55 protein-coding genes, 2 tRNA genes and 1 pseudogene (2 of these 58 running past the window's edge) are annotated in these 55,321 nt (G+C 66.8%); 36 read left to right on the forward strand and 22 right to left on the reverse strand.

Features of this window, described 5'->3' with window-relative positions; all coding sequences use genetic code 11:
* From KBY81_RS03595 to KBY81_RS03610, 4 genes and pseudogenes are all read right to left on the reverse strand, one after another.
* Window positions 1-231, reverse strand: a pseudogene (locus KBY81_RS03595) (N-acetylglucosamine kinase); the annotation flags it as partial.
* Complete coding sequence (locus KBY81_RS03600; protein ID WP_106220807.1) at window positions 222-1,538, reverse strand: IctB family putative bicarbonate transporter; 1,317 nt, start codon at window positions 1,536-1,538, stop codon at window positions 222-224. The pseudogene KBY81_RS03595 and the gene KBY81_RS03600, both read right to left, overlap by 10 nt.
* Window positions 1,538-2,263: a tRNA (guanosine(46)-N7)-methyltransferase TrmB gene (gene trmB, locus KBY81_RS03605; protein ID WP_254975679.1), complete on the reverse strand. Its 726-nt coding sequence runs from the start codon at window positions 2,261-2,263 to the stop codon at window positions 1,538-1,540. The genes KBY81_RS03600 and trmB overlap by 1 nt, the downstream gene beginning before the upstream one ends.
* Window positions 2,264-2,265: 2 nt before the next feature.
* Window positions 2,266-3,591 (reverse strand): FIST N-terminal domain-containing protein, encoded by a 1,326-nt coding sequence (locus tag KBY81_RS03610; protein WP_106220805.1) that lies wholly within the window; start codon window positions 3,589-3,591, stop codon window positions 2,266-2,268.
* Between the two features lie 60 nt (window positions 3,592-3,651).
* Here KBY81_RS03610 and KBY81_RS03615 point away from each other — a divergent pair, with 60 nt between their 5' ends.
* The 12 genes from KBY81_RS03615 to KBY81_RS03670 all read left to right on the forward strand — a co-directional run bounded on the left by KBY81_RS03615 (window position 3,652) and on the right by KBY81_RS03670 (window position 16,056).
* Window positions 3,652-4,263: a DUF3177 family protein gene (locus KBY81_RS03615; protein ID WP_106220804.1), complete on the forward strand. Its 612-nt coding sequence runs from the start codon at window positions 3,652-3,654 to the stop codon at window positions 4,261-4,263.
* A gap of 23 nt (window positions 4,264-4,286) precedes the next feature.
* A complete protein-coding gene (locus KBY81_RS03620) occupies window positions 4,287-4,628 on the forward strand; it encodes a hypothetical protein (protein ID WP_254975634.1) in 342 nt (113 codons plus the stop codon).
* Between the two features lie 58 nt (window positions 4,629-4,686).
* A complete protein-coding gene (locus KBY81_RS03625) occupies window positions 4,687-5,508 on the forward strand; it encodes a hypothetical protein (protein ID WP_254975635.1) in 822 nt (273 codons plus the stop codon).
* 59 nt (window positions 5,509-5,567) lie between these two features.
* Window positions 5,568-5,975: a VOC family protein gene (locus tag KBY81_RS03630; protein ID WP_254975636.1), complete on the forward strand. Its 408-nt coding sequence runs from the start codon at window positions 5,568-5,570 to the stop codon at window positions 5,973-5,975.
* Between the two features lie 65 nt (window positions 5,976-6,040).
* On the forward strand, window positions 6,041-6,892 hold the full coding sequence (locus KBY81_RS03635; protein ID WP_254975637.1) for a hypothetical protein: 852 nt from the start codon (window positions 6,041-6,043) through the stop codon (window positions 6,890-6,892).
* 15 nt (window positions 6,893-6,907) lie between these two features.
* Window positions 6,908-8,236, forward strand: coding sequence for a glycosyltransferase (locus KBY81_RS03640; RefSeq protein WP_254975638.1), 1,329 nt, complete (start codon window positions 6,908-6,910; stop codon window positions 8,234-8,236).
* A 62-nt stretch (window positions 8,237-8,298) separates the two neighbouring features.
* The gene (locus KBY81_RS03645) at window positions 8,299-9,216 is read left to right on the forward strand and encodes a radical SAM/SPASM domain-containing protein (RefSeq protein WP_254975639.1); all 918 of its coding nucleotides are present in this window, start codon (window positions 8,299-8,301) and stop codon (window positions 9,214-9,216) included.
* A gap of 13 nt (window positions 9,217-9,229) precedes the next feature.
* The gene (locus KBY81_RS03650) at window positions 9,230-12,529 is read left to right on the forward strand and encodes an SDR family oxidoreductase (protein ID WP_254975640.1); all 3,300 of its coding nucleotides are present in this window, start codon (window positions 9,230-9,232) and stop codon (window positions 12,527-12,529) included.
* 77 nt (window positions 12,530-12,606) lie between these two features.
* Complete coding sequence (locus KBY81_RS03655) at window positions 12,607-12,822, forward strand: hypothetical protein (protein WP_254975641.1); 216 nt, start codon at window positions 12,607-12,609, stop codon at window positions 12,820-12,822.
* Window positions 12,797-13,984: a glycosyltransferase family 4 protein gene (locus tag KBY81_RS03660; protein ID WP_254975642.1), complete on the forward strand. Its 1,188-nt coding sequence runs from the start codon at window positions 12,797-12,799 to the stop codon at window positions 13,982-13,984. The genes KBY81_RS03655 and KBY81_RS03660 overlap by 26 nt, the downstream gene beginning before the upstream one ends.
* 114 nt (window positions 13,985-14,098) lie before the next feature.
* Window positions 14,099-14,878: an alpha/beta fold hydrolase gene (locus KBY81_RS03665; protein ID WP_254975643.1), complete on the forward strand. Its 780-nt coding sequence runs from the start codon at window positions 14,099-14,101 to the stop codon at window positions 14,876-14,878.
* Window positions 14,875-16,056 carry an LLM class flavin-dependent oxidoreductase gene (locus KBY81_RS03670; RefSeq protein WP_254975644.1) on the forward strand — a complete coding sequence of 394 codons (1,182 nt, stop codon included), beginning with the start codon at window positions 14,875-14,877 and terminating at the stop codon, window positions 16,054-16,056. Before KBY81_RS03665 ends, KBY81_RS03670 begins: the two co-directional genes overlap by 4 nt.
* An 85-nt stretch (window positions 16,057-16,141) precedes the next feature.
* Here the strand turns inward: KBY81_RS03670 and KBY81_RS03675 are convergent, their stop codons facing one another.
* From KBY81_RS03675 to KBY81_RS03685, 3 genes are read right to left on the reverse strand one after another with little or no spacing between them, the layout of a single operon-like run.
* Window positions 16,142-18,835, reverse strand: coding sequence for a sugar porter family MFS transporter (locus KBY81_RS03675; RefSeq protein WP_254975645.1), 2,694 nt, complete (start codon window positions 18,833-18,835; stop codon window positions 16,142-16,144).
* 4 nt (window positions 18,836-18,839) lie between these two features.
* On the reverse strand, window positions 18,840-20,048 hold the full coding sequence (locus KBY81_RS03680; protein WP_254975646.1) for a hypothetical protein: 1,209 nt from the start codon (window positions 20,046-20,048) through the stop codon (window positions 18,840-18,842).
* A 44-nt stretch (window positions 20,049-20,092) separates the two neighbouring features.
* On the reverse strand, window positions 20,093-21,217 hold the full coding sequence (locus KBY81_RS03685; protein WP_254975647.1) for a zinc-binding dehydrogenase: 1,125 nt from the start codon (window positions 21,215-21,217) through the stop codon (window positions 20,093-20,095).
* A 129-nt stretch (window positions 21,218-21,346) separates the two neighbouring features.
* On the opposite strand from KBY81_RS03685, the gene KBY81_RS03690 reads away from it, so the two are divergent.
* From KBY81_RS03690 to KBY81_RS03700, 3 genes are read left to right on the forward strand one after another with little or no spacing between them, the layout of a single operon-like run.
* Window positions 21,347-21,862 carry a hypothetical protein gene (locus tag KBY81_RS03690; protein ID WP_254975648.1) on the forward strand — a complete coding sequence of 172 codons (516 nt, stop codon included), beginning with the start codon at window positions 21,347-21,349 and terminating at the stop codon, window positions 21,860-21,862.
* Entirely contained in the window at window positions 21,810-22,397 is a 588-nt protein-coding gene (locus KBY81_RS03695) for a hypothetical protein (protein ID WP_254975649.1), read from the forward strand. The genes KBY81_RS03690 and KBY81_RS03695 overlap by 53 nt, the downstream gene beginning before the upstream one ends.
* A 22-nt stretch (window positions 22,398-22,419) precedes the next feature.
* Window positions 22,420-23,370, forward strand: a complete 951-nt coding sequence (locus tag KBY81_RS03700) for an aldo/keto reductase (protein ID WP_254975650.1) — start codon at window positions 22,420-22,422, stop codon at window positions 23,368-23,370.
* Here KBY81_RS03700 and KBY81_RS03705 read toward each other — a convergent pair whose 3' ends face one another.
* On the reverse strand, window positions 23,371-24,045 hold the full coding sequence (locus KBY81_RS03705) for a TetR/AcrR family transcriptional regulator (protein WP_254975651.1): 675 nt from the start codon (window positions 24,043-24,045) through the stop codon (window positions 23,371-23,373).
* A gap of 117 nt (window positions 24,046-24,162) precedes the next feature.
* On the opposite strand from KBY81_RS03705, the gene KBY81_RS03710 reads away from it, so the two are divergent.
* The 8 genes from KBY81_RS03710 (at window position 24,163) to KBY81_RS03745 (ending at window position 33,601) form a co-directional block, all read left to right on the forward strand.
* A complete protein-coding gene (locus KBY81_RS03710; RefSeq protein ID WP_254975652.1) occupies window positions 24,163-24,882 on the forward strand; it encodes a Coq4 family protein in 720 nt (239 codons plus the stop codon).
* 26 nt (window positions 24,883-24,908) lie between these two features.
* Window positions 24,909-26,099 carry an MFS transporter gene (locus tag KBY81_RS03715; protein ID WP_254975653.1) on the forward strand — a complete coding sequence of 397 codons (1,191 nt, stop codon included), beginning with the start codon at window positions 24,909-24,911 and terminating at the stop codon, window positions 26,097-26,099.
* 276 nt (window positions 26,100-26,375) lie between these two features.
* Window positions 26,376-27,278, forward strand: a complete 903-nt coding sequence (locus tag KBY81_RS03720) for an abortive infection family protein (protein ID WP_254975654.1) — start codon at window positions 26,376-26,378, stop codon at window positions 27,276-27,278.
* 96 nt (window positions 27,279-27,374) lie between these two features.
* Window positions 27,375-27,743 carry a hypothetical protein gene (locus KBY81_RS03725; RefSeq protein ID WP_254975655.1) on the forward strand — a complete coding sequence of 123 codons (369 nt, stop codon included), beginning with the start codon at window positions 27,375-27,377 and terminating at the stop codon, window positions 27,741-27,743.
* A 103-nt stretch (window positions 27,744-27,846) separates the two neighbouring features.
* Window positions 27,847-31,389, forward strand: coding sequence for a hypothetical protein (locus KBY81_RS03730; protein WP_254975656.1), 3,543 nt, complete (start codon window positions 27,847-27,849; stop codon window positions 31,387-31,389).
* Window positions 31,390-31,787: 398 nt separating this feature from the next.
* On the forward strand, window positions 31,788-32,876 hold the full coding sequence (locus KBY81_RS03735) for a M14 family metallopeptidase (protein WP_254975657.1): 1,089 nt from the start codon (window positions 31,788-31,790) through the stop codon (window positions 32,874-32,876).
* A gap of 57 nt (window positions 32,877-32,933) precedes the next feature.
* Window positions 32,934-33,197: a ribbon-helix-helix protein, CopG family gene (locus KBY81_RS03740; protein ID WP_106220784.1), complete on the forward strand. Its 264-nt coding sequence runs from the start codon at window positions 32,934-32,936 to the stop codon at window positions 33,195-33,197.
* Window positions 33,194-33,601: a type II toxin-antitoxin system VapC family toxin gene (locus KBY81_RS03745; protein WP_106220783.1), complete on the forward strand. Its 408-nt coding sequence runs from the start codon at window positions 33,194-33,196 to the stop codon at window positions 33,599-33,601. Before KBY81_RS03740 ends, KBY81_RS03745 begins: the two co-directional genes overlap by 4 nt.
* A 78-nt stretch (window positions 33,602-33,679) precedes the next feature.
* On the opposite strand, the gene KBY81_RS03750 is transcribed toward KBY81_RS03745, so the two are convergent.
* A complete protein-coding gene (locus KBY81_RS03750) occupies window positions 33,680-35,449 on the reverse strand; it encodes a hypothetical protein (protein ID WP_254975658.1) in 1,770 nt (589 codons plus the stop codon).
* A 574-nt stretch (window positions 35,450-36,023) separates the two neighbouring features.
* Between KBY81_RS03750 and KBY81_RS03755 the strand changes: the two genes are divergently transcribed.
* Window positions 36,024-36,338 (forward strand): hypothetical protein, encoded by a 315-nt coding sequence (locus KBY81_RS03755; RefSeq protein WP_106220781.1) that lies wholly within the window; start codon window positions 36,024-36,026, stop codon window positions 36,336-36,338.
* A gap of 166 nt (window positions 36,339-36,504) precedes the next feature.
* Window positions 36,505-36,801: a DUF2442 domain-containing protein gene (locus KBY81_RS03760; RefSeq protein ID WP_254975659.1), complete on the forward strand. Its 297-nt coding sequence runs from the start codon at window positions 36,505-36,507 to the stop codon at window positions 36,799-36,801.
* 16 nt (window positions 36,802-36,817) lie between these two features.
* On the opposite strand, the gene KBY81_RS03765 is transcribed toward KBY81_RS03760, so the two are convergent.
* A complete protein-coding gene (locus KBY81_RS03765; protein WP_254975660.1) occupies window positions 36,818-37,291 on the reverse strand; it encodes an HPP family protein in 474 nt (157 codons plus the stop codon).
* A 255-nt stretch (window positions 37,292-37,546) separates the two neighbouring features.
* On the opposite strand from KBY81_RS03765, the gene KBY81_RS03770 reads away from it, so the two are divergent.
* Together KBY81_RS03770 and KBY81_RS03775 are read left to right on the forward strand one after the other, a co-directional pair.
* On the forward strand, window positions 37,547-38,029 hold the full coding sequence (locus tag KBY81_RS03770; RefSeq protein ID WP_254975661.1) for a nuclear transport factor 2 family protein: 483 nt from the start codon (window positions 37,547-37,549) through the stop codon (window positions 38,027-38,029).
* 91 nt (window positions 38,030-38,120) lie between these two features.
* Window positions 38,121-38,879, forward strand: a complete 759-nt coding sequence (locus tag KBY81_RS03775) for a hypothetical protein (RefSeq protein WP_254975662.1) — start codon at window positions 38,121-38,123, stop codon at window positions 38,877-38,879.
* Here the strand turns inward: KBY81_RS03775 and KBY81_RS03780 are convergent.
* Window positions 38,849-39,688: a glycosyltransferase family 25 protein gene (locus tag KBY81_RS03780; RefSeq protein WP_254972534.1), complete on the reverse strand. Its 840-nt coding sequence runs from the start codon at window positions 39,686-39,688 to the stop codon at window positions 38,849-38,851. The genes KBY81_RS03775 and KBY81_RS03780 overlap by 31 nt on opposite strands.
* A gap of 99 nt (window positions 39,689-39,787) precedes the next feature.
* Between KBY81_RS03780 and KBY81_RS03785 the strand changes: the two genes are divergently transcribed.
* Window positions 39,788-41,572 (forward strand): glycosyltransferase family 2 protein, encoded by a 1,785-nt coding sequence (locus tag KBY81_RS03785; RefSeq protein WP_254975663.1) that lies wholly within the window; start codon window positions 39,788-39,790, stop codon window positions 41,570-41,572.
* Between the two features lie 32 nt (window positions 41,573-41,604).
* Here KBY81_RS03785 and ileS read toward each other — a convergent pair whose 3' ends face one another.
* Window positions 41,605-44,544, reverse strand: coding sequence for an isoleucine--tRNA ligase (ileS, locus tag KBY81_RS03790; protein ID WP_315858467.1), 2,940 nt, complete (start codon window positions 44,542-44,544; stop codon window positions 41,605-41,607).
* A 25-nt stretch (window positions 44,545-44,569) separates the two neighbouring features.
* Entirely contained in the window at window positions 44,570-45,322 is a 753-nt protein-coding gene (locus KBY81_RS03795; protein WP_254975664.1) for a Ycf66 family protein, read from the reverse strand.
* A gap of 94 nt (window positions 45,323-45,416) precedes the next feature.
* On the opposite strand from KBY81_RS03795, the gene KBY81_RS03800 reads away from it, so the two are divergent.
* The 3 genes from KBY81_RS03800 to crtR all read left to right on the forward strand — a co-directional run bounded on the left by KBY81_RS03800 (window position 45,417) and on the right by crtR (window position 48,233).
* Window positions 45,417-45,498 (forward strand) — tRNA-Leu (locus KBY81_RS03800).
* A gap of 76 nt (window positions 45,499-45,574) precedes the next feature.
* Window positions 45,575-47,125, forward strand: coding sequence for an alpha/beta hydrolase (locus KBY81_RS03805; protein ID WP_106220775.1), 1,551 nt, complete (start codon window positions 45,575-45,577; stop codon window positions 47,123-47,125).
* An 88-nt stretch (window positions 47,126-47,213) separates the two neighbouring features.
* Window positions 47,214-48,233 (forward strand): beta-carotene hydroxylase, encoded by a 1,020-nt coding sequence (crtR, locus tag KBY81_RS03810; protein ID WP_254975665.1) that lies wholly within the window; start codon window positions 47,214-47,216, stop codon window positions 48,231-48,233.
* Window positions 48,234-48,257: 24 nt separating this feature from the next.
* On the opposite strand, the gene gatC is transcribed toward crtR, so the two are convergent.
* Together gatC and KBY81_RS03820 are read right to left on the reverse strand one after the other, a co-directional pair.
* Window positions 48,258-48,551 carry an Asp-tRNA(Asn)/Glu-tRNA(Gln) amidotransferase subunit GatC gene (gene gatC / locus KBY81_RS03815; protein WP_106220773.1) on the reverse strand — a complete coding sequence of 98 codons (294 nt, stop codon included), beginning with the start codon at window positions 48,549-48,551 and terminating at the stop codon, window positions 48,258-48,260.
* A 48-nt stretch (window positions 48,552-48,599) separates the two neighbouring features.
* Window positions 48,600-49,418, reverse strand: coding sequence for a creatininase family protein (locus tag KBY81_RS03820; RefSeq protein WP_106221102.1), 819 nt, complete (start codon window positions 49,416-49,418; stop codon window positions 48,600-48,602).
* Between the two features lie 70 nt (window positions 49,419-49,488).
* On the opposite strand from KBY81_RS03820, the gene KBY81_RS03825 reads away from it, so the two are divergent.
* Entirely contained in the window at window positions 49,489-49,785 is a 297-nt protein-coding gene (locus tag KBY81_RS03825; RefSeq protein WP_015109479.1) for a DUF6679 family protein, read from the forward strand.
* A gap of 32 nt (window positions 49,786-49,817) precedes the next feature.
* Here KBY81_RS03825 and KBY81_RS03830 read toward each other — a convergent pair whose 3' ends face one another.
* Window positions 49,818-49,955, reverse strand: coding sequence for a hypothetical protein (locus tag KBY81_RS03830; protein ID WP_015109478.1), 138 nt, complete (start codon window positions 49,953-49,955; stop codon window positions 49,818-49,820).
* A gap of 126 nt (window positions 49,956-50,081) precedes the next feature.
* On the reverse strand, window positions 50,082-50,738 hold the full coding sequence (locus KBY81_RS03835; protein WP_254972529.1) for a hypothetical protein: 657 nt from the start codon (window positions 50,736-50,738) through the stop codon (window positions 50,082-50,084).
* A 136-nt stretch (window positions 50,739-50,874) separates the two neighbouring features.
* Between KBY81_RS03835 and KBY81_RS03840 the strand changes: the two genes are divergently transcribed.
* Together KBY81_RS03840 and KBY81_RS03845 are read left to right on the forward strand one after the other, a co-directional pair.
* A complete protein-coding gene (locus tag KBY81_RS03840) occupies window positions 50,875-51,567 on the forward strand; it encodes a DNA-3-methyladenine glycosylase (RefSeq protein ID WP_254975666.1) in 693 nt (230 codons plus the stop codon).
* Window positions 51,564-52,574: an aspartate carbamoyltransferase catalytic subunit gene (locus KBY81_RS03845; protein WP_106220770.1), complete on the forward strand. Its 1,011-nt coding sequence runs from the start codon at window positions 51,564-51,566 to the stop codon at window positions 52,572-52,574. Before KBY81_RS03840 ends, KBY81_RS03845 begins: the two co-directional genes overlap by 4 nt.
* Before the next feature lie 33 nt (window positions 52,575-52,607).
* Here KBY81_RS03845 and KBY81_RS03850 read toward each other — a convergent pair whose 3' ends face one another.
* From KBY81_RS03850 to KBY81_RS03865, 4 genes are all read right to left on the reverse strand, one after another.
* Entirely contained in the window at window positions 52,608-52,946 is a 339-nt protein-coding gene (locus tag KBY81_RS03850; protein ID WP_254975667.1) for a DUF565 domain-containing protein, read from the reverse strand.
* A gap of 319 nt (window positions 52,947-53,265) precedes the next feature.
* Window positions 53,266-53,463 carry a hypothetical protein gene (locus KBY81_RS03855; RefSeq protein ID WP_015109473.1) on the reverse strand — a complete coding sequence of 66 codons (198 nt, stop codon included), beginning with the start codon at window positions 53,461-53,463 and terminating at the stop codon, window positions 53,266-53,268.
* Between the two features lie 44 nt (window positions 53,464-53,507).
* Complete coding sequence (locus KBY81_RS03860) at window positions 53,508-53,669, reverse strand: PCP reductase family protein (protein WP_106220768.1); 162 nt, start codon at window positions 53,667-53,669, stop codon at window positions 53,508-53,510.
* A gap of 57 nt (window positions 53,670-53,726) precedes the next feature.
* Window positions 53,727-53,799: transfer RNA gene (locus KBY81_RS03865), tRNA-Ala, on the reverse strand.
* 46 nt (window positions 53,800-53,845) lie between these two features.
* On the opposite strand from KBY81_RS03865, the gene KBY81_RS03870 reads away from it, so the two are divergent.
* Both KBY81_RS03870 and coaBC read left to right on the forward strand, forming a co-directional pair.
* Entirely contained in the window at window positions 53,846-54,064 is a 219-nt protein-coding gene (locus KBY81_RS03870) for a DUF2555 domain-containing protein (protein WP_106220767.1), read from the forward strand.
* On the forward strand, window positions 54,054-55,321 hold the 5' portion of the coding sequence (gene coaBC / locus KBY81_RS03875) for a bifunctional phosphopantothenoylcysteine decarboxylase/phosphopantothenate--cysteine ligase CoaBC (RefSeq protein WP_254975668.1). It continues 4 nt past the right edge of the window; only the first 1,268 of its 1,272 coding nucleotides appear in the window; the start codon lies at window positions 54,054-54,056; the stop codon falls past the right edge of the window. Before KBY81_RS03870 ends, coaBC begins: the two co-directional genes overlap by 11 nt.
* Window positions 55,291-55,321: the end of a hypothetical protein gene (locus tag KBY81_RS03880; RefSeq protein ID WP_254975669.1), read on the reverse strand. Its footprint extends 350 nt past the window's final position; 31 of the gene's 381 nt are visible here — the last part of the coding sequence; its start codon lies beyond the right edge, outside the window; its stop codon occupies window positions 55,291-55,293. The genes coaBC and KBY81_RS03880 overlap by 35 nt on opposite strands.

Raw genomic sequence — 55,321 nt, forward strand, 5'->3', positions numbered from 1 at the left:
CTCGCTCGTGGCCACGCCGGCGGTGGCCAGGGGCGCCAGGGCCCGCCGCAGGCTCTCGCGCAGGGCGGCCCCGAAGCGCTCGGGCCCCTCCGCTGCGGCCAGGTGGCAGACACCGGGACCGTCCGCTTCGCCCACCACGTCGCCCGGCCCGGCCGCACTGGCATCGCCGGCCAGGGCCAGGCGGCAGGTGGTGTGGGTCTGACCGGCGTCGAAGCCGGCGATCAGTCGCATGGCGCTGGATCCGCTGCCGAGGCCGCCAGGGTGGCGAGGCTGAACAGGGCGATCAGCTGCACCTCCGGCCGGAAGAAGATCGTGTCGGTGAGGCCCTGCACCCCCAGCCCCGCGAACACGGCCACCGCCGCCAGGCTCGGCAGGGCCAGGGGGGCGGTGCGGCGCCACTGGCCCAGGCCCACCTTCACGGCGCTCAGCAGCAGGCCCAGCCCCGCCAGCAGCCCCGGAATGCCGGCCTCGACGAGCAGTTCCAGGGGGATCGAGTAGGCGCTGAGGGCGTTGAACTTGGGCTGCTGATACAGCGGATAGATGAGATTGAAGGCGCTGTTGCCGGGGCCGATGCCGATCCAGGGGCGGTCCTGGATCATCGCCAGGGCCGAGGTCCAGACGTTCATGCGGAAGTTGTTGGAGCTGTCCTCCCGGCCCGCCAGCAGGCTCATCACCCGCACCCGCAGCGGCTCCACCTGGGTGACCAGCAGCACCAGCACCACGGTGGCCCCGGCCAGGAGCAGCAGGGGGAACAGGCGCCGCCACAGGGGCGGCCAGTCGCGGGTCTGGCGCAGCACCAGCAGCAGGGCCAGCAGACCCAGGGAGGCCACCATGCCCATCCAGGCACCGCGGCTGTAGGTGAGCACCAAGGCCACCAGGCCCAGCACCAGGCTGGCCAGGGCGAACAGGCGCCGGCCGCGCCCCTGCCAGCGCAGCAGGGCCACCACGGCCAGGGGCAGGATCGGCAGCAGGTAGCCCCCCAGCAGGTTGGGGTTCTCCAGGGTGCTGTAGATGCGCACCGTGCCTTCGGCCACCGAGTTGCTGTCCGACCAGCGGGCCAGGGCCCCGGGGGCCTCGTAGAGCTGGCGGATGCCGATCACGCTGGTGACCAGTTCACCGGCCAGCAGGGCGCCCACCAGCCGGTCCCACCACACCGGCGCGGTCGCCAGCAGCTGGCGCATCAGGGCGTAGACGCTCAGGTAGCTGAGCAGCTTGACGAGTCCCACCAGAGCGGCCTTGGGCACCGGCGAGAAGCCGGTGGCCACCACCGCCACCGCGATCACCAGCAGCAGCCAGGTGTTGATGGCCCCCAGGCGCCCCGGCGGGGTGCGCAGGGCCCAGACCACCCAGAGCAGGGCGGAGGCGGCGATCAGCAGGCTGAGCCCGGAGCGGGTCACCAGGGGCAGGCCCGCCAGCAGGGCGCAGAGGATCCAGCCGGCCAGCAGGGGCAGGTGGGCGCCGAGGCGGCCGGCGGGCAGGCCGGCCAGCAGCCCCTGCCAGCGCAGCAGCAGGGGCACGGGAGCTGGGGCAGGCACCATCAATCCGCGGCGGCGTCGTCGCGATTATCGACGCCGTCGCCCGTGGCTTCCAGGCGGGTGTCCAGATGGCGTTCCAGCTCCGCCAGTGGCGGCAGCGGGGCGGTGCTGCGGCGGTAGAGGCTGCGGTGCACCGGCTTGCCCTCGGCCAGCACCTGGGCTTCGCGCTCGGTGGCCACCGGCAGGGGATTGACGGTGGGCCCGCACTCCTCGGGCCCGGCGGGCTCGAACACGCCGCTGGCCTCCACCAGCTGGCGCATCGGCGTGATCAGGCCCTCCACATCGCTCTGCAGGAACAGGCGGCGGCCGGGGGCCAGGGCCGTGGCGATCGCCAGCAGCAGGGCGGGCTGCAGCACTCGGCGCTTGCGGTGGCGCAGCTTGAACCAGGGGTCGGGGAACTGCAGGGTCACCAGCTCCAGCTGCCCGGGGCTCAGCAGCGCCAGCCACTCCGGCAGGTTGACGTTGGCGTTGCCGTAGAGGAAGCGCAGGTTGGTCAGCCCGTCCCGGCGGCGGTCGGCCTCGGCGGCCTCCACCAGGGGCCGGCGGATCTCCAGGCCCAGGTGGTTGCGCTGCGGCGCCAGGGGCGCCATCGCCAGCAGGAAGCGCCCCCGGGCGGAGCCGATGTCGAGGTGGAGGGGCCGGGAGGGATCGGCGAACAGCTCGATCAGCGGCGGCAGGGGCCGCGCCAGCTGGTGGATCCGGCTGAGGGGATTGACGTGCTGACGCACCATCAGAGCGGCGCGGCGGTGCCCCCGGGCGGGTCGTTGGGCACCAGGAAGCCCCAGCTGGCGGTGTAGCCGTGCAGGTGGGTGGTGCCCCCCACCGGACCGATCTCGCCGTTGCAGAACAGGCCGGCGATCGGCACCGTGCCGAACACCTCCCGGCAGAGGCTCACGTCACCATCCGCCTGGCCGTAGAGGCCTTCACCCCGGCCCAGGCAGGCGAACAGGAAGGCGGCCAGGGGTTCGCTGCGCCGCCGGGCCTGGCCGGCCAGCAGCTGGCGGGATTCATCCCGGGAGGCATCGGCATCGCGGAGCTGGAACTGCACCTTCTGGCCCACCCGCATCCGTTCCCCCACCGCCACCGCCCCGTTGCGGGGATCGACGCCGATCAGGTTGCGCACCAGGAAGGAGCCGGGCGCCTCAGGCACGGGGGTGAGGTCGGCGGTGGGCAGGCTGAAGTCGCTGCGGCCGACGCCGAGGAACAGGGAATGCTTCACCTGCTCCCGTTCGGCGGGGGTGAGGTCGGTGAGGATCGACTGCAGGGCGGCCACGGGGCTGTTGCGGGTGCTGCCGCAGCTCACCTCGATCACCACGTTGCGCTGGGCCTGCTCCACCTCCAGCACCGGGCCGATGGGCCGGCAGCCCTGGGCCACCAGCGGATCGAGCCGCCAGGCCCCCTCGATCACACAACCCACCGCACCGGTGCGGACCGTGTCGGCGGGGTCGCCGTCGCTGGCGCCACTGCCACCCGGGCCGAAGAGCAGCGAGCCGTGGGCGGCGCTGTGGGGGCCGGCAATGCCCCCCACCTTGGTGGTGTTGGGGTAGGCGTAATCCAGGCCGCTGATCAGGTCGTTGATGGCGGTGCCGGTGGGATCGAGCAGCAGCAGCATCGACTGGCCCTCCTCCAGCTCAGCCCCCACCCGCTCCCGCCAGGGCTCGGCCGGACCATCGAGGTCGGGCAGGGAGGTGGTGTCGATGGCGAAGGGGCGCAGACGGGCGCCGGGCAGCCGCAGCAGGGTGACGGCCAGGGCCGGCTGGTGCTCGATCTCGTGGGGAACCCCCGCCGTGTCGGTGCCCACCACGCCGCCGCCGACACAGCCCAGCCAGTGGGCGGCGTTGAGCTTCTGCTGCAGCAGGGGCAGCAGGCGGGGCAGGTCGCTGGCGTAGCTGGCGGAGGCGAACACCAGGGCCAGGTCGGCCTCGCCGGTGCCCCGGAGCTGCTCGAACACCTGGTTGACGGCTTCCTGGAGCGAGGCATCCCGGCCAAGGGCGGTGCGGCACCAGGGGCCGCCGGGACGACGCTGCAGCCAGGGAAAGGAGGGGAGGGAACCCATGGACGGACCCTATCGCCTGGGGGGCACACGGATAATGGCGCCTTACCGAACCGAGCGGACGTGCCGGAACAGCTCTATCGCTCCCTGGTCTGGCTCGACGTGCGGCTGGGGATGCTGTTCGCCGTGGGGCTGCCGCTGGTGCTGCTCGTCTGGGCGGTGCTCCGCAAGGAGCAGGCCCTGGTGCGCCTGATGGGCCTGTATTGGAAGGTGGCCAGCCTGCAGCTGATCGCCCTGCTGCTGCTCACCGACAACCGCCCCACCGGCTTCCTGTTGCTGGTGCTGGCGCCGCTGCTGGTGGTGGCGACCCTGTGGTTCTGGGTGGATCTCAACGAGGAACTGGCCGACATGCCCCCCTGGCGGGCCCTGCCGCTCACCCTGCGCATCTGGCGCTGGAGCCTGACCCTGCTCTCCCTGGGCGGGGCGAGCCTGGCGGTCACCGCCCTGCCCTGCATGGGCGGCGCCGGTCTGCGCCTCTGCCGGGCCTGGCTGGAGGCGCCGCAGGGGCTGCACGGCGTGGTGGCCCGGGTGTTCGCCTTCGTGTTCGGCGGCGAGTGGACGCCAGGCGTGGCCGCCTTCGTGGGCTACGCCGCCCTGGTGGCCTACGCGGTGGGGCTGTTCCAGTGGCTGGTGGTGCGTCTGCCCCGGCTGGGCCGGGTGGCCGGCGAGTTCTGAGCTGTGCTTTGGAGCTGCCCCCCATGACCGACGCCGCCTCCCCCTCCGTTGCCGCCCTGCTGGCCGCGCTGGAAACGATCAGCCGGGAGCGCCCCGACCGGGTGCTGCGCTTGGTGGGCACCCTGCCGGGCTCCGGGGGGGACGAACCCTTCGAGCTGCTGATCTTCCGCGGCTTCTCCAGCAGCGTCACCCACCCCACCGCCTTCGACCCCGACCAGCCGGCCCTGCCGGCCTCGGCCCGCATCACCGCGGCCCTGCTGCTGGCCGGGCCGCTCAACCCCAGCGATGAACGCTGCCTGGCGGGGCCCCTGCCGGCGGCGAGCTATCTGGATCCGGTGGCCTGGGACGGAGCGGCCGGGGGCTGAATCCGTTGCCTGCCGGGTGGCTGGGGGGAGGCCATCATGGATTGATCGCGAAGAAGCATTGGCGGATCAAGAGACCAACCAGGACATCCCGGCCATGCCGTGTCTCCCCTCTCACGGTCGCGTTGATTGCAAGCTTTGCTTTGAAGGCAAGCCAGTCGTCTTCGACACGACAAAACGCAGCCAAGGTGACTGGCGCATCACCAACAATCCACTCGCCTGGGGAAGTTCCTCTCCGAACATCGTGGTCCTTGGTTTCTCTAAGGGACCGCGCCAGGCAGGTTCCCTGGCCTCGACAGCGCACGACGTGATCGCATTCAAAGGGAGTCGTGGAAATGTGGCCAAAATCCTTGCCCATCTCGGTCTGCTGCCCGGGGTGCCGATGGAGAGGGGCAGCAAGGCTGTGGATGAACTGATCGCGGACCCATCCGGCCGCTTCCATTTTGGCTCTCTGGTGCGCTGCACGGTCGAGCGCTTCGACAGAAAGTCCGGGAGGTGGAAAGGATCTGGCGGTGGCATGCTCGATCAGTTTGTGGCTCTGCCGTTCGGTCACGACGTTGCCACCCGTTGTGCCATCCGCTTCCTCAGCTCCCTTCCTGAGGCGACGAAGCTCATCGTGATGTTCGGCCTCGGCACTGGCCTCAACTATGTCGACGCAGCCATGAGGATCTTCAGGCTTTCCCGGCCGGGAAAGTGGCGAAAACTCAATGATGTGAGCTATACAGACGGGAGGGTTGTTGTGGTTCACGTAGAACACTTTGCCGCCCAAGGCGCGTTGATTCCTGACTGGCTTGGACTCACGGGTAAGCCCCGCGCGCGCCTCGGCCGCCTGGCTCAGGAGTCCGTCCTGGCAGCCCTGGGGCGAGGGGCGCTCATCCCCTGAGCCGCAGCCTGAATGGCCTTGGGTATCATCTCCCTCCTGAACTGGAAGCGACACGGATGATGCACTTCCGATTGGCCCGTCCAGTGACAGACCTCCGCCGCACGGAGATGCTGTACTGCGAGGGTCTGGGTCTCACGCGCCTCGGGCATTTCGACAATCACGACGGCTTTGATGGGGTCATGCTTGGAGAGCCGGGCGGGGGGTATCACCTTGAATTCACCTACTGCCGAACCCATCCCGTTGCTCCATCGCCCACAGAGGAAGACTTACTTGTGTTCTTTCTTCCAGACAGGCAGGACTGGCTGAACCGCTGTGAATCCCTGCTGGCAGCAGGATTCACGCCCGTGGCGTCCCTGAATCCCTACTGGGAGCGGGATGGGCGCACCTTTGCAGATCACGACGGCTATCGGATCGTGCTGCAGGCCGCAGCCTGGGACGGGGGAGCAGCCGTCAAGGATCCGCGATAGCGGCTGCCATAGAGGGTTCTATGCAGGCCCTCGGTAAAGTCATCGCCCGAGAGCTCCTGAGTCATTTGTTCCACCCAACCCTCCGGTTCCTGCTGCCCCTGGCGGGTCTGGTCGTTGTGCTGGCCCTCCCCGAGGCGGCCCGTGCCGGCGCCTGCGAGGACAGCTTTGCGCAGAAGGGCAACCCCCTCTCCGGCACCCGTTTCGAGGCGGAACTCACCATCGATGACCTGACGCCACCGGTGGCGATTCGCCAGCTGCGCGGCATCGCCGCCGGCCGGGGTTACGACATCCTCAGCGAAGAGGCCGACGATGGCAGCATGCTGCTCGAGCAGCCCCGCTCCGGCGCCGCCCGGCCGTTCCCGATCATCGCCACCGCCCTCGCCGAGCAGGCGGCCGCCCGGGTGAAGCTGGAGGCGAAGCTCCCGGCCGGCATGCTGGCCGGGGCCGGTGGGGCGCGCAACGAACTCTGCGCCATGCTGAACGCCATCAAGGGCGGCCCGGAAGGCATCGCGGCGGCGGAGCGCAGCGCGGGGGCGGTCTCCTCGGCTGGACCGGTGGTGATCGATGCCCTGGTGCTCTCGCAGCAGATCGCCCAGGAAGCCGACACCAACGCCGCCTCGATTCCCTCCCGCTACCAGGGCAAGACGTTCACCATCAAGGGTCGGGTGGCGCACGTCGCCAGGGACGGCAGCGCCTACCGCATCGACTATGACATTCCCCGCTCCACCAACGATCTGGTGCTGAAGTTCGGCAAGTTCCGCTTCCTCACCCAGATCAGCTGCCTGGCCGCCAAGGGCCAGGGCGCCTATGCCCTCTCCCTGCGTGAAGGCCAGGGCATCCGGCTGACGGGGCAGTACAAGGACTACGACCCGGCCCGGCATGTGATGTGGTTCGAGGGCTGCCGGCCGGTGGATTGAGGCCGTGACACCGGCTTGAAGATCCTGTTCTCCATGCATGGCGAGGCGGGCCATCACCTGGGGACGTTCCGGCTGGCCAGACAGTTGGCGTCCCGCGGCCACCACGTGGCCTACCTCGGGCTTCCCCGGGTGCGGCAACTCGTCGAAGACCAGGGCTTTCCGTTCATCGCATTCGCGGGCCATCTCTTTGCCGCCCCAGGCGAGGCGCCGGAGACTCCGGCGACGGCGGAGGCCCTGTTTCGCCGCTACACCACCGCCATCGTCGACGGCAGCCTCGATGCCTGTCTGCTGTCGGACCGGCCGGACCTGCTGCTCTGTGATTCGTTCCTGTGGTACGTCGCCCTGCGGGCCCTGCGGCTGGGGATCCCCACCCTCCAGATCTCCACCTCGCTCTTCCTCTTCGACAATCCCCTGATCCCCCCGGCGGTGACCTCCCTGAGGCCGGGCCGTGGAGCGCTCTCGGCCCTGCGGATCTCCCTGGCCTGGAAGCTGATGCACCTCCGGTATCTGGTCACCAAGCGCCTGGCCTCCCGGCTGGTCGGCGCCTACCGGGCCCCGCTGCGCATGCACCACCTCACCGACACCTTCCTGGCGGTGGCCCGGCAGTCCGGCATCCGCTGCCGGCGCAACGTCAACTATCGCCAGGATGAGATCGGCCCCCACCTGATCCTGCCCGAGCTTGTGCTGTGTCCGGCCGCCTTCCAGCTTCCCGGCGCCCGGCCCCCGGAGCGGCGCCATTGTGGCGATTTCATCGATCTCCAGCGGCAGGAGCCGCCGCTGCCGTTCGATCCCTCCGGCCGGACGATCATCCTCTGCTCGCTGGGCACGAGCTCGGCGGCCTACCGCCAGGCCAGGCGCTTCTTTGCGGCTGTGGCCGAGGCCAGCGCCATGGCTCCGGAGTGGTTCTTCGTGCTCCACATCAGCGACCCGGCCCTCATCGGGGCGTTTGCGTCAGCCGCCAACCTGCTGGTGGTGTCCTGGATTCCGCAGCTCACGTTGCTGCGCCATACCGCCGTGATGGTTCACCATGGCGGGCTCAATTCGATCATGGAATGTGTGCAGCGTGAGGTGCCCATGGTGATCCTTCCCTGCGCCAGGGATCAGCCGGGTAATGCCGTACGGGCGGCCCATCATCAGCTGGCCCTGACGGCGGATGTACGAACGATCACGGGGGCAAGGCTCCGGCCGCTGATTGGGAAGGCGATGGGCGAGGCGGCCTTGAAGCGGGGACTGCGCCGCATGAAGGATCAGATCGAACATGAGCGTGGCCTCGAGCAGGCGGTGGCGTTGATCGAAGATGTCTCGGCCGGCTTTGTGGCCGGCGGCATCAGCGACTGGCCTTAAATCTTTCTGTCGCATCGTGATGTCGTGCTAGCTTCAATCAGGCTTCCTAAGGTGTCTCGGTCATGGCAGCCCAGCCGCAGAAGCACCACGCGAAGAATCACCAAGGGAAGAACGACCATCCGCTGACGCACCATCGGTTGCGGGATGTTCGTGTCCCCACCTACATGATGGAGATCACGACGGTGGTGGGCTGCAAGGTGAACTGCACCTTCTGCCCCCAGAAAAGTCTCCTCAGCCAATACAGGAGCCCGAAGCGCAAGCTGGCCTTCGACGACTTCCGGCTGGCGCTCGACAAGATGCCGGAGGATGTGATTATCATCTTTGCGGGCTTTTCCGAGCCGTTCCTCAATGAGGACTGCACGCGGATGATCCTCTATGCCCACCGCAAGGGTCACCCCCTGTGTGTCTTCACCACGGCGGTCGGCATGACGCTGGCGGACGTCGAGCAGATCAAGGCGATCCCCTTCAGCGCCTTTCCCCACGGGGGCTTCACCATCCATCTTCCCGATGCCAGGCGGCTGGCGAAGATTGATGTCACGCCGGAGTATCTGGAGGTGCTCGCAGCCCTGAAGGCAGCCAACATCCAGAACTTCTCCGTCATGGCGATGGATACGATCCATCCCGATGTCGCCTCCATCTTTCCGCCGTCCAGTGTGTCGCTGCCCAAGATGAACTCCCGCTCGGGCAACCTGGAGCATGAAGGCGTCACCGAAAACTTCGTGGCCTCCTCCCATGAGGGTCCCGTGATCTGCGGACGGGATGAATACATCTATAACAACGTGATGCTTCCCAACGGCGACGTCGTTCTCTGCTGCCAGGACTACCACATGGATCATGTGCTCGGAAACATCTTCGAGCAGTCGTTCGCCGACGTCCTGCCCAGTCCCATTCCCGGTTACGACCTCTGCAGGACCTGCGTCTACGCCATCAAGCTGCCCCAGAACTTTCCGGTCTTCGCGTTCGACAAGGCACCGGCCTGACGCCATCGTCGTTGTGAGCGAGTCCTCCGCTGTCCCCCCGTCGTCGCTCGCCTACGGGGCCCTGATCGACTTTTTTCTGGTGGCCCATCCCGAGCGCCCGGCGCTGGCGGAGCGCGCCTACACCGTGGCGGCCGACCCCGCCAGCGGAGCCACCCACCGCCGAACCCTGGCGGAGTTCCGTCCCATCACCTACCGAACCCTGCGCGATCGGGTGCGGTCCCTCGCCAGCGCCTGGCACGCCGATCCCGCTGCCGCCATCCGCCGCGGCGAGCGGGTGGCGATCCTCGGTTTCGCCAGCATCGACTACGCGGTCATCGACCTGGCCCTGGCCTATGTCGGAGCCGTGCCGATGCCCCTGTCGGGCCACCATTCGGCCCCTGAGTACGACGCCATCCTGGAGCGGGCCACCCCAGCGGCGCTGGCCGTGTCCATCGCCCAGCTGCCCGCGATGGTGGATCTGGTGCGGCGCCACGGTTGCCTCCGGCAGCTGATCGTCTTCGACGCCGACACCCGGATCACCGCTGAGCGGACCCTCCTGGAGGAGGCCGAGGCCACGCTCCGGGCGGCCGGGTCGACCGTGCCGTTGCTGCTGCTGCCGGATCTCCTCCGCCGCGGCGAAGGCCTCGACGTCCCGCCCCCCGCCGCCGTCGACCCGGAGGCGATGGCCCTGCTGATCCACACCTCGGGGAGCACCGGCCTACCCAAGGGGGCCTGCATCTCCGCCGCGGCCCTGAGCAACACCTGGCGGCAGGTCACCGGTCCGGAGCCGAAGGTGGCGGTGGTGCTTGCCCCTTTCCACCACATGATGGGCAGGGACTCCATGGTCACCGCCCTCAACTGCGGCGGCCTGGCCTGCTTCACCCTGAAGCCGGATCTCTCCACCGTCTTCGAGGACATCCACCTGGCCCGTCCGACGGGGCTGGTGCTGTTCCCGCGCCTCTGCGAGTGGATCGACCAGCACGTGCGATCGACCAAGTCAGGCGACCTGCGCTTCTTCCTGGGCGACCGGCTGGAATCCATCGTCGTGGCTTCGGCGCCGATCGCGCCCCGCATCCGGGCGCTGCTGGAGGACACCTTCGGGGTGCCGGTGCACGAGGGCTACAGCAGCACCGAGACGGCCAGCGGCGGCCTGGCCATGAACGGCCGGCTCAACCGCTCCAACGTCCTGGACTACCGGCTGCGGGATGTGCCGGAGTCGGGCTACTTCCGCTCCGACCGCCCTTATCCGAGGGGCGAGCTGTGCGTCAAGACGCGGTTCGGCATCCGCGCGTACTTCCGCAACCCGGAGGCGACGGCCGCCCTGTTCGATGCCGACGGCTTCTCCTGCACCGGGGATGTGGTCGAGGAGCGGGGCCCGGGCCAGATCGCCATCATCGACCGCCGCCGGAACGTCATCAAGCTGTCGCAGGGGGAGTTCGTCGCCGTCGGTGCCCTGGAGCAGCTGTTCGCCGATGGCTGCGCCTCGGTGGCCCAGATCCATGTCCATGGCGAGAGCAGCCGGTCCTATCTGCTGGCGGTGGTCGTGCCGGATCGGGAAGCGCTGGCGCGGCGGCCCCGGCCCCCTGGCAGCGACGCCGCGCTGGTCGCCCTGGTGCGTGAGGAGATGGTGCAGCTGGCCGGGGAGCAGGGCCTGAAGAGTTTCGAGATTCCCCGCGCTGTCCTGCTGGCGGAGGAACCCTTCTCCCATGCCAACGGCCTGCTGTCCTCCCTCGGCAAGCCGATCCGGCCGGCCATTCGCCAGCGGTATCAGGAGGCCCTGGCCGCGCTCTACGACAGCCACGACCGTCTCGGCGATGCGGCCCTGGCGACCCTGCGGCAGCCCGGCGCCGGGCTGAGCCTTGAGCAGCGGCTGCGGCTGCTGCTGCACAGCACCCTCGGCGTCCACGACGACGGAGCCCTCGAGGGCCATTGCTTCCGCGACCTGGGCGGTGACTCCCTGGGGGCCGTTCAGCTGTCGGTGCGGATCGAGGCGGAGTTCGGCGTCGCCATCGAGGCGAGCCAGATCCTCGGCCCCGACGGCACGATCGCGGCCTGGGCGCGGATCCTGCGGGCCAGCGGCGCCGGCCCTGGCCAGGAGCACGCCGCCGGGGATTTCGCCACCAGTGATCGCGTGGCCAGTGATCTCGCCACCAGTGAGCTCGCCGCCGAGGACTTCCGGGTGGAGGCCTTCATCGACGGGGCCACGCTCGATGCGGCGGCGCTGCTGCCAGCGGCCCCATGGCCGGCTCGCTCGGTGCTGCTCACCGGGGCGAACGGTTTTCTGGGTGGTCGTCTCGCCCTGGCCTGGCTGGAGCGCCTCGCCCGCACGGGCGGGCGGCTGGTCTGTCTGGTCCGGCCCAGCCACACCCGGTCCGCCCGGGAGCGCCTCGAGGCCCGCTTCGCCCACCTCGACCCCACCACCGCGGCGCGCTGGCGCATGTTGGCGGCGGACCATCTGGAGGTGGTGGCCGGGGACATCAGCGCCCCGCGGCTGGGGCTGGATGCCGCCACCTACGACCGGCTGGCCCACGGCATCGAGGCCATCGGCCACTGCGCCGCCCTGGTCAATCACCGGCTGGAGTACCGCCACCTCAGGCGACCCAACGTCATCGGCACCGCCGAGCTCGTGCGGCTGGCGCTGACGCACCGGCGCAAGCCGATCGACCTGATCTCCACCATCGGCGTGGCCCCTCTGGGGGAGCGCCTCCGCCTCGATGGCTCCTATGCCAACGGCTACTTCGCCAGCAAGTGGGCCTGCGAGCAGCTGCTGCGCTCCACCCATGCCACCACGGCCCTGCCGATCCGCATCCTGCGATCGGGACTGGTGCTGCCCGATCGGCAGCTGGCCGGGGAACGCAACCCGGATGACATCCTCTCGCGCCTGATCCACAGCCTCCTGCTCACGGGCCTGGCCCCCCCGGGCTTCTCCAGCAACGAGGCGGGCGGCGAATCGGTGGGCTTCCACGCCAGCGGCCTGCCCGTGGATCAGCTGGCCCAGGCGATCGTGGCCCTGGGGGATGTCGCGCCCGAGGGCTTCCATCTGCTCACCCTCGGTGGCCCCGCCGACGGCTGGTTTCCGCTGGAGGCCCTGGTGGAGCGGATCGAGGCGTCGGGCTTTCCCCTGCAGCGCACAGCCAGCTACCGGGAGTGGCTGGAGCGGATCGAGCCGGCCCTGCGCCGGCTGCCCGCGGAGCAGCGCGCCCTGTCGCTGCTGGATGTGCTGGAGGCGTACCGCCCTGTCCGGCGGGCGGGAGCCGAGACCTGCGCAGGCTTCCCGGTTGCCTATCTGGACAAGGTCTGCTCCGAGGCCGTCGCGGCCGCTGGTCACGGCTGAGGCGGCCCCTTCGCTCACTACCTCTCCCCAGGGGCCGTCCGGCCATCGCCCTGGGATCGGCGTCGAGCCTGGTGTCGATGACCGCCAGCAGCCAGATCATCCGCACCCCCGGAATCGTGGCGAGCTCCATAGCCTTCGGTTACGTTGGTTGGGTGATTCCCGCGGTTTCTGCCCACTCCAAGTCGTTTGCTTCGGCATGCTTCATTGTCTTCGATCCCTCCTTCCTGCTGAACATGGGATCGGCGTGCGGAATCCTGGCCTCAGTGCATGAAGATCCTATTCCTTCTCTGTGACAACCCATTCAAGCCCTCCTGCGGCTTGGGAGTCTCGGTCAAGGAAATCATTGAAGGCCTGGCCAAAGCGGATCCATCCATCAGGATCCAGGTTTTGGATTTGCGGTGGAACAATGGCGATCAAAAAGTAACGGATCAAATCGAGGTGTTCGCCTGTGGGTACAGGGAAGGCCTGGGTCGTGACTTTATTGTGCAGACCCTGATGAACGCTCCCACTCAAATCGTCCATGCGATCAAGAACCTGAGCCGGCCCGATATCATCCACATGCAGGACTGGACGTCCATTCCGGTCGGCAACGCCTTGGGAAGCTACTGGGGAGGCGACATCAAGTCGGTGTACACGACCCAATTGAGTTATTCCCTGTTGATGGAGGATTTGAAAAGGGAGTCCATTGCTCCTCCGCCCGTCGAACGGTCGATTGTGGCCGAGATTGAGCGATTGGAGCGCGAATGCATCCAGGCGTCAGACATGGCCATCTTCCTGAACCGGAGCGATCAACTCAGGCTGGATGGACCGCCCCATTCACAAGTCATCCCGCACGGCATCCATCTGGGCGACGTTCACGCGATTCCCTTTGAAGAGAAGAAGCTTCCAGGAAAGAACGCCACGAAACTGCTGTATTTCGGTCGTATCGATACGATGAAAAATGTCGGACGCTTGCTCGATGTCCGATTGCCAAGCGGGGTCGATCTGATCGTGATGGGAGGGCAGGACGGCTCCAATCCTGAATTGTATCAACGGCTCGAGAATCTGTCACGCCAGCGAGATGACTTGCACCGGATTCCCTTCACCTCAGGCCATGACAAGTTTAATTTCATTCGAGCAGCCGACGCTGTGATCTTTCCCAGTATCCATGAGCCCTTTGGCCTCGTTGGCATCGAGACACTGGCGTGCGGCACACCCTTGATCGCTTCGTTTGTCGGAGGAATGAATGAATATCTCACGGAAGCATGCGCGATCCGAATGGACGGACTGGGCGCTGAGTCCATCGAGAAGGCCATCCATCAGTTCATGGCTATGTCAGAATCCTCCAAGGAAGCCATGATCAGGAACGGACGGAAGGTCTGTGAGAATTTCCCATGGCATGATTCCATCGAAAGACACCATCAGCTCTATCAGGGGTTGGTCCATGGCGGCGTCCGTGAAGACGTCTCTGCCTGAAAGCCACCATGGAGATCTCGCGGACACGGCCACCACAACGATCGCAGCCACAACGTGCCGCCCCAGGACCGGATGACCAACAGCTGACGCTTCGGTTCGGCTTCGACGATGCCCATGATCACTGACTGCACAACCGACGTCCGAGGCTGTCAGGTCTTTTATCAGCGTGGCGGCAAAGGGGAGCCGCTGTTGCTTCTGCATGGCCTTGATGGACGACCATCATGGGAGAGCGTTCTTTCCAGACTGACTGAGCGCAACGATGTGATTTTTCCCGATCATCCCGGATTTGGCGCATCGAGCTCGGGAGAATGGATCGACGGCATGGCTGATCTGGCCCTGTTCTACCTCGATGTCCTGGACGCGCTGCAGATTGAGACATGCCATCTCGCCGGCCATTGCCTGGGCGGCTGGCTGGCCGCAGAGATTGCCGTCATGCAGCCGCAACGCATCAGAAGCCTCAGCCTGTGCTCCGCTGCCGGCATCCGCGTTGACGGCAGCCCCATGGGAGATGCCTTCCTCTGGAACCCGGAAGAAACGCTCTGCCATCTGGTTGTCAGTCAGCAGGCCAGGGAAACCATGCGAGCGAAGCAATCGAGTGAAGGCGATCTCGAATTCCTGTTGAAGGCAAGACAGATGGCCGCCCGCTTGGCCTGGTATCCTCGTTTTCATAATCCACATCTACGTAAATGGTTGCATCGACTGACGATGCCAACCTTGATTCAATGGGGCGACAGCGACAGGCTCTTCCCCGAGGTCTATGCCCATCGCTACCACGAGATGATCCCCCACTCTCAGCTCAAGATCTATACGGACTGCGGACATATTCCCATGCTGGATGCGCCCGATCTTTGGCTTGAGGACCTCAAAGACTTTATGGCGAGGGCATCGGCATGAAATTTTATTCCTTCCACTTGATGCCCTACGGGGCGCTCGATCTGGATTACGTTGACAAGCATGTTTCGGCGAGCCTGGTGCTCCCCAACAGTTATTACGATCCCAGGATTGGCCATCAGCTCTATAACCGCTATCTTGATGAGCTTGAACTGGCCGATGCGCTTGGTTTTGATGGTGTGTGTGTCAATGAGCATCACCAGTCCGCCTATGGTCTGATGCCGGCGCCGGGGGTGATGGCAGGCGCGCTCTCCAGAAGCATCAAGAGAGCAAAGATCTGCATCCTCGGTCGTGCGTTGCCCCTGTTGTCGAATCCCCTCGCGGTGGCGGAAGAATACGCCATGATCGATAACGTCACTGGCGGCCGTTTCATTGCTGGTTTTGTCAGAGGGATCGGGGTCGAATATCATGCCACCGGAGTCAATCCCACGTATTCGTTGGAGCGCTTCCATGAAGCTCACGACCTGATCATCCGGGCGTGGACCGAGGAGGGGCCCTTCCCGTTTGAGGGTAAGCATTACAGCTACCAATACGTCAATCTGTGGCCGCGTCCCTTTCAGCAGCCCCACCCCGAAGTCATGATCCCCTCCGGGGGCAGTCTGGAAACCATCCGTTGGGCGGCCCATCCCCAACGAAAGTACATCTATCTGAATGTGTATAGCCCCGTCGATGTGGTGAGCGGTCTGATGGAGACCTACCGCACGTGTGCCAGCGAGTACGGATACACCGCGGGTCCCGAGCAGCTGGGCATGGCCCTGCCCATCTATGTGGCAGAAACCGATGACATCGCCCGAAGCGAGGCCAAACCCCATATTGAGGCCTTCTTCAACAAGTTTCTGCGCATGACCAATGAGATGCTGTTGCCGCCGGGCTACACATCGATTTCCTCGCTGAAAACACTCCTCATCACAAGCCGCGAAACGTTGATGGGGGGACATACCCTGGAGGCCGTCGATAAACTCGGCATGTTCCTCGTGGGGTCACCCGACACCGTCCGTCGCCGTCTGGCGGAGTTCCAGCAGCGGCTTGGCATCGGTCATCTCTGCGCCATCATGCAATTCGGCAGCCTGCCGCCTGCGCAAACGAAGCGCAATCTCGAACTCTTCGCACAGGAGGTCATGCCCCATTTCCGAGGAGTTGCAACCGCAGAACCCTACGCAACGGCAGGCAGATCCAGTTAGGGACGTATGGAAGGAGGGGCCATGAACGCAGGGGCGATGGGAGCTCCAGCGTTTCGCCGGACCCACGGTTTCTCCGGGTCCACGGTCATCGCAGGGTCGCGGGGCTCTGCCCCGCCAGCCAGTGCTCCTCGATGGCCTCCAGGCTCCTGCCTCGGGTTTCCGGCATCACGGAAGACCAGAAGGGCAGCCCCATCGCGGCGATGGCGGCATTGATGAAGAACACCACCGCCAGTCCCAGGGCATCGGCGAGCATGGGGAACACAAAGGACGCCACCATGCCGCAGAGCAGCTGGAAGGCGATCACGAAGCCGATGGCCCGATCTCTCACCGCCTGGGGAAAGATCTCCGACACCACCATGCCGCAGACCGGGGCCAGGCTCAGGGAAAAGGAGGACACAAACAGGATGAAACAGATCAGAACAAGAGACTGAACCGCAGGGGTGCCCTGGGGCAGCACGGCGAAGATCCATCCGAAGCCGATCGAACTGGTGAGGACCCCGAGGATGCCCATCAGGAACTGGGTGCGACGTCCCAGCCGATCGACGAGCAGGAAGGAGAGGCTGCTCATGGCGAGGCCGAAGCCACCGACGCCGATCGTGGTCAGCAGGCTGGCGGTGGTGGGATCGCTCACCCCGCAGGCCTGAAAGATCGTCGGGCTGTAGTAGGTGACGATGATGATGCCCGTGCACTCCTGGAAGAACACCAGGGTCAGGCCGATCAGCAGGGGCGGCCGGATGGTTGTGGAGAACAGGGGCGTCGTCCCCGCCCCCGCCGGGGTGTGTTCGGCGCTGGCCTGGATCTGCGCCACCTCCTCCCTGGGGTTGGCGACGCAGAGCTTCTGCAGCATCCGTTCGGCGGTGCTGAAGCGGGACCTGGCGATCAGCCAGCGGGGCGATTCCGGCAGGAACAGGGCCCCGATCCCCAGCAGCAGCGCCGGCACGGACCCCAGGTAGAGCATGGCCCGCCAACCCTCCGGCACGGCCATCAGCAGGGTGTTGGTTCCGTAGGCGATGAGGGCGCCGATGCCGACCGCCAGATTCTGAATGGCGTTCAGCCGGCCCCGGATCGGGGCCGGGGCGATTTCGGTGATGTACAGCGGCACGATGCTGGCGGTCACGCCGGTGGCCAGGCCCGTGACGAGGCGACCGAGCACCAGGACCTGCACCGAGTCGGAGAGGCCGGAGACGGCGGTGCCGACGATGAGAACGACGGTCGTCGTCATCAGCATGTAGCGCCGGCCGAAGGCCGCCGCCAGGTTGCCGCTGACGAAGGACCCCAGGATCGCCCCGATGAGCACCGCGCTCACCACCAGCCCGCTGCTGAAGGGGGTGAGGGCGAACGCCGGCCGGATCTGCAGCAGGGCACCGGCGATGACGGTCAGGTTGTAGCCGAAGAAGATGCCGCCGATGGTCACGACGCTGGTGGCCAGCGTGGCGGCGATCTCGTTACGCTCGTTGGCCGTCCCCGACCGGTGCCAGGTGCGGCGGATCTGGGAGAACCGCAGCCGCCGCGTCTCCGGGACCAGGACAAAGCACAGCGGAATCGCCAGCACGGTGGTGGCCAGCGAGATCCCGTAGATCGCCAGGGTGTCGTCCGGGGAGTCGACCGACAGGGCGGCGAACACCATGACGGCATTGATCAGCCAGTTGACGGTGATCGGCAGGCTCATCGAGAGGCCCCGCACGGGCAGGGGATACATCTCGGCCACGAACAGCCAGGGCAGGGGGCCCAGGCCGATGGCGAAGAAGGCCACGTAGCCCAGCAGCAGGAAGGGGCTCGCGGCCGCCAGCGTGGCGGGGAAAACGCCGGTGGTGGATTCAAGAATCAGCCCGGTCAGGCACAGGGCCAGACCCACCAGGCCGACCAGCAGCAGGGGCCGGCGCCCCAGGCGATCCACCAGCAGCACGAACAGCAGGGTGCTGAACAGATTGACCAGCCCGACCACGATCACCAGATCCCAGCCCAGGTCGAGGCCCTGGAAGAGGGAACCGTCCCCCGCCATCTGCAGCACGAAATTGATGCCGCTCAGCTGCTGGATGGCGAACAGCAGGATGCCGATGCCCAGCAGCCGGCGATTCGCGGGCTCCAGCAGCCCCACCCACACGTTCGGATGGCTGTCCGCCAGGCTCTCCTCGATGGCGGCCACCTCCGCGTCCGCCTTCGGGCCGTGGATCACCTTCAGCACCGCGCGGGCGGCGTCCCCATCGCCCTGCTTGATCAGCCAGGCGGGGGAATCCGGCAGGATGATCGCGCCGATGCTGACGATCACGGCCAGGATGCCGCTGATCGTGTACAGCTGGGACAGGTCCTGGTCGTCCACCAGCCTGGTCTCGATCACGAAGGCGAGCACGATCCCCAGGGTGATGCTCAGCTGGTTGAGGGACACGAGGGCGCCCCGGTGCCTGGCCGGGGAGATTTCGGCGATGTAGAGGGGGATGGCCAGGGAGGTGACGCCGACGATCAGCCCCAGGAAGAAGCGGGCCACCACCAGCTCCTCGAAGCGCTCGGAGATGGCGCAGGCAAAGCCGAAGAAGGCGTAGCAGGCGGCACTGGTGGTGATCACATCCCGGCGGCTCAGCCCATCCCCGAAGCGCCCCATGAAGACGGTGCCGAGGATGGCGCCGAGGAAGAAGGCGCCGCTGAGCAGCACCTGGGAGCCCAGGCTGAGCGACCAGTCGTTGGCCGCCGTTGCAGCCACCAGGCCGAGGGTCGTGGCGTTGAAACCGAACAGCAGGCCCCCCAGGGAGGCCAGCAGCGCAAAGATCCAGACCCTGGCCATCCGGCTAGGCGACCGGGGCGACGGCGGGGGCGGCGCCGGCGGTGGCGGGCCTGCCGACGCGGCCGGTCTGGGGATTGTGGCGGGCGGTCTCCAGCAGGGCCAGGCGGCTGTCGAACAGGGTCCGGGGGTCCACCGCCTTGCCCTCGCCGCAGACACAGTTGAGGCTCATCGTCTGCAGGTCGCGGTGCTCGCGAAGCAGGCGCAGGTTGCCGTACTCCTCCTTCTGGTGGCAGGTCTCGGCGTACTGGCAGGGGGCATAGACCTCCTCCCGCAGGGCCGGAACGAAGCCGGGATCCAGCACCGAGCCCAGGCGGCCCATGCGGGTGTCGGCGTAGCTCGTGCAGGGGAAGACATCGCCCCAGTTGTCGACGATCAGGTAGTCGTGGCCGGCCGAGCAGAGCCGCCCCTTGCCGCCGTAGAGGCCCACCAGCAGGGCGGCCAGGAAGCGGATCTCCCGGCCGAGGGGTCCGCTGTCGGCCATGGTGCGGAACACCTCCAGGCCGGGTTCACCGGCCGCCAGCAGGGCCTCGATCGGGTCCTGGCTGAGGAAATGCCGGGCCCGCTTGTCCACATCGACGGCGTCGCTCATCGCCTCGGTGGCGGGCACATCGAAGCCGGGAAACTTCAGATCCGCGGAGGTGGGGATGGCCAGCTCGGCGCAGCGTGCCAGGGCCTCGCGGATGATCGCCACGTTGTCGGTGGAGAGCAGGGTGTTGACCACCACGTCGAAGCCCAGCTCGGCGGCCAGGGTCACGTTGGCGAGGAAGTCGTCGAGGGCGATCTCGGTGTGATGGAAGGTGCAGAAGAGTTTGAGCCTGGAGGGCTCGATGGGGCCGGCCAGTTCCGGCAGCCGCTTTCTGAACAGCGACGCGTTGGTCTGCACCTCCACGAAGGCCACATTGGGCTGGGCGGTGAGCCAGATCAGGTCCTCGATGACGTCGGCGTTGAGGAAGGGCTCCCCGTGCACGTCGTAGCGAACGCCGATGCGATAGGGCAGGGAGGCGGCCCATTCGATCGCCCTGCGGGCCATGCCCCGGCCCTCCTCGGTGCCCCACATGTTGCGTCTGGTGCCCCGGCTGTAGTCGATGCCGCTCACCTGGCTCTGGCCCGCCGCCGCCACGCAGTAGCTGCAGCTGAAGTTGCACTTCAGCATCCGCACGGAGATGCGGATCTTCAGGAACGTTTCGCCGTCCAGGGGAAAGGGGTTGGCCATGCTGGTGATCAGTGCGTGTGGGCAGCGGTCTATCGGCGGGCTTGTCAATCGGCGAGCTTGATGACGATCTTGCAGTCGCCGCCGGCGATGTCGTCCGGGTGCTCGAGCACCGATCGCAGCCGCTCCAGCCCGTCGATGGTGGTGCTGACGATCCGATCCAGCGGCAGAACCCCGGAGAGGCAGAGGTCGATCAGCCGCTCGTAGACCCCGCCGAGATGGCCCCGCAGCCCCATGACGCTGATGGCGTTGGTGATCATGTGGTCCACCGCCCCGATCCGCAGGGCCTGGCCGCCCCGGCCCAGCAGGGCCACCCGTCCGCCCGGGGCGATCCGGCGGAACACGGCATCGACGTTGGCGAGCACGCCGGAGGCTTCCACCACCACGTCCCAGCCGCCGTCCGGGATCTCCAGCGCCTCGGCCGATTCCGCCACCTGGTCGGCCCAGGCCGCCGCGAAGTCCCGGCGGTAGGCGGAGGGTTCGACGACGCTCACCTGCGAAGCGCCGTGAAGCCGGCGGGCCATCATGGCGACCAGCAAGCCGATCGGGCCGGCCCCGAACACCAGCACCCTGTCGCCGGGGGCCATCTGGGTTTTCCGGCAGGCCAGCAGGGCCACCCCGGCCGGCTCCAGACAGGCGGCCATCTGCAGGCCCCGCTCGCTCCCGGCCAGCTCGCCGATGGCCACGGCCGATCGGGCCGGCACATCGGCGATCGCCGCGAACAGCCCGTCCTTCTCCATGCCCAGGAGCCGGGCGTCGAGACACTGGTTGAAGGCCCCCGACCGGCAGCAGCGGCAGGCTCCGCAGCTCAGCACCGATTCCGGCGCCACGATGTCGCCGACCCGGAACCGGGAGACATCGGAGCCGATGGCGATCACCCGGCCGATGCCCTCATGGCCTAGCACCCGGCCCTGGGTGGGGATCGAGGCGGGGGCGGAACTGCGCACGAACCCGAGCGGGTCCCGCTGGGTCATGTGCAGGTCGGTGCCGCAGAGGCCCACCCGCAGCATCTGCAGCCGCAGCGCGCCGGGATGGAGGGGCTGGAGATGCCGCTGCTCCAGGGTGATGCGGGGATCCTTGTAGCGCCGATTGGCCTGGCGGGGTTCCTCGCCGTCGCCGGTTTCGGTGGCATGGAGCACCAGGCTGCAGGTGGAGGTGGCGCCGGCCGTCATGCTCCTCCTTCGGCCTCCTGCATGCGCCGATGGTCGTTGCCGTGCCGGCTGGTGTCAACAGGGCGTCAGCGGCCGGCGGCAGACAAAGCCGGGGGGGCTGGCCATCATGACGGGGCCGTCAGGAGGGCCATGGCCGCCAGGGACCCGATCCGGGACTTCTTCAGCTTCCTGCTGGGGGGCGTGCTCTTCACGATGGGGGCGTTCCTGTTCTTCAACCAGGTGATGGTGAGCTCCGTGCCGATGGGCCTGGGCCTGCGCTTCGGCCGGCGTGCTGCCGGTGCCTGGGGCGGTGGCTATGGCTCGGCCTGGGGCGGCGGCTGGGGCGGCGGTTTTGGGCTGTCCCAGGGCCTGGGCGGCGGTTTCGGCCTGCTGCTGATCCCGCTCACGATCGGGGTGTGCCTGCTGTTCGCCCTGCGCAACCAGCGCTGGGGCTGGTTCCTGGTGCTGGCCTCTGTGGCGGCCCTGGCGGTGGGGGTGCTCCAGACCCTGATCATGAGCTTCCAGCCCACCTCACTCTGGAACCTGCTGACGATGGTCGCCCTGATCGGCAGCGGCGGCGGGCTGATGTTCCGTTCACTGATGGCCTACGACGATGGCAAGGACCGGCAAGGGCGATCCGAAGGCGACGACCGGGAAGACCGTTGAGGATCTGATCGTCGAGATGGAGCCGGTGCCGCCCGGGGGACGGCCCCCGTCGCCGCCGGCCCTTCCGCCGGCGTCTGAACCCGCCCGGTTTCCGATCCTCCAGCGGCTGCTGATGGTGGCCCTGCTGCTGCTGGGCTTCGGCGCCGGCTGGCTGGCGGCCGGCCTGCGGGCGTCCCTGGCCGAGAAGCCGGCCGCCGGCGGGCGGGGCGAGACCCGCCAGGACCTGCTCGCCGATGGCTGGGCGGAGGCGGATCAGGGGGTGTTCACCCGCCGCTGCCAGGGGATCTGCCGCAAGCCCCGGCTCTACGGCGGCGGCATCGTCGATGTGATGGAGGTGGCCTGCCTGGAGCGCCCCTGCGGGACCATCCAGGTGACGTTCGATGTGCTCGACGGCACGGGCCAGGTGATCGGGGAGGTGGCGGAAACCAAGATCGGCCGGCAGGGGGAACGGCTGCAGTTCGTGATCGAATCGGATAAGCCGCAGGCCCGAAGCTTTGCGCTGCGCTCCTTCACGGCCCGCGCCAGGGTGGAATGACGCTCGTTTGGATTTCACCGCCTTGAAGACACTCCCCTTCGACGACGGCGCTGCCATGCCGATGCTCGGCCTGGGCACCTGGAACGCCCCTCCGGGGGAGGTGGGCACCGCGGTGACGGCGGCCCTGCAGCTGGGCTACCGCCACATCGACTGTGCCGCCATCTACGGCAACGAGGCCGAGATCGGTGAGGCCCTGGCGGCGGCGATCCGCTCCGGCCTGGTGAGCCGCGACGAGCTCTGGATCACCTCCAAGCTCTGGAACAACGCCCATGCCCCCGAGGACGTGGCCCCGGCCCTGGAGCGCACCCTGGCCGATCTGCAGCTCGACTTCCTCGATCTGTATCTGATCCACTGGCCCGTGGCCTTTCGGCCAGGCGTGGTGATGCCCGAGGGTGCCGAGGATCTGGTGTCGCTGGAGACCCTGCCGATTGCGGCCACCTGGGCGGCCATGGAAGCGGCCGTGGACGGGGGCCTGTGCCGCCACATCGGCGTCAGCAACTTCGGCATGGCCACCCTCTACAGCCTGCTGGGGCAGGCGCGCATCCGGCCGGCCATGAACCAGGTGGAGCTCCACCCCTACCTGCAGCAGAAGGGGCTGTTCGCCTTCTGCGAGGCCCACGGCGTGCACCTCACGGGCTATTCGCCCCTGGGCACCCCGGGCCTGCCTCCCCAGATGCGGCCCCCCGGCCAGCCGGTGCTGCTGGAGGACCCCACGGTCACGGCGATCGCCACCCGGCGGGACCTCACGCCGGCCCAGGTGGTGCTGGGCTGGGCCCTGCAGCGCGGCACCGCCGTGATTCCCAAGTCGGTGTCGCCGGCGCGTCTGGCCGAGAACCTCACCGCCGCCGAGGTCGAGCTGGCTCCCGAAGACATGGAGGCGATCGACGGGCTCGACCGGAGCCATCGCTTCATCGACGGCACCTTCTGGGTGAAGGAGGGCGGCCCCTACACCCTGGAGTCGCTCTGGGCCTGATCAGGGTGGTGGGCCGCCAGGCGCCAGCCGCCGGCGCAGGTAGGCGATGGCCAGGTCGCCGCATTCGGCCACCAGCCGGTCGCGGCGGTCCTGCTCCTGGGTGGCCGCGAGCCAGAGCAGGTGGCCGACGGTCTTGACCAGCACGTAGGCGATCAGGTGCCCCTCCTCCTCGCTGAGGTGGCTCCCCTCGGCGTCGGCCTTTTCGACGATCAGGCCGCTCCAGTCGTTGATCAGCCGGACGTCGGCCTCCTCCTCGATGGCCAGCAGCTCGGGGGTGGCGCTCTGCACATCCAGGAAGATGGCCGGGTAGCCGGGGTGGTCGCGGAAGAAGCGATCGGTGAGGGCCACGGCGGCGGTGATCGAGGCCTCCAGGGAGAGGCCGCGGCCGTCCCCCTGGTCGAAGAAGGCCGTGAGCAGCCCGTGCAGCTGCTCGGCGTAGAGCTGGGCAAGGCTGCGCAGGATCGCCCCCTTGTCGGGGAAGAACTGGTAGAGGGAACCGATCGGCACCCCGGCTTTGGCGGCGATGGCGTTGGTGGTGGTGCTGCCGACGCCGCCTGCCACGAACAGCTCCTCGGCCGCCGCCAGGATCCGCCGCACCCGCTCCTGGCTGCGGGCCTGACGCGGCTGGCGGCGCAGGGGCGAGGGCTCGCCGGCGGTGGCGGTGGCATCGGCCATGGGCGCAGCGGCACATCCTGAAAACCTGAGCGATCCTCGCATCCCATTGACAAAGGCGAGGGATGCTCATAATTTCTTGGACGTGAGGACTGCTCACGTTCCTTCGTGTTCGCACCGATGACCACCACCGTTTTCCGCCCCAATCCCGCCCCCATCGCGGCGTCGTTCGAGGCTCCGGAGCTGCCGCCCCAGCTGTTCCGCGTCCTCGGCACCTTCGTGGCCATGAGCGGCGGCGACACCGACCTAGAGCTGGTGGGGGCCCTGGCCGATGCCCTGCTGGAGACGCCCTCCTATGTCCTGATGGCCGAGCAGCTGCGCCGCGATCCGGCCTGCGCCGCGCTGATCGAGGCGCGCTGGATCCCCCCGGCCCACGACCTGGAGCAGCTGGCCGCCCTGCCCGAGGGCAGCCTCGGCCAGGCCTACGCGGCGTCGCTGGCACGGCTGGGCTACGACCCCAACCTGCACGCCGGCATGGAGCCCGGAAGTGATGCGGCCTATGTGGAGCTGCGGCTCAGCCAGACCCACGACCTCTGGCACGTGGTCACCGGCTTCGACACCACGCTGACGGGCGAGATCGGCCTGCAGGCCTTCCATCTCACCCAGTTCCCCTACCCCCTGGGCGCGGTGCTCACAGCCCAGGCCCTGGTGTCGGCCACCCTCGGCGCCCCCGAGCTGCTGCCGGAGCTGGTGGAGACGATCCGCACCGGGCTGCAGATGGGCCTGGAGGCCAGGCCCCTGTTCGCCCAGCGCTGGGAGGAGGGCTGGGAACGGCCGCTGGTGGAGTGGCGCGAGGCGCTGCAGCTGCGGCCGTTCGCCGAGCGGGTGGGGCGGCTGTGAGCGGGAAGGCTGTTAGCGCCAAGGCAGTGGGCGGATCCCCGCTGCGACGGCAGGGCTTCCGCTGGCTGTGGCTGGGCCAGACCCTGCTGTTCGCCGGCGTCCAGTTCTGGTTCGTCGCCGTCACCTGGCTGATGCTGCAGCGCACGGGCTCGGGCACCTCCCTGGCCCTGGTGCTGATGGCGGCGGCCCTGCCCCGGGGGCTGCTGCTGCTGCTGGGCGGCGTGCTCAGCGATCGCCATCCGCCCCGGACGATGGCGGTGCGGGCCGGCTGGATCCTGGCGATGGCCACCGGGGTGCTCACCCTGCTGGCCAGCCGCGACGCCCTCGACCTGGGCCCGGTGCTGGTGCTGGCGGCCGTGTTCGGGGCGGCGGAGGCCTGCCTCTACCCCGCCGCCCTGGCCCTGCTGCCCCGCCTGCTGGAGGACCGCCATTTCGGGAGGGCCCACGCCTGGCTGCAGGGCAGCGAGCAGATCAGCAACGTGGCCGGCCCGGCCCTGGCGGGGCTGTCCCTGGCCGTGGCCGGGGCGACGGCGGCCCTGGCCTTCGACACCGTGCTGCTGCTGCTCGCCGTGGGCTGCTTCCTGCAGGTGCGGCCCCGCTTGGCCGCGGCGGCCACGGCCCCGACTGGGGGCCTGGGGCAGGGCCTGCGGGAGGGGATCGCCTTCGCCTGGGGCCACGGGGCGATCCGCACGGGCCTGACGCTGATCGCCATGATCAACCTGGCCGTGCTGGGCCCGGTGGTGATCGGCGTGGTGGAGCTGGTGACGCTGCGCTTCGGCGGTGGCGCCGCCAGCTACGGCTGGCTCCAGGCCGCCTACGGCGTGGGTGCCCTGGTGGGGGTCTGGTGGGCCGGCCGGTTCGGCGCCATCGCCCATCCGGGGGGCGCGCTGGGCTGGCTGTCGGCCGGGCTGGGGGCGGGCCTGCTGGGGCTGGCGGTGGCCGGCCAGTGGTGGACGGCGGCCGCCCTGCTGGCGGCGATGGGGATCGGCGGCGGCCTGGTGGGGGTGCTGGCCACGGCCTGGCTGCAACGGGAGACCCCGGCACCGCTGCAGGGCCGGGTGATGGCCCTGGCCATGCTGGCCGGCGTCGCCTTCGATCCCCTGTCCCAGGCCCTCTCGGGGGTGCTGATCGACATCTCCCTGCCGTGGCTGTTCGTGGTCGCCGGGGGGAGCCTGCTGCTCACCGTGCCGTTTGCTTTGGGCAGTGCGCGGGGGTGAGCGGGCTGGATCTCTTTGCGGGTCTTGAACTGCTCAGGGTGGGCAGACTGGCAAGACTTGGGTATCGGTGGCTACAGGTGGTTATCGGACCCGTCAACCACTGCTAGAAATTGGAAGTTGCGCTTGCGAGACGTTGCATCATCGGGATTTAAGCCGAGCGGCCTTGTCGCTGGTCAGGTAGTTCTCGGAAGGGGAGAATACTGGAGGAGCGGTTCTCTGAGTCTTCCAATGAATGGTTAGGTGTCGGAGCAAGCCGGGCCTCAACACAAACGTACAATGAAGATTACCCAGCTCACACGACGCGACATCATCGACTCACTTGTTGCCGAGAAAGTCAACTGGAGCGGACGCCTCGAGGAAAGTGAGTTCCTGTCTAGGATATTTGATCTCCAGAGCCTTCCTTCCGACGACTCAAGATTCACGGATGCCGCCGGTGATATCTGGCAACACAGAGTCAACAACTTTGACTGGGACGATGACTGGGTCTTTTACGACCGACGTTTCAACCTGCTAACAGGTGATGATGAGATTTTTCTTCGATTCTTGGCGGAAACTCTCCACCCCGTAGTCCGCCAGGACTCAACCGAGGCCGAACGGTTGGCTCAGATGCTGAATCAGTTCCTGCAGAAGGATGGATTCCAGCTGGTCGAGCTCACTCGTCTCTCAGGCAAGCCAGTCTATGTTGGTCGCTACGTCGGTGTACACGCTGCGCCGGCTCTTGGCACGGCCCGGGAAGCGCTGGGCGGAACAGATCCTTCCTACGTCACACAACAGATCACACGCATTGAAGTCGCAATCATTAATGATCCTTCGCTTGCCATTGGCACAGCCAAGGAACTTGTCGAGACCTGCTGCAAGACGATACTGGCCGAGCGTGGAGTGTCTTTCTCTAAGAAAGCAGATATTCCAGAGCTTGTCAGACTGACAGCAAAGGAGCTCGATCTCACACCTGACGATATTCCAGAGAAGGCGAAGGCGGCAGATACGATCAAGCGCTTGCTGAGCAATCTGGCTAGCATCACCCAAGGAGTAGCCGAACTGCGTAACCACTATGGGACGGGACATGGGAAAAGGGCCGGAACGAAAAGTCTGCAGCCACGGCATGCCAAGCTTGCTGTGGGAGCTGCGTCGACGCTGGCCGTCTTCTTGGCTGAGACACACAATGAACGCCCCATTTAGCGAGCCAAGGTCTAAGTCGCTTTTCAACCGAACAAGCCTTCGGCAGGCCGATTAACGGCAACGTTGGGTGTCTTGATTGCTCACAGGAGGAACTGAATGTCGAACTATTGGATCGTTGGTGCAATGTGGGGCGGACATGATGACCAATCCGAAATCTTCATTCGCAGAGGATATTGGTTTCTCGGATGGTCAGATGAAGAGCAGCCCGCGCAGGCTGCCCTTCGTGATCAAATCCAGCCCGGTGACCGAATTGCCATCAAGCGCATGTTGGGTCAAGGCTCTTCAAACATCGAAATTCGTGCGCTTGGAACCGTCAAGGAGATTGATCATGACGACAAGCGAATATACATTCATTGGGCTGCCTCAAAGCTACAGCGTGAAGTTCCATCCAAGGGCTGTTTTGCCTCAATTCATGGGCCGTTTCCAGCCGATGACGAATGGACGCGCCTAGTATTTCAGCTTTGAAAACAACGCCCAACCCGCCGGCCGAGTGGTACGCTTCACTAGCAGGCCGGCTACGCGACCCTCACTTTCAACGTTAGGCATAAGAATCCGGGCGTGGCCGTAGATGGCAAAGAAGAAAAAACTAAGTAATCCATTCTCCACCGGCGGTGGCGGCGTTCATTTTGAAGCGCACGTCCAAGCGTCCTTTGTCGCACTGATGCTTACCGGCGGACACGCTCCCTGTCTTCCTTGCTGGCCCATTGCGGAAATCAAACTTCAGGGCAAGATTGACGACTTTGATACAGACGACCTCGTTGTTGTCGTAGAAAACGTCAACAGCAAGGAACGGCGGAAGCTTCTCGGGCAGGTCAAGCATTCCATTGATATCACGCACCGCAGCGCTCTGTTCGGTAAGGTAATGCAGGCAGCCTGGAATGATTTCAATAATCCGAAGGTGTTCACACGAGAAGTGGACATTATTGCCCTGATCACAGGACCCCTCAGCGCGACCGATGCACACAATGTGCAATGGTTGCTGAACCAGGCGAGGCACACCAAAGACGTTGATGATTTTTTCAGAAACGTCCAGCAAGCGAATTTCAGCCCTTCCAAGAGTACCGAGAAACTGGGGGTTATTCAGCATCATCTGAAGACAGCAAACGGCGGTAACGATGTCTCAAGGGACGAACTCTATAGTTTCTTGAACCACTTCCATCTACTTGGCTACGATCTTGGTAACGAGTTTGGTGTCGTCCTATCTCTGCTGCATTCCCACATTTCCCAATTCCAGCAGCAGTATCCGCAGTGGGTATGGTCACGGATTGTCGATATCGTACAAGCGTGGAATCAGGATGCCGGCACTATCACGCTAGGCAAGATCCCGGATGACCTTCAGGAGGCCTTCAAGCAAAAGGCTGTTGAGGAGATGCCCGAGGAGTTCAAGGCAGCACAGGAGAAACCCAAAACTGATTGGACTCAGCACCCAGATGCTACCTATCTGGCCTTGGCAGTTCTGATAGGTTCTTGGCAAGACAAGAGTCAATACGACCTTGAAGCGATAACTCAACTGCTCGATATCAGTTACGACGAGTGGTTAAAGAAGGCCCGAGAAATATTGCATTGCCCGAATAGCCCATTGTCTCTGCATAATGGCATCTGGAAAGTTGTTAACCGATCCGAGCTTTGGTCACTGCTGGGATCGCGCATCCTTGATCAGAACCTCGATACGTTTAGGTCACTGGCTGTTTCCGTATTAGGTGAGCCAGACCCCGCCTTTGAACTGCCTGCTGAAGAGCGATATGCGGCAAGCATTTATGGCAAGGTGCTGAAGTGTTCACACGAGTTGCGAAACGGCATTGCCGAGGGTTTGGCCATCCTGGGCAGCAAGCCGGAGGCGTGTAGTAACTGCTCGCAAGGGAGGGCTGAAGCAAGCTGCGTATTCGTGATACGTGAACTTCTGACCGATGCTGATTGGGTTATGTGGGGCAGCCTGAATAGATTACTGCCCACCTTGGCCGAAGCCGCCCCGGGTGAATTTTTGGATGTGGTTGAGAAGGCAATGCGCCTCAAGCCCTGCCCCTTTGCTGAGCTTTTTTCCCAAGAAAGCAATGGCATCTCCGGCGGGAATTGGTTTGCCGGCATGCTCTGGGCGTTGGAAGTGCTGGCTTGGGATGAACAATATCTGGTTCGTGTCTGTGTCGCCCTTAGTGAACTCGCCAGCCATGACTCCGGCGGCAATTGGGGCAATCGTCCTTCCAATTCGCTTGTAACCATTTTACTGCCTTGGCTACCGCAAACTCAGGCATCGGCCGAAAAGCGCGAGGTAGCGGTTCGGGCGATCCTCAATGAATGGCCTGATATCGCTTGGAACCTGATTATTCAGCTTCTTCCTGGCCAGCACCAGACCTCTTCTGGTTCGCACAAGCCAAGGTGGCGCATGATCATCCCCGATGATTGGGGGAAAAGTGTTACTCAACAGGAATATTGGCAGCAGGCATCTTCTTACGCAGAGCTTGCGCTGGCTGCCGCAGGCCAAGATACCGCTCGGCTTTCAGCATTGATTGACCATCTAGATAATCTACCGAAACCCACGTTTGATCATCTTCTCCTGGTTCTCTCCTCCCGGTCCATTTCAGAACTTCCTGAGGAGCAACGACTCTCTATTTGGGACCATCTCAGAAGATTTTCTAACCACCACCGGCGTTTCTCCGATGCGAAATGGGCATTGCCCGACGAACTACTTACTCGTATTGACCTAGTTGCAGAGCAACTTGCCCCCATAAAACCGTTCAATCTCTATCAGTACCTCTTTGCGGATCGTGATTTTGACCTCTACGATAAGAGCGATGATTGGGAAGAGCAGCGAATTAGGCTTGACACGCAACGTGAGAAAGCTATCTCGGAGGTCTTTCGCGAGCATGGTGCCGAGGGTGTCATCCGATTCGCCCAGTCCGTTTCATCACCCAGCCAGGTAGGGATTGCACTTGCTGTTATTGCAGATTCAGACATTGAGCAGACCTTTCTGCCTCACTTCCTAGACTCTTCAGATAACAAGCTTAGGGCATTCGTAAGCGGTTATATCTGGAGGCGTTACCACGTCAAGAGCTTTGCATGGTGCGACGACATTGATAAGTCTGATTGGACGCCAGAGCAAGTAGGGCAATTCCTGGCTTATCTGCCATTTCTGAAGGGGGCTTGGGATCGCGCGTCTGAATGGCTTCAGGCACGCGAGAGTGAATACTGGTCGCGCACCGGCGCGAATGCCTTTCAGGCCGATGGTGATCTTTCCTTTGCTATTGAGAAACTCATTGAACATGGCAGGCCACACGCGGCAATCAACTGCTTGGCCATGATGCGCCATGATAAGCAGCAAATCGATAGCAATCAATGTGTTCGCGCGTTGCTCGTCGCTCTTTCTTCCAGAGAGCCCAGCTACGCCATTGTCGGGCGCCACATTATCGAACTTATCCAGTTTCTTCAGGCAGAGCCTTCGGTTAGCCAGGAGGACCTCTTTAAGGTCGAGTGGGCATATGTTCCCTTGCTCGACCGCCATAGAGATGCCGCGCCCCAGCTCCTTGAAAACAGGCTGGCGAATGACCCTGAGTTCTTTTGTGAGGTAATTCGACTTATCTACCGTTCCAACATAGAAGATCGGCCGCCGAAGAAATCCACTGCGGAATCAAAGGCAATCGCAAGTCACGCCTGGAAGCTTCTGCATGAGTGGAAGACGCCGCCTGGCACAAATAATGATGGGACTTTCAGCGAAGAACGCTTCACCGAATGGCTGAAAAGGGTCCAGGAAGTCTGCGCAGAATCCGGCCACCAGGAAGTTGCACTCGTCAAAATTGGCGAAGTTTTGATTCACACACCACCCGATCCGTGCGGATTGTGGATACGCCGCGCTGTCGCCGCCGAGCTGAATGGCCGTGAAGCTGATGACATGCGTGCCGGCTTTAGGACGGGAACATACAACTCACGCGGTATTCATTTGATTGACCCAACCGGAAAGCCGGAGAGAGAACTGGCTGAACAGTTCCGTCGCAAAGCCGAGGAAATTGAGAATGCCGGATTTCCGCGATTTGCTGTTACTTTGAGAGGTTTGGCTGAGGGCTACGACTGCGAAGCTGATCGGATACAAAGCGATCACAGAGATAGAGAAAGTGAGTAGTCTCAATGCTAATCAATTACGTCAACGCGGGCTGGAAATCTTGTTGCGCTTCATCGCAAGACGGTTGTGCGGATCGTTGAGGTTCGAGTTAATGTTTTCCCAGCGCTGCCCGCCGATCGAGTCGAAAGCGTTTCCTGCCCTCGAGCAAGAGAATGATGAACTTCATGATCAGTGGATGTTCTGAAGATCCTTGTGCGCCTATCCATAAGTGAAGCAACCGTTGGTCTGACTAGAGGTGGCGTTGCTCTGCAGCTTCGACAGGGGCTGGTGGCTTTTGGCGGAGTGCCAAGAGCTCCATATTGGCCTTTGCATCAATTCCAAGCTAGACGTCGATCCCACGCGGTGACCCCCCACAACGCTCACACCCTTTGATCGCCCCCGGCCCAGCCCCCTCCCCCATGGCCACCAGCGAATTCTTCCGCCCCGATTACCGCTCGGCCCGTGAGGCGTTCCTGGCCGCTGCCGTTGGCGCCGGTGCGCGGCTCAGCAGCCATGTCCTGCCCGATCACTGCGGCCCGGCCGGCGAGCCGCTCGCCATCGATGCGGCGGCCCTGGGCGCCGCCGAGCCCGAGTCCCTGCTGCTGCTGATCTCCGGCACCCACGGCGTGGAGGGCCTGGCCGGATCCGGTTGCCAGGTGGGCGTTCTGCTGGATGAACTCCACGGCGCCCTGCCGGCCGGCGGCGGGGCGCTGCTGATCCATGCCCTCAACCCCCATGGCTTCGCCTGGCTGCGCCGCGGCAACGAACACAACATTGATCTCAACCGCAACGGCCTCGACTTCCGCGGCCCCCTGCCCGACAACCCGGCCTACGACGCCCTCCACGACGCCCTGCTGCCCGTCGACTGGGACGGGCCCGAGCGGCAACGGGCCGACGCCCTGCTGGAGGCCTTCATCACGGGGCAGGGGATGGCCGCCTACCAGGCGGCGCTGCAGCGCGGCCAGTACACCCATCCCACAGGCCTCTTCTACGGCGGCAGCCGCCCCAGCTGGTCGCTGTCCACCCTGGAGAAGATCCTCACCGAGCACCTGGGCCCGGCCTGCCGCCGCCTGGCGGTGATCGACCTGCACACCGGCCTGGGCCCCTGGGGCTACGGGGAGCTGATCGGCAGCGGCAGCACTGACGACGACTGGGAGCGGTTGCAACGCTGGTATGGCCCGGAGGTCACCCGGCCCGGCCAGGGCCCGTCCAGCTCGTCAGTGGTGTCGGGCTCGGTGCCGGTGTTTCTGCGCCGCATGTTCCCTGCGGTGGAGCTCACCTACCTGGCCCTGGAGTTCGGCACCCGCCCGATCGATGAGGTGCTGGCGGCCTTGCGCGCCGATGCCTGGCTGCACGCCGTGCCCGATCGCCCCACCCCCCACCGCGAAGCGATCCGCCGCCAGGTGCGCGACGCCTTCCTGATCGACAGCCCCGCCTGGCGCGCCGCTGTGTACGGGCGCTGCGCTGATGTGGTGCTGCGGGCTTGTAGGGGGTTGGGGGAGGGTTGAGCCGTAATACCGCTTGTCAGCAGGTAGGATCGGCATGTCGATGACTCGGTGCTTGCCATGGCGGTGATCTCGCTCAAGTTGACCGAGGCCCTTGATGCGCAGCTCACGGAGCAGGCTCAACGGCGCCATCTCAGCAAGTCTGAGTTGGTTCGACGCGCGTTGACAGCGTTTCTCCAATCCCCAGAGCAGGGCGTGGATGACGCAGCACCACCCTCCGCCGCTGATTTGTTGGCTGACCTCGTGGGCTGTTGCGAAGGCGGACCCGCTGATCTGTCATCCAACCCTGCTCATCTGGCTGATTTCGGGGCCAATCGTTTATGACGGTTCTGCTTGATACGGGACCTTGGGTGGCGCTGTTGAGTCGCAACGACACCCATCACAAATGGGCTGTTGAGCAGTTCAGGCGATTGCCGCCTCCACTGCTGAGCTGTGAGGCTGTGGTCGCTGAGACCTGCTTTCTGCTCAGGCGCTCCGGTTTTGATCCTGCGTTGGCCCTGCAGTTCATTGAGCGAGGAGTCGTTCAATTGCCTTTCGTGCTCCAGGAGCAGATTGGCTCTGTCAGTGCACTTTTCAAGCGGTATGAGAATGTGCCCGCTTCTCTGGCGGATGCCGCATTGATTCGCCTGGCGGAGATCAACGACGCGCCGTTGCTTCTCACGACGGATAGTGACTTCCAGATCTATCGCCGTCATGGAAGGCAAGTGATTCCTTTGGTACAGCCGTAGACGTTGTGTCACTTCAATCAGCCCTGGGTGGGAGGGGGCTGGAGTTGACGTGATGGGGGGTGAAGCATCGGCGCCTGCTCAGGGGATGCGGATGGGCGCCAGCGTCTCATGCCCGACGGTGAGCGTGATCCGGTTGTCGGCGCCGAGCATGGCGCTGATGGCTGGATTACCGATGGTCGCACTACTGGCGGGCTTACTGACGGGCACGTTGGATAGGTCCGCGCGGGTGACCGTGTCGTAGAACGTCGCGATGAGATGGCCAGTGCCGCTTTCCGCCGCTGCGGTGACGACGAGGATGATCGTTCCGTCCGGGCTTCGGAAGAAGCGTGGGTGGTAGTTCTGCGAATAGGGCTTGGTGAGCCTTGGCACGCGAATCGCGACGCTGTACGGCGATCCCCGGAAGTTGGCGCCGGTCTCGAGGTCCCTCAGGAACAAGCGCGCAGAACCACCGTTCCCGCCGTCGAACACCAGCCCCACGCTGCAGAGGCTGAACCCTGCGCCCCCAATGCCGGAGATGATGAACCTCGTCGAAGTCCTGGGAAACGTGTCGAGGTAGGAGAAGTCGGACTGAAAGGGGATCGAAGAATTACCGACGAGACTGTTCACCGGAACCTTCCGGTAGGAAGCGACATAACGCGTGCCGCTGGGCAGACTCGGCGTGCCGGTCGGAACCTCGACCTTCACCGTGCCGCCTGCGCAGGAACGGGTCTTAGTCCTAAACAGCACGTCACTCGTGATCTCGGAAAAGCCACCCACCTGGCGTCCGACTGAGAAGGGGATGCCGTTGCTGGTAACCCCTTTGCTGATGACCTTCAGCGTTGTCGAGCCATACAGTGCCTGCGTCGGCACCGTGAGTGTGAGAGCGCCAGGAACGCATGAGGAATTGGCCTTCACCTTGACCCCGGCGAAGTCCACGTCGTTCAAACTGCAGTTCAGGTCGAAGCCGCTGCCCTTCACGGTGATCGTTCCTCCCTTCTGCTGCACTGTCGGGGTGACGCTGGTGACCTTTGGCTGGGCCAAGGTGGCAGGGGTCACATTGACTTGGAAACTCGTCGGTGTAGGCGACGTTCCGCCCGATTCGGTGCCATAAACCGTCGCGGAGAACTGGCCAGCAGGTGCTTTGGCATTCGCCGAGAGCGTCGATTGTTCAGTGGCACCTTTGATCGCGAAGGTAGAGGGTGAGCTCGTCACACCACTGGGTAGTGCGAACGTAACGTTCACTGGGTCCGTGAAGCCGGGTTGACGGTTCACGCCAATCGTTGCTGTGCTGCTTCCGCCCTGCGCCAGGGGAATGGGGTTGGGCGTGACCGTAAGCGAAAACTTCTTGCAGTTCCCAGAATGTCCGTAGGTCTTGAACAGATAGTCGCGAGTGGTGTCACCGTAACCCCCGAAGAAGTACAGCCCGCCCGGATAAGGATCGCCTAATTGGTACTTCCACCAGAAGATGTTTTTGCGGCTTTCCACCTGAAGGGCCAGCCAGTTGCGTGGCACTTCAATGCCGCCGCCGGGCATCTTGAAGCTCAAAAAGCCGTCAAAACCATCCTGGACGCTGGCGTCGATGGTGGCGAGTTGCTTTGGTTGACGAAGATTGCTCCAGTCAAGGACCCTCAACGTGACCAGATCCCCACCTCTGCCACGGTTGCCTGTCATGAGGCCAATCTCTACACGGGTGAGGCAGCTCAGCGTTGGTGAGACGGTCTGCTCCGCCTTAGTGGTGACCTGATGCGCTGAGCCGCCCCAGGATGCCGGGGCATTGGATTGGTCGAGTGTCTCCGCCGCAAGCGCCGACCCAGCGGACAGCCATGCCACCGACATGCAGGCGGCAACGGTTGCGCCGTGCTGAACCATCTGAGACAGGCGCGCTGAGGGAGGGCTCGGACCAGAGGCGACAGAAAGAGTATGACGTATCAAAATTCATCTCTTCAAGTTTATCTATTAACACCCTATAGCGATGGAATGCGTCCCCCTTGCTTTGTCCTGATCAGATACGAAAATTCGCAAAGCATGACAAGGGCACTTCTCGCCCCCTGAATGGAATAGATGCTCCTTCCGGGAGGTCGGGGCGATGCACCGAATGTCAGTTTCACGCAAGATTTTTCCTCCGTCAATTCACCGTCGAGTACGGCACAGAGGCAATGTGCGTGGGAGCGTTAGAGGATGCTTTCAAGCCGACAACATTGGAACCAGGCTGGCCGAGTGGGCCCACTTGCCAGTGGGGACGTCGTACGCAACCCTTTTCCCTATGCCTCCCTGTCGCAAGCCAAGCGCAGGCCGTCCTGATCATTTCTGGAGTGGCCGGCAGGTTGACCCGCCTCGGGATCGTCGGGGCAGCTCTGGGCACTGCGCGGGCGAGAGTGGATCCTTCCGGCGCCCCTGCCCGATGCGTTCCCCCCTGGCCGCTCTTTGCGCTGTTGCCTGTCTGTTGACCCCGGCCATCCCCGAGGCCCACGCCCAGACCGCCTGGCAGACCTGCCGCTTCAACGGCCGCCCCGAAGCCTGCCTGGTCGCGGGCGGCTCCACCTCGTTCACGGTCACCTTCCGCTCCGATGGCAAGCAGATCGAGATGGAGAAGGTGGGCGAGCCCTGGACCTGCGGCCAGGGCGATCAGGAGGAATGCGGCAAGTTGCTGATCACCGAGCCCAGCAACGGCCGCACCACCCTGGCCACCTACCGGCAGACGTCCTCCGCCTTCCTGGTGCGCAGCGAGCGGGGCAACACCTACTCGATTCCCCATTGAAGGCGGTAGGCCATCGGGCCATGGTCGAGTTCTCCTGCTCGTGCCAGCAGGGCTACTCTGTCAATGAAGCTCGGGAGCGCCATTGTCACCAACCGTCTTCCGGGATGGCGAATCTCGGTTTTTCTTCTTCCGCGGTTAGTCGAGTTACACCAACAGGAGATTGTCGATGCCTGGAACAACTACTTTGGGGGCTGAGGTCACGAATGTTTCTGGCCATTGCATCTGGATGCTTATTGATGATGAGGAGCTGGCCCTTCCTTATGCCGAGTTTCCTTGGTTCAAAGCGGCTACGATTCAGCAGATCATCAACGTCGTGCGACCCACGGCCGACCATCTCTATTGGCCTGATCTAGACGTTGATTTGTCCGTTGAGTCGATACGCCATCCCGAGAGGTTCCCGCTGAGGGCGACGACGATGTCCAAGTCATTCCACTCACCTGAGCCGCCGCCTCCAGTCCACTGATGCCATAAGGCCGTCCTCAGAGCCAGTGCAGGGGGTAGGGCATCGCCCCCGGCACCCAGCGGCTGAAGGCCCAGGCCAGGACCACCAGCAGCAGTGATCCGAGGAGAACCGGGAACAGCAGGAAGGGCCACGACATCCCCAGAAAGGCGGCCAGAAACGCCATCCCTCCGGCGGGGGGATGCAGGCAGCGCAGCTGCTGGCCCAGGAGGATCGTGAGCGCCACGGCCAGCGCCAGCACCAGGGGCCCCTGGCCCAGCAGACTCACCAGCCCCACCCCCAGGCTCCCCCCCAGCGTGTTGCCGAGCACCACGTTGCGCGGCTGAGCCAGTGGGCTGCGCGGATACCCGAAAAGCAGCACACAGGAGGCTCCCAGGGGCGCCACGATCAGCACCTGCCCGCTCCAGGCCGTCAACAGGGCCATCAGGCCGACGGCCGTGAGGCCACCCAGGGACGTCACGCCGATCTGGCTCAGCCGGAAACGGGGCTGCACGCGGCGCCCGCGCCGACGTTCCCGGCGCTGGAGCACCACCAGACGCCTCAGCCGCCGGGTCCCCAGTCCCGTGGAGCGTGCCCTGACTCTCCCCATCGGCAGCCGCGGCCCTGTGCTGGTGACGGTAGGGGGAGAAACGTGCAAGGCACGGGTCGGGCCCCCACGAACCCGCGAGCCGTCGTGGCGGTGAGGGTCGGTCAACACCGGACCTCCCTGACACCTGACTTAGCCTGCTCCCACCGTGGAATTGCTCCCTTGACCACCGCTCCGGAAGCCCCCAGGCCTCCCCTTCCCCCCTTCGATGCCGCATCGGCGGCGAAGAAAGTGCGAATGGCCGAGGATGGCTGGAACAGCCGTGACCCGGCCCGGGTGGCGCTGGCCTACAGCCCGGGCAGCGTCTGGCGCAACCGGGCCGAGTTCGTCAGCGGCCGCGAGGCCATCGAGCAGTTTCTGGTCCGCAAATGGGCCCGGGAGCTCGACTACCGCCTGATCAAGGAACTCTGGGCCTTCCACGGCCACCGCATCGCCGTGCGTTTCGCCTACGAATGGCACGACGATTCCGGCCACTGGTTCCGCTCCTACGGCAACGAAAACTGGGAGTTTGATGACCAGGGCTTCATGCACACCCGCATCGCCAGCATCAACGACCTGCCCATTCAGGAGAGCGATCGCAAGTACCACTGGCCCCTCGGTCGCCGCCCCGACGATCACCCGGGTCTGTCCGATCTGGGCCTTTGAATCGCCGCCCCTCGCCATCCGCCGGGAGCACGCGGAGCGGGCGTGCTTGGGCGGCCATCGTTAAGGTCTGAAGTGTGTGGCGTGGCGCGGCATGGAGGAAACCCTCGTCTTCGTCAGTGTGGGGGGCACCGCCACCGCAGAGCAGGAAGCCTTCGTGCGATCGATCGAAGATCGCCTGCGCACGGAATCCCTGGTTCCCAAAACCGTCGGCCGCAACACCTTCAGCGCCGATGCCCCCCTGAAGGCCATCACCGAGCTGATGGAGCACTGTTCCGGCATCGTCGTCATCGCCCTGGAGCGCTCCTACTTCCCCGCCGGCCTCGACAAGCGCGGCGGCCCGCGCCAGGCCAGCCTCGCTGACGTCCGCCTGCCCACCCCCTGGAACCACATCGAGGCGGCGATGGCCTACACCAAGCACCTGCCCCTTCTCGTGATCGTCGAGGCAGGGCTCAAGGCCGAGGGCCTGCTGGAGCCCGGTTACGACTGGTACGTCCAGACCCTGCCCCTGGAGGCGGCGGCGCTGGCCTCCAATGAATTCAACGGCGTGCTGGCCGACTGGAAGGAGAAGGTGCTGGCCCGGACGCCGGCGGCTGGCGCCACGGCTCCGCGCCGTCCCCAGGTCCTCAACCCGGCCGAGCTGTCCATCGCCGACCTGCTCGGTGCCCTCCGGCCGGTGCAGCTGTGGAGTGTGGTGATCGCCCTGGCCGGCCTGCTGGCCGGTGCCTTCAGCCTCGGCGCGCGCCTGGTTCCCCCCCTGAAGGACATGACCCCGCCGGCCCAGGGCGTTCGGCCAGGGCTGACCATCCCGGCCGCTGCGCCTCAGGCCGGCGACACCTCCGGGCGCGGTTGAACGTCCGTGCCGAAGGATTCCTCCTGATACACCAGGCCGCAGTTGCGCCGGATCCAGTGGGGATTGCTGCCCCGTTCCTCCACAAGGGAAGGGATGCGATGGCCGTTCCACGCATACCACCGCAGCGGAAACCTCGACACATGGGATCGTCCGGCCATGGCGTCGTGAATCATGCAATCCGGCATGTAGAAACCCTCCCGCTGGGTGGTCAGAAACCTCAGCAGCTCCTGGCAACCCTTGCGCGTGAGGATGAGGGCATGCAGGCAATAGAGCGGCCCCTGCACCACATCGCCCAGCCAACGCGACGGCCGGGGCCAGGCTTTCTGGCTCAGGCGGGTGAGTTTGCGGGATCGATGCAGCCGCCGGGCCGGATGCCAGCGGGGCAGGGCGTCGTACTGAATCTGGGAGCCCATGAACAGCAGGTCGAAATGGCCGGGGGTTCGGCTCAGGAACGCCGGCCCCAGCTGGTGCCATCCCCGGGAAAAGCGGATGTCATCCTCGAAGATGCAGGCCCGTGGATACCCCTGCTCGATGATGTGCTGAAGCAGGGTCACCTGGGTCACGGCGCAACCCTGGGCGCCGGGCAGGCTGAGAAAGTCTTCCCGATCAAGCAGTTGTTGGATGCCGAAAGGTTGCAGACTCTCCCTGACGTTTCCCGTGGCTCCGTCAAAGGCCGACCAGCGACGTGTGTCCGTGAATCCTGCCCATTCCAGCTGCTGGCGGCTGCTCTCCCAGCGATCCGGCCGGCGATCGAGATTGATCAGAAAGGCGGGGGTGTTCAGTAAGTCCTGCCAGGAAAGTTTGGCCATGCATCAATGCGGTGCACAGGCAGGCGCGGACTTCGGCATACTGAGATGCATCATGGAGATGGATGGTATCATCACAATCCGGCTTCCGATTGGCTGTTGATGAACGCCCCCGTACGCCGCGGCGTACGCAACACCCCCGTACGTGTCAGCCCGGGCGGCTCTCCGGCCCATCCCCTGGTCACCGTCGTCGTGGTGTTCCGCGAGCGGCACAGCGTTGCCCTTCGGTCGCTGCACTCAATCCTCGAGCACCGGGACTACCCCTTCGTCCTGCACTACCGCGACAGCCAGTCCCCGCCCTCGGTGCGCCGGGAGCTTGAGGCGGCCGAGGCCCGCGGCGAGCTGAGCCTGTTCCCGGCGGCACCCGGCACCCCCAACCAGCAACGCAACCAGGCGCTGCTGGCCGTGACGACCAAATATGTGTGCTTCATCGACAACGACGTGCTCGTCACCAGGGGCTGGATCGAGACCCTGGTGGCCACGGCGGAGCGAACAGGAGCGGGCATCGTTTTCCCCCTCTACCTGATGGGTGAGTTCGCCGCCGATCGCATCCACATGGCCGGCGGCAAGAACCATCTGTCGGAGAAAGACGGGCAGATCGAATACAACGAAGAGCATCTTTTCGCCAATGCTCCCGCCTCCCGCATCACCCCAACCCTGCAGGCGGGCGACTCCGATTTCGGCGAATTCCATTGCATGCTGCTCAGCATGGCGATGCTCCAGGAGGTGGGCCCCCTTGATGAGGCCTACCTGCAGGTGAATGAGCACATCGACATCGCCATGCTGGCCCGGCAGGCGAACTACCGGGTCATCTTCGAGCCGAAGTCCGTCGTCAGCTACGTCTACGCCAACGAACACTCCCCCTACTGGCTCTGCGACATCGAGCACTTCCGCAGGCGCTGGAGCCATGAGGTGGCGGCCCGGGATGTGGCCCACCTCTCCAGCAAATGGAAGCTGCGCTCCCTCCAGAGCATGACCTCCTTCCTCAACCGCCAGATCGGCAGCATGGAGCCGGTGCAGCCCCGCCCCCGGGAGCCTCTGGCCGAGGCGGCCGCGGCCGTGGACAACCACGTCTATTCCTATGTCCACTCCTTCCCTTTGCTGGTGCGGCAGTGCCTGGCGAACGGCCATTCCCCCCAGGAGATCGCCGAGCTCAACAGGGTGTTCGATGTGGCCGCCGAGCTGCACGGCGGCTCCTTCCGGGGCTCCAAGAAAACCTTCCAGGAGCATGTCGTCCGGGTGGCCAGCGTCCTGGTCGTGCACGGCGCCCCCTTCGACTTGGTCAAGGCCTCCCTGCTGCATGCCGCCTATATGCCCAACACCAGCTCCGGCCGGCACCTGGCTCCCACCGAGCGGAACCGGGCCCTGCTGCGGGAACTGGTGGGCCGCAGGGTGGAGGCCATCGCCCACGCCTACGCGGCCGCCAGCGCCGCGGGCCCCCGTATGGCCCCGCCGCCGGTGATCGAGGAACTGCCGATCGTCAGTGCCCAGGCCAGCGTCGTGCGGATCGCCAACGACATCGAGGATCTGCTCGACCACGCCGCCCTGCTGGAGCGCAAGTCTCTCCAGCACTTCGCCCGGGTTCATGCCTCCCACGGGCCCGTCGCCGAGGCCTGCGGCTACCAGGCCATGGTGGCGGAGTTCGCCGAGCGCCTCCGGCTGGCCGAGGCGGCCCTGACGCCGGGCTCGCAGGATCCGGCGGCGGCGGCCTGGCTGATCGAGCTGCTGCGGGAGCGCTCGCCCCATCCCCTGCTGCAGTCCCATTCCCTCGCCGTGCGCTCGCGGCGGCTGGCGGCCCGCGTCGTGCGCAAGCTCCCCCGCCGGGGTATCCCCCTGCCGCTCAAACGGGCGGCCCGGAAAGTGCTCAGCCCCTTCGGGGTGCTCTGAACCGGAGCCCTGGCGTCCGCCGGGGCTCCGGTTCAGGCGGGCCCCGCCCCCTGACGCTCCAGTACCCCCACGCAGCGCCCGCACAGGCTGGGATGCTCCGGGTGCTGGCCGATGTCGCTCTCGTGGTGCCAGCAGCGCTCGCACTTCGTCCCCGCCGCCCGCGCGATCCGCACCCGCACCCCCTCCTCCTCGGTCTCCGCCAGGAGGGTCTCCGCCGGCGGCGGTCCGCCCACCCGCAGGGCCGAGACCAGCAGCCAGTCGGCCAGGTTGTCGACCTCGGGGTGGGGGCTGGCCTCCACCAGGGCGAGGGCCTCGGGCAGGGTGGCCGCCTCCACCGCCCCATCCGCGGCCGGCGCCTCCAGCTCCAGCTGCACCTGGGCCTCGAGGGAGGCGCCCAGTTCCCCCCGGCCGCGGCAGCCCTCCAGCACCCGGTTCACCTGGGCGCGCAGCTCCAGGATCCGCTGCATCGGCGCCAGCAGCTCCGGCGCCGCCCAGCTCTCCGGCACCGTGGGCCAGCCCCGCTCGAACACCGAGGCTTCGGCCACCGGGTAGGGCAGGTTCTGCCAGATGTCCTCGGCCATGTGGCAGAGCACCGGCGCGATCAGCCCCGCCAGCCGCTCCACCACCAGGTGCAGCACCGTCTGGCAGCTGCGGCGCCGGAAGTCGCCGGCCGCACTCACGTAGAGGCGGTCCTTGGCGATGTCGAGGTAGACGTTGGAGAGATCCACCACGCAGAAGTTCTGCAGGGCCTGGAAGAAGCGGTAGAACTCGTAGCGCTCGAAGTCGGCGTTCACCGCCTCGATCAGGCTGGCGGTGCGCTGCAGCATCCAGCGATCCAGCAGGGGGAGATCCTCGATCGCCACCGCATGCTCGGCGGGCACGAAATCGTGCAGGTTGCCCAGCAGATAGCGGGCCGTGTTGCGCACCTTGCGGTACACATCCGCCAGCTGCTTGACGATCCCGGGCCCCAGCGGCACGTCGGCGGAGTAATCCACCGAGCTCACCCACAGCCGCAGTACGTCGGCGCCGTAGGCCGGCTCCTGCTTCTCGTTCTTGCCCCCCTCCACCAGCACAACGGGGTCCACCACGTTGCCCAGCGATTTGCTCATCTTGCGGCCCTTCTCATCGAGGGTGAAGCCGTGGGTGAGCACCCGCCGGTAGGGGGCCGTCCCGTTCACGGCCACCGAGGTGAGCAGGCTGCTCTGGAACCAGCCGCGGTGCTGGTCGGAGCCCTCCAGGTAGAGATCGGCGGGGTAGCGCAGTCCCCGGCCCTGCAGCACGGCGGCCCAGGAGGAGCCCGAGTCGAACCACACATCCATCGTGTCGGTGCCCTTGCGCCACTGGTCGGCCTGGTCGGCCCAGGCCGGCGGCAGCAGGCCCGCCTCGTCCCGCTCCCACCAGACATCGGCGCCGTGCTCGGCGATCAGGGCCTCGGCGTGGGCCAGGGTGTCGGCGTTGAGCAGCACCTCGCCCGTCTCGCGGTGATAGAAGACCGGGATCGGCACCCCCCAGGAGCGCTGGCGGGAGATGCACCAGTCGCCCCGGTCGCGCACCATCGCCTCGATCCGGTTGCGGCCGCTGGCCGGCAGCCACTCCACCGCCGCGATCGCCTCCAGGGCCTGGGCGCGGAAGCCGTCGACGGAGGCGAACCACTGCTCGGTGGCCCGGAAGATGGTCGGTTTCTTGGTGCGCCAGTCGTAGGGATAGCGGTGTTCGTAGCGCTGCTCGGCCAGCAGCAGGCCGGCATCCCGCAGGGCGGTGATGATCGCCGGGTTGGCGTCCTTGAGCACGTTCAGCCCGGCGAAGGGGCCCGCCTCGGCGGTGAGGGTGCCGGCCTCATCCACCGGGCAGAGCACCGGCAGACCGTATTTGTTGCCGGTGTGGAAGTCGTCGACGCCGTGGCCCGGCGCCGTGTGCACCAGGCCGGTGCCGGTTTCGGTGGTGATGTAGTCGCCGCCGATCACCACCGGGCTGGTGCGATCCAGCAGCGGATGGCGGTACAGGATGCCCTCCAGCTGGGCCCCCTTGAGGGTGAGCAGCGGTTCGAGCGGGCGCTCCAGGCTGGAGCGCAGCGACTCCACCAGCTGGGCGGCCACCACCAGGTAGCGGGGGGTGCCGCCGTTGGTGGTGCCGTCGCGGCAGATGGCGTAATCCAGCTGGCCATTCACCGACACCGCCAGGTTGGCCGGCAGGGTCCAGGGGGTGGTGGTCCAGATGGCCACGAACAGCTGCTCCCGGTGGGCCGCATCGGTGGGTCCGGCGATGCCGGCGTCGGCCAGCAGCCCGGCCAGCGGCGCCGGCAGGTCCACCACCGGAAAGGCCACGTAGACGCTGGGGGAGGTGTGGCCGTCGGGGTACTCCAGCTCGGCCTCGGCCAGGGCGGTGCGGGAGCTGGGGCTCCAGTGCACTGGCTTGAGGCCCCGGTAGATGTGGCCCGCCAGGACCATCTTTCCGAAGACGCCGATCTGGGCCGCCTCGTAGGACTTCTGCAGCGTGAGGTACGGCTCATCCCAGTCGGCCCAGATGCCCCAGCGCCGGAAGCCGCTCCTCTGGGCCTCCACCTGCTCGAGGGCGTAGGCGTGGGCCCGGCGCCGCAGGTCGATGGGGGTGAGCTGCCGCCGCTCCTCGCTGCCCATCCCCTGCAGCACCTTCAGCTCGATCGGCAGGCCGTGGCAGTCCCAGCCCGGCACGAACCGGGCCCGGCGCCCCTGCAGCAGGGCGTGCTTGTTGATGATGTCCTTGAGGATCTTGTTGAGGGCGTGGCCCACGTGCAGGGCGCCGTTGGCGTAGGGCGGGCCGTCATGCAGGGTGAAGGGCTCCCCCGGGTTGCCGCGGCTGAGCCGTCCGTAGAGGTCGTGCTCCTTCCAGAAGGCCTGCAGTTCCGGCTCCCGCACCCGGGCGTTCGCCCGCATCGCGAAGGGCGTCTGCAGCAGGTTGAGCGTGTCCTTGTAGGACGCCGGGCTTGCCGTCACGTCGCCGGGGCGCGAGAAGGCTGGATTATCCCGCCTCGCCGAGACCCTCCTCCGGCAGCGGCGTCGTCGGCTCGGGCGGGGCTTCCGGTGTGGCCTCCGGCGCTGCCTCCGGCGGGGCTTCCGGGATGGCCTGCTCCAGCAGGGCGTCGATCGCCTCGAAGTCGCTGACCACCAGGGGCCCATCGCCGGTCGCCTCGGGCGCCCCGGTGGTCTCCGGCTCGGCCACCTCGGCCACCGCCGTCACCGCCGCCACTTCCTCCACCGCGGCCACCTCCTCCTGGGCCACCTCCGCCGCCACAGCCACTGCGGCGGCCTCCGGTGCCGCTGCTGGGGCGGCAGCGTCCGCCTCGGGCCGCACCCACTTCTTGGTGCTGGTGGGGCGGGCGGCGCGCCGTTCCGCCAGCCAGGCCCCCAGGCCGCTGGCCAGGCCGGCGCCGAGTTGCAGCAGCCGCCCCAGGGAGGCCCCGAGCTGGCTGAGGCTGGTCCGCCAGCGCTCCCACGACCAGAGCCGTTGGCGTTCTTCGTCGGTGAGCATGCGCCAGCGGCCCTGGCCCACCTCCACCCCGAGCCGGCCGATCAGCAGGCCGCCGCAGAGCACCGCCAGCATCGGCGCACCGGTGAGCCGCTCGGCGCTGGTGACGAGCACCAGGCCCAGCAGCAGCACCACCGCCCCCCACACCGAATCCCTGGCCCGGCTCAGCTCCGAGGCCAGCAGGGGCAGCAGCAGCAGCAGCGTGCCGAGCAGCAGGGCCAGGAAGCCTCCGAGGGTGGCAAGCATGGCCGGGGCGACGTCTGGTCCCATTCTGGGCGGTGACCACCGGGGCGCCGCCGCCGACGGATCGCACCAGCCAGTCTGTCTAAAGTCCATCCAGGCCCACCTGGCGGAATTGGTAGACGCGCTGGATTTAGGTTCCAGTGGCTCAGGTCGTGGGGGTTCAAGTCCCCCGGTGGGCATCCCTGACGGATCCGGGCCCCCTTGGGGTGTGCTTTCGAGGGCGCACCTACGCTTCCCATCAATGGGAATGCCTGCATGACGAGCCCTCTCCGCCAGCTCACGGCGCTGCTCCTTGGCGTGGGGCCGCTGCTGGCGGCGGCTCCCGTCCGGGCGCTGGAGGAGATCCAGCTCACCCTGCCCCTGCTCGAGACGGCCTTCACGGTTCAGATCCGCGAGCTGAAGGATCAGCGCACCCTGCTCTCCGGCAACAGTGACCTCGCCGAGCTGGATCGGGCCACCAACGGCGCCATCGGCCGCCGGCTGGTGGAGGCCTTCCAGACGCCCCTGCCCCTGCCGCTCAAGGCCCTCGCCGAGCAGTCGGTGGGTTCACCCCTGGTCAACCAGGTGCTGCTGCTGATCTCCTCGGTGGTGCTGGTGGAGGGGGTGCGCCAGCCGCTCGACTCCAGCCAGCTGGCGGCCTCCCTGGAGAGCAGCCAGGCCAAGGGCAGCCTCAACCTGCTGGAGGTGCTGGAGGCCCTGCCCGGCAAGAGCGCCACGGTGGACTTGCAGCGGGTGGTCTTCGCCATCGATCGACTCACCAGCCAGCAGCGCCTGGGCAACCAGCTGGTGGCCTCCCTGCCCGCCGCCGGGATCAGCCCGGCTCTCAGCCAGGCCGGCCCCCTGGCGGTGAAGCGCCAGGAGCTGGCGATCCCCGTCACCCACCGCCCCAAGCCCCTCCAGGTGGTCACCATCCAGCCGGAAACCGGCTCCAATGGCCGTCTGGTGCTGATCTCCCACGGCCTCTGGGACGACCCCGAAAGCTTCGAGGGCTGGGGCCGGCACCTGGCCAGCCACGGCTACACCGTGCTGCTGCCCCGCCACCCCGGCAGCGACAAGTCGCAGCAGCAGGCCATGCTCTCCGGCCAGGTGCCGCCCCCCAAGCCGGAGGACCTGCGGCTGCGGCCGATGGACATGACCTCCGCCATCGATGCGGCCGCCGCCGGCAGCCTGGGGTTGCCGGCCGGTCTGCGCACCGATGCCGTCGTGGCCATGGGCCAGTCCTACGGCGCCACCACGGTGCTGCAGCTGGCCGGGGCCCGGCCCAGTGCGGCCCTGCTCAAGCGCTTCTGCGACGACGTCACCAATCCGGCCCGCAATGTCAGCTGGGTGCTGCAGTGCAGCTTCCTCAGCTCCGCCGACCAGGCCGGCCTGGCCGATCCCCGGGTCAAGGCGGTGGTGGCGGTCAGCCCGCCGATGTCGCTGCTGTTCGATCAGGGTTCGGGCCGCGCCATGAACGGCCGGGTGCTGCTGGTGAGCGGCAGCCGCGACTGGGTGGTGCCTTCCGGTCCTGAGGCGCTGCGCCCCATGGCGATGGAGGCGCGCAACGCCGGCGGCGGCCACCGGCTCGTGCTGGCCAAGGATGGCGACCACTTCAACCTGCGCTCCCACTTCGCTGACGGCGGCGGCGCCCTGCGGGGGCTGCTGCTCGCCTGGACCGACGGCGCCTTTGCCGCCGGTGCCGCGGTGGCCCCGGCCCCGGACGCGCCGTCGCTGCTGCCCCCCGATGGCTGGGGAGCCACCGAGTTCCCCCTGGTGGACATCACCGGCAGCCTGCGCAGCCTGCCGCTCGGCCCCAACCAGCCGTGATCACGCCGACCCGGGTCGCCCTGTCGCGCCCACCGGGCGTCTTCCGTAATCTGGGGCCTCCGATGGGGATCCGGACCTGGCCCAGGTCATGACAGACACGCTGGCACCCACGTCCGCCTCCGTGGCTTCGACCACGCCCGTGCCGCGGCTCAGTGTCCCCAGGGAGTACCTGGATCCCCCCGCCGCCTGGAACCCCACGGTGGGCCTCTTCCTGGCGGGCTATGGCCTGGCGGCCCTGACGATCTGGGGCTGGTTCGTGGGGGGCTGGCCCCTGCCGGCCCTGCTGGCCCTGGGCTTCCTGGCCCTGCACCTGGAGGGCACCGTCATCCACGACGCCTGCCACAACGCCGCCCATCCCAACCGCATCTGGAACGCGGTGATGGGCCATGGGGCGGCCCTGCTGCTGGGCTTCAGCTTCCCGGTGTTCACCCGGGTGCATCTGCAGCACCACGCCCACGTCAACGACCCCAAGCTCGATCCCGACCACATCGTCAGCACCTTCGGGCCCCTGTGGCTGATCGCGCCGCGCTTCTTCTATCACGAGGTCTTCTTCTTCCGCCATCGCCTCTGGCGCCACAACGAGCTGTTCGAGTGGGTCCTGGCCCGCACCATCTTCGTGCTGATCGTGGTGGCGGCCGCCCGGCATAACTTCCTGCCGTTCGTCTTCAACTGCTGGTTCGCCCCGGCCCTGATGGTGGGCGTCACCCTCGGTCTGTTCTTCGATTACCTCCCCCACCGGCCCTTCCAGTCCCGCAACCGCTGGCACAACGCCCGCGTCTACCCGAGCAGGCTGATGAACTGGCTGATCATGGGCCAGAACTACCACCTGATTCACCATCTCTGGCCGTCGATCCCCTGGTTCGAGTACCAGCCGGCGTATCACGCCACCAAGCCGATTCTCGATGCCAAGGGTTCACCCCAGCGGCTGGGATTGTTCGAGAGCCGCGCCGACAGTCTCAACTTCCTTTACGACATCTTTCTGGGCGTGCGCTCCCACAAGAAGCGCCGCAGCCGTCTGCGTCCCCTGGTCCGGTTGATGCCCACCCGCCATGCCCGCCGGCGGGTGCTTGAACTGCTGCACCGCACCGCCATCTTGCCGGTGCGCTGAGCGCCTTGTCACCGCCGTCCGGTTTCAGTCGCCCAGAATCTTCGGCACCCGGAAGAAATCCCCCTCCCGCTGGGGGGCCAGGGACAGCAGCTCCTCGCGCACCGGGGTGGGATCCACCGCGTCGGGGCGGGTGACGTTGACCACCTCCACCGCCCGGGTGGTGGGGGGCACCCCTTCGGTGTCCACCTGCTCGAGATGGGCGACGTAGTCGAGGATCCGCTCCAGCTGAACGGTGTAGGTGGCGATCCGCTCCTCGGGCAGGGCCAGGCGGGCCAGCTGGGCCACCTTGCGCACATCGTCGGCCGTGATCCGCTCCATCGTCGCGCTCGTCGTCGTCGTCCGAACCTAGCCGCGGCCGTCGCCGCCTCAGCCCGCTTCCCCGTCCGGCCCCAGGAAGTCGGCCAGGTCGTCGGCCAGGGCCGCCGCCGCCAGCTCCAGGAAGCGGGCGCCATGCTCGGCGCTGGCCAGGAACGGGTCGGAGCCCATGCGGCCATCGGGATGGCGGCGGCGGAAGTCCTCGGGGCCATGGATCGGCCCGGCCGGGGCCGCCTCCGGCAGCGGCCGCTGCTTGGCGCCCAGGCTGGGCTCCAGGTGCAGGGTGAGGGCGATCTCGCTGGGGGTGGCATGGTGCCCCTCCCGCTCGCCGTAGCGATCGCGCGCCTCCCGCATCACCGGGCCGGCGGTGAACCAGTTGGCCAGACGGCAGCGCAGCCGCTCGGCGCCCGGCAGCCCCCGGGAGGCGGCGGTGCCGTAGGCCTGGGCGAAGGCGGCCCGGGCGGTGGCGATGTTGCCGCCGTGGCCGTTGATCACGTAGATGCGCTCGAAGCCGTGGCGGGCCAGGGAGAGCACCACGTCATGGAGCACGGCCAGCAGGGTGGAGGGCTGCAGGCTGATGGTGCCGGCGAAGCCCAGATGGTGCTCGGCCATGCCGAAGGCCTGGGCGGGCGTCACCAGCACCCCGGTGCGGCGTCCCACCTCCAGGGCCACGGCTTCGGCAGTGAGGGCGTCGGTGCCGATGGCACCGGTGGGCCCGTGCTGCTCGGTGGAGCCCAGCGGCACGATCACCCCCCGGCAGCGGCTGAGGTAGTCCTCCACCTCGGGCCAGCTGCGCAGCTGCAGCCGGATCTCCTCGTTGCTGGCCACGGGGCCCGGAACCGTGCTGGGGCCTGGAGCGGTGCTGGGCATCGATCGGGTCATGGTGAACATGGCGGCCGGCGCCGTGCTGCCTAGGATCGACCCTATCCGCGGCGTCACGATGCTGCATCGCAAGCTCGACCGTTTTCGCCTGGAGCAGCGGCCGGTCTGGGTCTACCTGCTGGATCAGCAGCGCTGGATCGAGCGGGCCCTGGTGGTGGAGATCGAGGGCGATCTGGTCACCCTCCGCTACGACGATGAGGACGGCGACGAGCGCCACAGCTGGGAGGAGAGCGTCCGGCTGGCCTCGATCGGGGCCGTCAGCACCCGGCTGGCCTCGGTGAGCCGCTCCGCCGATGCCGACGACCTGCCCACCACCGGCGACTGTCCCGAGGCCGAACGGCTCGGCAGTTCCTGATCGGTGGCCCGACGGCCGCCAGCGGGCCGAACTCAGTGGGCGGTGCCGTTGCCGTCGTAGTCGTCGGTGTCGTAGTAGCCCCCCTTGGTGCCGAAGAACAGGGTGGTCAGCACGAACAGGCCGCTGACGGCCAGAAGCACGGTGCCGAGGTTGAAGCTGGCGGTTTCCATGGTGGGGCGTTGATCAGGAGGTAGGGCTGTTCAGCGCTGAGGCCAGTGTGGCCCGTCGGCGCGTCCACCGCTCCCCGGGGCGGCCTCCGGTCCGCTTCCCCGCACCGTCGGCGGTTCCGTGGGGCGTCAGGCGAGGTGGGCGCTGAGCAGCTCGAGGTCCTGGGCGTAGAAATCCCGGATCGAGCCGATCAGGGACGGAGACAGCGCCCGGCGCGCTTCCTCGGCCAGGCCCTGCTCCGAGGCGTTGACCTTCACCGGGCTGTCTTCGCTGACGAAGCCCTTCTCCTGAAGCCAGGAATCCAGCCGGCTCAGATGGCTGACCTCATCAACGATCAGGTGGCCGGATTCGTCGAACAGCCACCAGCTCTGGGGCCGGAAGATGAAATCAACCCGATGCAGGCTCTGCTGAAACAGCCAGTCCTCACAGAAGGTCCGAAAATCCGTCAGAGCCCAGCGCGGGGGCCTGTGCAGCGGAAACTGGGACACCAGCTCGGTGCCGCCGCGAAGCGAGAAGCAGTAGGCCGAAATCAGTCGCTCGACGGGACAGCGAACGAAGGCGACGGAGGTTCGGGCGGCATAGAGGCGATCGCCCAGCAGCTTGCGCCGGATGAAATCGGCATAGAGGTGCCCGAGGGGGCGGCCGTGGATCAGGGTGGCGGCATAGGTGCCCCCGCACCGGGGGACGTGCACAAAGATGTACCCGGACTTCAGGTAATCGAGGCGGGCCTTCAGGCCTGTCCGGGTGAAGCGCAGCCGATCGAGAATGGAGTAGCGCTTCGCCATGGCCGCCGAACGTTATCCCTTGGTTAAGACCTGGTTAAGCCAGCCGAGTCCCTCCCCGCCGTACCAAGGGACACGGGATGCAAAACGCAACGGAAAAGCCAGCGACCTGGCTGCAGACTCGGCCGGAGGCCGCCCCATGGTGACCAGCTGCCACGCCCCTCCGGTTCCTCCCCTCCCCCCGTCCTTCTTCGCCCGCCCCGCCGAGGTGGTGGCCCCGGAGCTCATCGGCTGCCTGCTGCTGCGGCGTCAGCCGTCGGGCGCCCTGCGCTGGGGCGTGATCGTCGAGACCGAGGCCTACTGCCAGAGCGAGCCTGCCTGCCACGGCCACCGCCGCCGCTCGGCGAGCAACGACACCCTCTTCGGGGAGCCCGGCCGGTTCTACGTCTACCTGACCTACGGCGTGCACCACTGCGTCAACGTGGTCACCGGCCGTCCCGACTGGGCCAACGGGGTGCTGCTGCGGGCGGCCGCCCTGCCGGGGGAGCCGGAGCGGGCGGCGGCCGGCCCCGGCCTGCTGGCCCGCTGCTTCGCCATCGACCGCCGTCAGGACGGCCGGATCGCCGCGCCGGCCTCGGGCCTGTGGCTGGCCTCGCGGCTGCCCGATGTGGCGGCGCTGCTGGAGGGGCCAGGGCCCCAGGGGGAGGCGCCGCTGCTGCAGACCCAGCGCATCGGCGTTTCCCAGGGGCAGGAGCTGCCCTGGCGCTGGTACCTGCGCGCCAGCCGCAGCGTCAGCCGGCGCGCCCGCGGCGATCGCACGCCCCGCCAGGATGGGCTCGCCGCCCTGCTGGCCTCTACGGTTGGGGCGTTCGACGGGAGCAGAACGCCTTGAGCGGCTGGAGTCACCGCCATGTGCTCGACCTGGCGTCCTTCTCGGTCGACGACTTCGCCACCGTTCTCGAACTGGCCCAGCGCTTCCGGGCCCTGCCGGTGGCCGGCGCCCGGCGCCTGCCCGCCCTCCAGGGCCGGCTGATGACCAGCCTCTTCTTCGAGCCCAGCACCCGCACCCGCAGCAGCTTCGAGCTGGCCGCCAAACGGCTCTCGGCGGAGGTGCAGAGCTTCTCGCCGTCGTCGAGCTCCCTCAGCAAGGGGGAGAGCCTGCTGGACACCGCCCGCACCTACGTGGCGATGGGCGCCAACATCCTGGTGGTGCGCCACCGCTGCGCCGGGGTGCCCCACAGCCTGGCCCGCGACCTCGACCGCTGCGGCGAGCGGGTGTCGGTGCTCAGCGCCGGTGACGGCCTGCACAGCCACCCCAGCCAGGGCCTGCTCGACCTGTTCACCCTGGCGCGCCACTTCGAGCCCGAGGCCCCCTCCCCCGCCAGCCTGCGGGGCCGCCGCATCGTCATCGTCGGCGACGTGCTCCATTCCCGGGTGGCCCGCTCCAACCTCTGGGCCCTCACCGCTTGCGGCGCCGACGTGGTGCTCTGCGGGCCGGCCACCCTGCTGCCCGACTGCTTCGCCGACTTCGTGCTGGCCCCGCCGCCGGGCCAGGGGGCCGACCCGGTGGCCGCCCGGGGCCGGGTGCGGGTCGAGCGGCGCCTGGAGGAGGCCCTGCCCGGGGCGGATGCCGTCATGACCCTGCGTCTGCAGAAGGAGCGGATGCAGCAGCACCTGCTCACCAGCCTGGACACCTACCACCGCCAGTACGGGCTCAGCCACCGGCGCCTGGCCCTCTGCGGCGACGCCGTGCCGGTGCTGCACCCCGGCCCGGTGAACCGGGGGGTGGAGATCGCCGGTGAACTGCTCGACGATCCCGGCCGCAGCCTGGTGGAGGAGCAGGTCCGCAACGGCATTCCCATCCGGATGGCCCTCCTCTATCTGCTGGCCGCCGTCTGAGGGCTCAGCCCGTCGGAAGGCGCCTCGGGCCCCTCAGAGCAGCTTGAAGCCATCCAGCAGCAGGCCGTAGAGAAGGCCCATGCGGGCCATGTCCAGCACCTGCAGCCGCAGTTTCAGCGGCTGGACCAGCAGCCGGCCCCGCAGCCGGGCCGCCACTTCGATGGCCAGCACGCACACCAGGGCGCCGAGGGGATCGAACAGGGACAGGGCGCCGGTGATGGAGCCGACGCTGCCGCCGATCACGAAGCCGCCCAGCAGCACGATCAGCAGCAGGGAAAGGCGGCGCCAGGGATTTTCAGCCCAGGCCTCCAGCAGGTTGCCGGACTGGGTGATCCGCTGCTGAAATCGGGTCTGCTGGAAGCGGGGAGGCAACGGTGCGAACCTGCCGCTGGGTGGAAAGGGGGAGCAGGGGGCTCACCACCCGAGGGTGGAAAGCCACTGGCGGTGATCCCCATCACCCGGCCCAATCCCTGCGATCTCTTGTCTACACCATCTCTGGCGTCTTGACAGCATTTTCCCCCCACCGATAGGGGATGCCAATAAAAAAGCCCGAGGCCGAGGCCCGGGCGGGGTGATGGGGACGACACCAGCAAACCAATCTCCAGCGGGTCGGGCAAGGGGGGGCAGCCGCTGACCGGAGCGTCCCTGCAGGGGCTTGACGGGTGGCGTGGTCGTTCTCAGACGTCGCGATTCAGCCGTCCCCGTCCTTCTTGCGGGATCCCTTGCCTTCCAGCAGTTCCAGCAGGGCTTCCATCTGGGCCATCACCCCCCGCACCTCCCCGGCCTCCGGCAGCAGGCCGTCCTCCATGACGCCCTGGTGCATCTCCCGCAGCTCCTGGCGGATGTAGCGCAGATGACTGACAACCTGTTCGCGCTTGGACTGCGACATTGAGCGGGCCCCTGATCAACCCCCTCTTTTACCCCATCGCCGATTCACTTCCGTCCGAACCGCTCCTTGGCCTGCTGGTAGAAGGCGAGATCCACACCGTCCAGCCCAGCCTCGCGGGCCAGGGATTCGATCTTGCGCCGGATGATCGGCCGCACCAGGAACGGGATCTCCTTCAGGCTGGTTTCGGCGTCGCTGCTCCAGTCCATCGGCAGGTGTGGGCGTGGGCCTGGGCTGCCGGGAGCCCGGCCGGGGAGAATGGTGGATGGAGAATAGGGGACTCGAACCCCTGACCTCTGCGGTGCGATCGCAGCGCTCTACCAGCTGAGCTAATTCCCCTTCGATCGCCATTATCACCATCCCGTCCCCCTCCCCGGCCGCCCCCTTGGTTGATTCCAGCCTGTCCATCACCCCCGAGCGGCTCGCGGCCTTCGATGAGGCGTCCATCGCCGAGCTCGCCCGACGCCTCGAGGACGACGACTACCCCACCCCGTTCGCGGGCCTGGCCGACTGGCACCTGCTGCGGGCCCTGGCCATCCACCGCCCCGACCTGATCCGGCCCTACGTCCATCTGGTGGATCAGGAACCTTTCGATGAGGAGTGAGGAGGACGCCCTTGCGGGACGGCGGGTGCTGGTGCTGATCAGCGGCAGCATCGCCGCCGTCAAGCTGCCCCAGCTGGTCAGCGCCCTGGTGCAGCGGGGGGCCCTGGTGCGCTGTGTGCTCAGCCCCGCCGCCGAGCGGCTGGTGAGCGGGGTGGCCCTGGCCAGCCTCAGCCGCTCCCCCTGCCACATCGAGGCCGACCAGTGGAGCCACCGGGAGGCCCGGCCCCTGCACATCGCCCTGGCCGAGTGGGCCGAGGTGGTGCTGCTGGCCCCCCTCAGCTCCACCAGCCTGGCCCGCTGGGTGCACGGCATGGCCGACACCCTGCTGGCCAGCACCCTGATCGCCTGCGAGGCCCCCGTGGTGGCCGCCCCGGCCATGAACAGCGCCATGTGGGCCGCCCCTGCGGTGCGCCGCAACTGGCGGGAGCTGCAGGACTGGGGGCGGGTGCTGCCCCTGGAGCCGGGCAGCGGCCTGCTGGCCTGCGACCGGGTGGGTGATGGGCGCATGGCGGACCCGGCGCTGCTGCTGCTGGCGCTGGAGTCGGTGATGCTGGCCGGCTGCCGCCGCGACTGGGCCGGGCGCCGCCTGCTGGTCAGTGCCGGCCCCACCCGGGAGGCCCTCGATCCGGCCCGCTGCCTCACCAACCCCAGCACTGGACGCATGGGCGTGCTGCTGGCCCAGGCCGCCCGCCTGCGCGGTGCCAGCGTCGATCTGGTGCATGGCCCGCTGGCGGTCGATCCGGCCTGGCTGGAGGGTCTCCAGCGCCACCCCGTGGTCACCGCCGCTGAGATGGAAACGGCCCTGCTGCGGCTTCAGGGGGGCGCTGACGCCATCGCCATGGCCGCCGCCGTCGCTGACCACCGTCGCCGCAGCCCCGAGGGCCACAAGCTCCCCAAGGAGGCCCTGGAGGCTTCCCTCACCGGTGGCTGGGAGCCGGTGCCCGATCTGCTGGCGGCCCTGGTGCAGAGCCGGCCGCCGGCCCAGGCGATCCTGGGGTTCGCCGCCCAGAGCGGTGAGGTGCTCGAAGAGGCCCGCGCCAAGTTCGCCCGCAAGGGCTGCGATCTCCTGTTCGCCAACCCGATCGACCGCCCCGGGGCGGGGTTCGGGTCGGCCGGCAACGAGGGCTGGCTGCTGGGGCCGGGATCCGGGGAGCGCCGCCTGGAGCCCATGGGCAAGCTGGCCCTGGCCCACCGGCTGCTCTCAGCGCTGGCGGAAGCGGCGGCCCTCAGGACTCCGGTTCGGGCGCCAGCAGATCC

Origin of the sequence: Cyanobium sp. Lug-B, from assembly GCF_024345635.1 — a bacterium.
In the GTDB taxonomy this organism is placed as follows: Bacteria; Cyanobacteriota; Cyanobacteriia; order PCC-6307; family Cyanobiaceae; genus Cyanobium; species Cyanobium minutissimum.

Excerpts from the sequence above, each read along its gene's own strand:
- KBY81_RS03600 (WP_106220807.1), bottom strand. The coding sequence starts at position 1,538 with ATGGTGCCTGCCCCAGCTCCCGTGCCCCTGCTGCTGCGCTGGCAGGGG.
- KBY81_RS03610 (WP_106220805.1), bottom strand. The coding sequence starts at position 3,591 with ATGGGTTCCCTCCCCTCCTTTCCCTGGCTGCAGCGTCGTCCCGGCGGC.
- KBY81_RS03620 (WP_254975634.1), top strand. The coding sequence starts at position 4,287 with ATGACCGACGCCGCCTCCCCCTCCGTTGCCGCCCTGCTGGCCGCGCTG.
- KBY81_RS03630 (WP_254975636.1), top strand. The coding sequence starts at position 5,568 with ATGCACTTCCGATTGGCCCGTCCAGTGACAGACCTCCGCCGCACGGAG.
- KBY81_RS03645 (WP_254975639.1), top strand. The coding sequence starts at position 8,299 with ATGGCAGCCCAGCCGCAGAAGCACCACGCGAAGAATCACCAAGGGAAG.
- KBY81_RS03655 (WP_254975641.1), top strand. The coding sequence starts at position 12,607 with ATGACCGCCAGCAGCCAGATCATCCGCACCCCCGGAATCGTGGCGAGC.
- KBY81_RS03660 (WP_254975642.1), top strand. The coding sequence starts at position 12,797 with ATGAAGATCCTATTCCTTCTCTGTGACAACCCATTCAAGCCCTCCTGC.
- KBY81_RS03665 (WP_254975643.1), top strand. The coding sequence starts at position 14,099 with ATGATCACTGACTGCACAACCGACGTCCGAGGCTGTCAGGTCTTTTAT.
- KBY81_RS03670 (WP_254975644.1), top strand. The coding sequence starts at position 14,875 with ATGAAATTTTATTCCTTCCACTTGATGCCCTACGGGGCGCTCGATCTG.
- KBY81_RS03675 (WP_254975645.1), bottom strand. The coding sequence starts at position 18,835 with ATGGCCAGGGTCTGGATCTTTGCGCTGCTGGCCTCCCTGGGGGGCCTG.
- KBY81_RS03680 (WP_254975646.1), bottom strand. The coding sequence starts at position 20,048 with ATGGCCAACCCCTTTCCCCTGGACGGCGAAACGTTCCTGAAGATCCGC.
- KBY81_RS03685 (WP_254975647.1), bottom strand. The coding sequence starts at position 21,217 with ATGACGGCCGGCGCCACCTCCACCTGCAGCCTGGTGCTCCATGCCACC.
- KBY81_RS03690 (WP_254975648.1), top strand. The coding sequence starts at position 21,347 with ATGGCCGCCAGGGACCCGATCCGGGACTTCTTCAGCTTCCTGCTGGGG.
- KBY81_RS03695 (WP_254975649.1), top strand. The coding sequence starts at position 21,810 with ATGGCAAGGACCGGCAAGGGCGATCCGAAGGCGACGACCGGGAAGACC.
- KBY81_RS03705 (WP_254975651.1), bottom strand. The coding sequence starts at position 24,045 with ATGGCCGATGCCACCGCCACCGCCGGCGAGCCCTCGCCCCTGCGCCGC.
- KBY81_RS03710 (WP_254975652.1), top strand. The coding sequence starts at position 24,163 with ATGACCACCACCGTTTTCCGCCCCAATCCCGCCCCCATCGCGGCGTCG.
- KBY81_RS03720 (WP_254975654.1), top strand. The coding sequence starts at position 26,376 with ATGAAGATTACCCAGCTCACACGACGCGACATCATCGACTCACTTGTT.
- KBY81_RS03725 (WP_254975655.1), top strand. The coding sequence starts at position 27,375 with ATGTCGAACTATTGGATCGTTGGTGCAATGTGGGGCGGACATGATGAC.
- KBY81_RS03730 (WP_254975656.1), top strand. The coding sequence starts at position 27,847 with ATGGCAAAGAAGAAAAAACTAAGTAATCCATTCTCCACCGGCGGTGGC.
- KBY81_RS03735 (WP_254975657.1), top strand. The coding sequence starts at position 31,788 with ATGGCCACCAGCGAATTCTTCCGCCCCGATTACCGCTCGGCCCGTGAG.
- KBY81_RS03740 (WP_106220784.1), top strand. The coding sequence starts at position 32,934 with ATGGCGGTGATCTCGCTCAAGTTGACCGAGGCCCTTGATGCGCAGCTC.
- KBY81_RS03745 (WP_106220783.1), top strand. The coding sequence starts at position 33,194 with ATGACGGTTCTGCTTGATACGGGACCTTGGGTGGCGCTGTTGAGTCGC.
- KBY81_RS03750 (WP_254975658.1), bottom strand. The coding sequence starts at position 35,449 with ATGGTTCAGCACGGCGCAACCGTTGCCGCCTGCATGTCGGTGGCATGG.
- KBY81_RS03760 (WP_254975659.1), top strand. The coding sequence starts at position 36,505 with ATGCCTGGAACAACTACTTTGGGGGCTGAGGTCACGAATGTTTCTGGC.
- KBY81_RS03775 (WP_254975662.1), top strand. The coding sequence starts at position 38,121 with ATGGAGGAAACCCTCGTCTTCGTCAGTGTGGGGGGCACCGCCACCGCA.
- KBY81_RS03780 (WP_254972534.1), bottom strand. The coding sequence starts at position 39,688 with ATGGCCAAACTTTCCTGGCAGGACTTACTGAACACCCCCGCCTTTCTG.
- KBY81_RS03785 (WP_254975663.1), top strand. The coding sequence starts at position 39,788 with ATGAACGCCCCCGTACGCCGCGGCGTACGCAACACCCCCGTACGTGTC.
- KBY81_RS03795 (WP_254975664.1), bottom strand. The coding sequence starts at position 45,322 with ATGCTTGCCACCCTCGGAGGCTTCCTGGCCCTGCTGCTCGGCACGCTG.
- KBY81_RS03805 (WP_106220775.1), top strand. The coding sequence starts at position 45,575 with ATGACGAGCCCTCTCCGCCAGCTCACGGCGCTGCTCCTTGGCGTGGGG.
- crtR (WP_254975665.1), top strand. The coding sequence starts at position 47,214 with ATGACAGACACGCTGGCACCCACGTCCGCCTCCGTGGCTTCGACCACG.
- gatC (WP_106220773.1), bottom strand. The coding sequence starts at position 48,551 with ATGGAGCGGATCACGGCCGACGATGTGCGCAAGGTGGCCCAGCTGGCC.
- KBY81_RS03820 (WP_106221102.1), bottom strand. The coding sequence starts at position 49,418 with ATGCCCAGCACCGCTCCAGGCCCCAGCACGGTTCCGGGCCCCGTGGCC.
- KBY81_RS03825 (WP_015109479.1), top strand. The coding sequence starts at position 49,489 with ATGCTGCATCGCAAGCTCGACCGTTTTCGCCTGGAGCAGCGGCCGGTC.
- KBY81_RS03830 (WP_015109478.1), bottom strand. The coding sequence starts at position 49,955 with ATGGAAACCGCCAGCTTCAACCTCGGCACCGTGCTTCTGGCCGTCAGC.
- KBY81_RS03835 (WP_254972529.1), bottom strand. The coding sequence starts at position 50,738 with ATGGCGAAGCGCTACTCCATTCTCGATCGGCTGCGCTTCACCCGGACA.
- KBY81_RS03840 (WP_254975666.1), top strand. The coding sequence starts at position 50,875 with ATGGTGACCAGCTGCCACGCCCCTCCGGTTCCTCCCCTCCCCCCGTCC.
- KBY81_RS03855 (WP_015109473.1), bottom strand. The coding sequence starts at position 53,463 with ATGTCGCAGTCCAAGCGCGAACAGGTTGTCAGTCATCTGCGCTACATC.
- KBY81_RS03860 (WP_106220768.1), bottom strand. The coding sequence starts at position 53,669 with ATGGACTGGAGCAGCGACGCCGAAACCAGCCTGAAGGAGATCCCGTTC.